The sequence below is a fragment of the Paenibacillus sp. FSL H8-0104 genome (genome assembly GCF_038050215.1).
GTDB classification, from domain to species: Bacteria; Bacillota; Bacilli; order Paenibacillales; family Paenibacillaceae; genus Paenibacillus; species Paenibacillus amylolyticus.
The window spans coordinates 288,358-346,028 of sequence record NZ_JBBOTC010000001.1; the positions used below are offsets into that span (position 1 = coordinate 288,358).

General features: G+C 47.4%; 47 protein-coding genes, 17 tRNA genes and 3 rRNA genes (2 of these 67 only partly in view). 53 read left to right on the top strand and 14 right to left on the bottom strand.

Annotation, left to right across the window (positions count from 1 at the left end):
• From NST38_RS01305 to NST38_RS01315, 3 genes are all read left to right on the top strand, one after another.
• A protein-coding gene (locus tag NST38_RS01305; RefSeq protein ID WP_076254191.1) for a beta-glucoside-specific PTS transporter subunit IIABC crosses the window boundary here: on the top strand, positions 1–818 show its 3' portion. It extends 1,111 nt beyond the left edge of the window; 818 of the gene's 1,929 nt are visible here — the last part of the coding sequence; the start codon falls outside the window, past its left edge; the stop codon is at positions 816–818.
• 79 nt (positions 819–897) lie between these two features.
• A complete protein-coding gene (locus NST38_RS01310) occupies positions 898–2,355 on the top strand; it encodes a glycoside hydrolase family 1 protein (protein ID WP_076254188.1) in 1,458 nt (485 codons plus the stop codon).
• Positions 2,356–2,361: 6 nt separating this feature from the next.
• Positions 2,362–3,321 carry a 2-keto-3-deoxygluconate permease gene (locus NST38_RS01315; RefSeq protein ID WP_076254185.1) on the top strand — a complete coding sequence of 320 codons (960 nt, stop codon included), beginning with the start codon at positions 2,362–2,364 and terminating at the stop codon, positions 3,319–3,321.
• A 103-nt stretch (positions 3,322–3,424) separates the two neighbouring features.
• Here the strand turns inward: NST38_RS01315 and NST38_RS01320 are convergent, their stop codons facing one another.
• Positions 3,425–4,108: a type 1 glutamine amidotransferase domain-containing protein gene (locus NST38_RS01320; RefSeq protein WP_076254183.1), complete on the bottom strand. Its 684-nt coding sequence runs from the start codon at positions 4,106–4,108 to the stop codon at positions 3,425–3,427.
• A 383-nt stretch (positions 4,109–4,491) separates the two neighbouring features.
• Here NST38_RS01320 and NST38_RS01325 point away from each other — a divergent pair, with 383 nt between their 5' ends.
• On the top strand, positions 4,492–4,956 hold the full coding sequence (locus NST38_RS01325; RefSeq protein ID WP_051450029.1) for a hypothetical protein: 465 nt from the start codon (positions 4,492–4,494) through the stop codon (positions 4,954–4,956).
• A 114-nt stretch (positions 4,957–5,070) separates the two neighbouring features.
• Here the strand turns inward: NST38_RS01325 and NST38_RS01330 are convergent, their stop codons facing one another.
• On the bottom strand, positions 5,071–8,091 hold the full coding sequence (locus NST38_RS01330) for a DEAD/DEAH box helicase (protein WP_101314830.1): 3,021 nt from the start codon (positions 8,089–8,091) through the stop codon (positions 5,071–5,073).
• A gap of 5 nt (positions 8,092–8,096) precedes the next feature.
• A complete protein-coding gene (locus NST38_RS01335; protein ID WP_083685088.1) occupies positions 8,097–9,872 on the bottom strand; it encodes an SWIM zinc finger family protein in 1,776 nt (591 codons plus the stop codon).
• A 283-nt stretch (positions 9,873–10,155) separates the two neighbouring features.
• Between NST38_RS01335 and NST38_RS01340 the strand changes: the two genes are divergently transcribed.
• Entirely contained in the window at positions 10,156–10,974 is an 819-nt protein-coding gene (locus tag NST38_RS01340; RefSeq protein WP_076254176.1) for an endonuclease/exonuclease/phosphatase family protein, read from the top strand.
• Positions 10,975–11,143: 169 nt separating this feature from the next.
• Here the strand turns inward: NST38_RS01340 and NST38_RS01345 are convergent, their stop codons facing one another.
• A complete protein-coding gene (locus NST38_RS01345; RefSeq protein ID WP_017691152.1) occupies positions 11,144–11,971 on the bottom strand; it encodes a methyl-accepting chemotaxis protein in 828 nt (275 codons plus the stop codon).
• A gap of 370 nt (positions 11,972–12,341) precedes the next feature.
• Here NST38_RS01345 and NST38_RS01350 point away from each other — a divergent pair, with 370 nt between their 5' ends.
• From NST38_RS01350 to NST38_RS01525, 36 genes are all read left to right on the top strand, one after another.
• Entirely contained in the window at positions 12,342–14,585 is a 2,244-nt protein-coding gene (locus NST38_RS01350) for a glycoside hydrolase family 88/105 protein (protein ID WP_076254174.1), read from the top strand.
• Between the two features lie 262 nt (positions 14,586–14,847).
• Positions 14,848–16,185, top strand: a complete 1,338-nt coding sequence (locus NST38_RS01355; RefSeq protein WP_076254172.1) for an ABC transporter substrate-binding protein — start codon at positions 14,848–14,850, stop codon at positions 16,183–16,185.
• A 47-nt stretch (positions 16,186–16,232) separates the two neighbouring features.
• Positions 16,233–17,183 carry a carbohydrate ABC transporter permease gene (locus tag NST38_RS01360; protein WP_101314827.1) on the top strand — a complete coding sequence of 317 codons (951 nt, stop codon included), beginning with the start codon at positions 16,233–16,235 and terminating at the stop codon, positions 17,181–17,183.
• Complete coding sequence (locus tag NST38_RS01365; RefSeq protein WP_076254170.1) at positions 17,180–18,028, top strand: carbohydrate ABC transporter permease; 849 nt, start codon at positions 17,180–17,182, stop codon at positions 18,026–18,028. The genes NST38_RS01360 and NST38_RS01365 overlap by 4 nt, the downstream gene beginning before the upstream one ends.
• Before the next feature lie 28 nt (positions 18,029–18,056).
• Positions 18,057–19,925, top strand: coding sequence for a cache domain-containing sensor histidine kinase (locus NST38_RS01370; RefSeq protein WP_076254168.1), 1,869 nt, complete (start codon positions 18,057–18,059; stop codon positions 19,923–19,925).
• Positions 19,922–21,526, top strand: a complete 1,605-nt coding sequence (locus NST38_RS01375) for a response regulator (protein WP_076254166.1) — start codon at positions 19,922–19,924, stop codon at positions 21,524–21,526. Before NST38_RS01370 ends, NST38_RS01375 begins: the two co-directional genes overlap by 4 nt.
• A gap of 51 nt (positions 21,527–21,577) precedes the next feature.
• The gene (locus tag NST38_RS01380) at positions 21,578–22,123 is read left to right on the top strand and encodes a GNAT family N-acetyltransferase (protein WP_076254164.1); all 546 of its coding nucleotides are present in this window, start codon (positions 21,578–21,580) and stop codon (positions 22,121–22,123) included.
• Between the two features lie 630 nt (positions 22,124–22,753).
• Positions 22,754–24,306, top strand: a 16S ribosomal RNA gene (locus NST38_RS01385).
• 309 nt (positions 24,307–24,615) lie between these two features.
• Positions 24,616–27,541 (top strand): 23S ribosomal RNA (locus tag NST38_RS01390).
• A gap of 79 nt (positions 27,542–27,620) precedes the next feature.
• Positions 27,621–27,737 (top strand): 5S ribosomal RNA (gene rrf, locus NST38_RS01395).
• Together the 16S, 23S and 5S rRNA genes with 17 tRNA genes alongside form the textbook arrangement of a ribosomal RNA operon.
• A 38-nt stretch (positions 27,738–27,775) precedes the next feature.
• A tRNA-Ile gene (locus NST38_RS01400) sits at positions 27,776–27,849 on the top strand.
• A 34-nt stretch (positions 27,850–27,883) separates the two neighbouring features.
• A tRNA-Ala gene (locus NST38_RS01405) sits at positions 27,884–27,959 on the top strand.
• A 1-nt stretch (position 27,960) separates the two neighbouring features.
• Positions 27,961–28,036: transfer RNA gene (locus NST38_RS01410), tRNA-Asn, on the top strand.
• 4 nt (positions 28,037–28,040) lie between these two features.
• Positions 28,041–28,112 (top strand) — tRNA-Glu (locus tag NST38_RS01415).
• A 6-nt stretch (positions 28,113–28,118) separates the two neighbouring features.
• Positions 28,119–28,194 (top strand) — tRNA-Val (locus NST38_RS01420).
• A gap of 17 nt (positions 28,195–28,211) precedes the next feature.
• Positions 28,212–28,285, top strand: a tRNA-Met gene (locus NST38_RS01425).
• 27 nt (positions 28,286–28,312) lie between these two features.
• Positions 28,313–28,390: transfer RNA gene (locus NST38_RS01430), tRNA-Asp, on the top strand.
• Between the two features lie 19 nt (positions 28,391–28,409).
• Positions 28,410–28,485, top strand: a tRNA-Phe gene (locus NST38_RS01435).
• A 20-nt stretch (positions 28,486–28,505) separates the two neighbouring features.
• A tRNA-Thr gene (locus NST38_RS01440) sits at positions 28,506–28,581 on the top strand.
• Between the two features lie 9 nt (positions 28,582–28,590).
• Positions 28,591–28,676 (top strand) — tRNA-Tyr (locus tag NST38_RS01445).
• A gap of 10 nt (positions 28,677–28,686) precedes the next feature.
• Positions 28,687–28,762, top strand: a tRNA-Lys gene (locus NST38_RS01450).
• A 6-nt stretch (positions 28,763–28,768) separates the two neighbouring features.
• Positions 28,769–28,849 (top strand) — tRNA-Leu (locus NST38_RS01455).
• A gap of 10 nt (positions 28,850–28,859) precedes the next feature.
• Positions 28,860–28,934 (top strand) — tRNA-Gly (locus NST38_RS01460).
• Between the two features lie 7 nt (positions 28,935–28,941).
• A tRNA-Arg gene (locus NST38_RS01465) sits at positions 28,942–29,018 on the top strand.
• A 17-nt stretch (positions 29,019–29,035) separates the two neighbouring features.
• Positions 29,036–29,114, top strand: a tRNA-Leu gene (locus NST38_RS01470).
• A gap of 7 nt (positions 29,115–29,121) precedes the next feature.
• Positions 29,122–29,195: transfer RNA gene (locus tag NST38_RS01475), tRNA-Pro, on the top strand.
• Between the two features lie 10 nt (positions 29,196–29,205).
• Positions 29,206–29,276 (top strand) — tRNA-Gly (locus tag NST38_RS01480).
• A 394-nt stretch (positions 29,277–29,670) separates the two neighbouring features.
• Positions 29,671–31,536 carry a 3D-(3,5/4)-trihydroxycyclohexane-1,2-dione acylhydrolase (decyclizing) gene (iolD, locus tag NST38_RS01485; protein ID WP_341343762.1) on the top strand — a complete coding sequence of 622 codons (1,866 nt, stop codon included), beginning with the start codon at positions 29,671–29,673 and terminating at the stop codon, positions 31,534–31,536.
• Positions 31,537–31,589: 53 nt separating this feature from the next.
• Complete coding sequence (gene iolE, locus NST38_RS01490; protein WP_076254893.1) at positions 31,590–32,492, top strand: myo-inosose-2 dehydratase; 903 nt, start codon at positions 31,590–31,592, stop codon at positions 32,490–32,492.
• Positions 32,493–32,690: 198 nt separating this feature from the next.
• Positions 32,691–33,701, top strand: a complete 1,011-nt coding sequence (gene iolC, locus NST38_RS01495) for a 5-dehydro-2-deoxygluconokinase (RefSeq protein ID WP_036671941.1) — start codon at positions 32,691–32,693, stop codon at positions 33,699–33,701.
• A gap of 99 nt (positions 33,702–33,800) precedes the next feature.
• Positions 33,801–35,276 (top strand): CoA-acylating methylmalonate-semialdehyde dehydrogenase, encoded by a 1,476-nt coding sequence (locus NST38_RS01500; protein ID WP_244661184.1) that lies wholly within the window; start codon positions 33,801–33,803, stop codon positions 35,274–35,276.
• Between the two features lie 69 nt (positions 35,277–35,345).
• The gene (gene iolG / locus NST38_RS01505; protein ID WP_076254895.1) at positions 35,346–36,398 is read left to right on the top strand and encodes an inositol 2-dehydrogenase; all 1,053 of its coding nucleotides are present in this window, start codon (positions 35,346–35,348) and stop codon (positions 36,396–36,398) included.
• A 109-nt stretch (positions 36,399–36,507) separates the two neighbouring features.
• Entirely contained in the window at positions 36,508–37,314 is an 807-nt protein-coding gene (gene iolB, locus NST38_RS01510; RefSeq protein ID WP_076254897.1) for a 5-deoxy-glucuronate isomerase, read from the top strand.
• Positions 37,315–37,443: 129 nt separating this feature from the next.
• Positions 37,444–38,451 carry a LacI family DNA-binding transcriptional regulator gene (locus NST38_RS01515; RefSeq protein ID WP_076254899.1) on the top strand — a complete coding sequence of 336 codons (1,008 nt, stop codon included), beginning with the start codon at positions 37,444–37,446 and terminating at the stop codon, positions 38,449–38,451.
• Between the two features lie 343 nt (positions 38,452–38,794).
• Entirely contained in the window at positions 38,795–39,322 is a 528-nt protein-coding gene (locus tag NST38_RS01520) for a hypothetical protein (RefSeq protein ID WP_076254901.1), read from the top strand.
• A complete protein-coding gene (locus tag NST38_RS01525) occupies positions 39,319–39,828 on the top strand; it encodes a GNAT family N-acetyltransferase (RefSeq protein WP_083685194.1) in 510 nt (169 codons plus the stop codon). The genes NST38_RS01520 and NST38_RS01525 overlap by 4 nt, the downstream gene beginning before the upstream one ends.
• A gap of 148 nt (positions 39,829–39,976) precedes the next feature.
• On the opposite strand, the gene NST38_RS01530 is transcribed toward NST38_RS01525, so the two are convergent.
• From NST38_RS01530 to NST38_RS01540, 3 genes are all read right to left on the bottom strand, one after another.
• On the bottom strand, positions 39,977–40,336 hold the full coding sequence (locus NST38_RS01530) for a hypothetical protein (protein WP_076254902.1): 360 nt from the start codon (positions 40,334–40,336) through the stop codon (positions 39,977–39,979).
• A 260-nt stretch (positions 40,337–40,596) separates the two neighbouring features.
• The gene (locus NST38_RS01535) at positions 40,597–41,436 is read right to left on the bottom strand and encodes a DUF4261 domain-containing protein (protein WP_341343763.1); all 840 of its coding nucleotides are present in this window, start codon (positions 41,434–41,436) and stop codon (positions 40,597–40,599) included.
• Between the two features lie 76 nt (positions 41,437–41,512).
• Entirely contained in the window at positions 41,513–41,869 is a 357-nt protein-coding gene (locus NST38_RS01540) for a DUF1304 domain-containing protein (protein WP_036608019.1), read from the bottom strand.
• 287 nt (positions 41,870–42,156) lie between these two features.
• On the opposite strand from NST38_RS01540, the gene NST38_RS01545 reads away from it, so the two are divergent.
• Entirely contained in the window at positions 42,157–42,669 is a 513-nt protein-coding gene (locus NST38_RS01545) for an MOSC domain-containing protein (RefSeq protein WP_076254906.1), read from the top strand.
• A gap of 16 nt (positions 42,670–42,685) precedes the next feature.
• Here NST38_RS01545 and NST38_RS01550 read toward each other — a convergent pair whose 3' ends face one another.
• Genes NST38_RS01550 through NST38_RS01560 form a run of 3 tightly spaced genes read right to left on the bottom strand, consistent with a single transcriptional unit; the run spans position 42,686 to position 44,827 of the window.
• Positions 42,686–43,525, bottom strand: a complete 840-nt coding sequence (locus NST38_RS01550; protein ID WP_076254908.1) for a helix-turn-helix transcriptional regulator — start codon at positions 43,523–43,525, stop codon at positions 42,686–42,688.
• Positions 43,526–43,553: 28 nt separating this feature from the next.
• Positions 43,554–44,291, bottom strand: a complete 738-nt coding sequence (locus tag NST38_RS01555; RefSeq protein ID WP_076254910.1) for a WecB/TagA/CpsF family glycosyltransferase — start codon at positions 44,289–44,291, stop codon at positions 43,554–43,556.
• A complete protein-coding gene (locus NST38_RS01560) occupies positions 44,288–44,827 on the bottom strand; it encodes an SUKH-3 domain-containing protein (RefSeq protein WP_076254912.1) in 540 nt (179 codons plus the stop codon). Before NST38_RS01560 ends, NST38_RS01555 begins: the two co-directional genes overlap by 4 nt.
• Positions 44,828–45,053: 226 nt before the next feature.
• On the opposite strand from NST38_RS01560, the gene NST38_RS01565 reads away from it, so the two are divergent.
• Both NST38_RS01565 and NST38_RS01570 read left to right on the top strand, forming a co-directional pair.
• Positions 45,054–45,503 (top strand): SRPBCC family protein, encoded by a 450-nt coding sequence (locus tag NST38_RS01565; RefSeq protein ID WP_036607973.1) that lies wholly within the window; start codon positions 45,054–45,056, stop codon positions 45,501–45,503.
• Between the two features lie 178 nt (positions 45,504–45,681).
• A complete protein-coding gene (locus NST38_RS01570) occupies positions 45,682–47,211 on the top strand; it encodes a methyl-accepting chemotaxis protein (protein ID WP_076254914.1) in 1,530 nt (509 codons plus the stop codon).
• Positions 47,212–47,350: 139 nt separating this feature from the next.
• On the opposite strand, the gene pyk is transcribed toward NST38_RS01570, so the two are convergent.
• Complete coding sequence (pyk, locus tag NST38_RS01575; RefSeq protein WP_036607968.1) at positions 47,351–48,766, bottom strand: pyruvate kinase; 1,416 nt, start codon at positions 48,764–48,766, stop codon at positions 47,351–47,353.
• A gap of 112 nt (positions 48,767–48,878) precedes the next feature.
• On the opposite strand from pyk, the gene NST38_RS01580 reads away from it, so the two are divergent.
• Complete coding sequence (locus tag NST38_RS01580; RefSeq protein ID WP_036607966.1) at positions 48,879–49,658, top strand: helix-turn-helix transcriptional regulator; 780 nt, start codon at positions 48,879–48,881, stop codon at positions 49,656–49,658.
• Positions 49,659–49,792: 134 nt separating this feature from the next.
• Here the strand turns inward: NST38_RS01580 and NST38_RS01585 are convergent, their stop codons facing one another.
• Positions 49,793–50,464 (bottom strand): phosphatase PAP2 family protein, encoded by a 672-nt coding sequence (locus tag NST38_RS01585; protein ID WP_076254917.1) that lies wholly within the window; start codon positions 50,462–50,464, stop codon positions 49,793–49,795.
• Positions 50,465–50,767: 303 nt separating this feature from the next.
• Here NST38_RS01585 and NST38_RS01590 point away from each other — a divergent pair, with 303 nt between their 5' ends.
• The 4 genes from NST38_RS01590 (at position 50,768) to NST38_RS01605 (ending at position 52,955) form a co-directional block, all read left to right on the top strand.
• Positions 50,768–51,556 carry a CPBP family intramembrane glutamic endopeptidase gene (locus tag NST38_RS01590; RefSeq protein WP_341343764.1) on the top strand — a complete coding sequence of 263 codons (789 nt, stop codon included), beginning with the start codon at positions 50,768–50,770 and terminating at the stop codon, positions 51,554–51,556.
• A gap of 150 nt (positions 51,557–51,706) precedes the next feature.
• Positions 51,707–51,943: a DUF6953 family protein gene (locus NST38_RS01595; RefSeq protein WP_036607962.1), complete on the top strand. Its 237-nt coding sequence runs from the start codon at positions 51,707–51,709 to the stop codon at positions 51,941–51,943.
• 395 nt (positions 51,944–52,338) lie between these two features.
• Positions 52,339–52,539: a cold-shock protein gene (locus tag NST38_RS01600; RefSeq protein WP_017691122.1), complete on the top strand. Its 201-nt coding sequence runs from the start codon at positions 52,339–52,341 to the stop codon at positions 52,537–52,539.
• A gap of 188 nt (positions 52,540–52,727) precedes the next feature.
• The gene (locus NST38_RS01605; RefSeq protein ID WP_017691121.1) at positions 52,728–52,955 is read left to right on the top strand and encodes a cold-shock protein; all 228 of its coding nucleotides are present in this window, start codon (positions 52,728–52,730) and stop codon (positions 52,953–52,955) included.
• Positions 52,956–53,200: 245 nt separating this feature from the next.
• On the opposite strand, the gene NST38_RS01610 is transcribed toward NST38_RS01605, so the two are convergent.
• Positions 53,201–53,548 carry a hypothetical protein gene (locus tag NST38_RS01610; RefSeq protein WP_036671929.1) on the bottom strand — a complete coding sequence of 116 codons (348 nt, stop codon included), beginning with the start codon at positions 53,546–53,548 and terminating at the stop codon, positions 53,201–53,203.
• 164 nt (positions 53,549–53,712) lie between these two features.
• Here NST38_RS01610 and NST38_RS01615 point away from each other — a divergent pair, with 164 nt between their 5' ends.
• A complete protein-coding gene (locus NST38_RS01615) occupies positions 53,713–54,447 on the top strand; it encodes a class I SAM-dependent methyltransferase (protein WP_341343765.1) in 735 nt (244 codons plus the stop codon).
• Between the two features lie 67 nt (positions 54,448–54,514).
• Here NST38_RS01615 and NST38_RS01620 read toward each other — a convergent pair whose 3' ends face one another.
• Positions 54,515–55,159, bottom strand: a complete 645-nt coding sequence (locus NST38_RS01620) for a GntR family transcriptional regulator (RefSeq protein ID WP_341343766.1) — start codon at positions 55,157–55,159, stop codon at positions 54,515–54,517.
• 322 nt (positions 55,160–55,481) lie between these two features.
• Here NST38_RS01620 and NST38_RS01625 point away from each other — a divergent pair, with 322 nt between their 5' ends.
• From NST38_RS01625 to NST38_RS01635, 3 genes are all read left to right on the top strand, one after another.
• A complete protein-coding gene (locus NST38_RS01625) occupies positions 55,482–56,303 on the top strand; it encodes a transporter substrate-binding domain-containing protein (RefSeq protein WP_341343767.1) in 822 nt (273 codons plus the stop codon).
• 23 nt (positions 56,304–56,326) lie between these two features.
• Entirely contained in the window at positions 56,327–56,983 is a 657-nt protein-coding gene (locus NST38_RS01630; protein WP_036671925.1) for an amino acid ABC transporter permease, read from the top strand.
• Between the two features lie 141 nt (positions 56,984–57,124).
• Positions 57,125–57,671, top strand: the 5' portion of a protein-coding gene (locus NST38_RS01635) for an ornithine--oxo-acid transaminase (protein ID WP_076254927.1). It continues 674 nt past the right edge of the window; 547 of the gene's 1,221 nt are visible here — the first part of the coding sequence; it begins with the start codon at positions 57,125–57,127; its stop codon lies off the right edge, out of view.

The following is a 57,671-nucleotide window of genomic DNA, read 5'->3' on the forward strand; positions in this document are numbered from 1 at the left end:
TTACCGAGCCAGCGATCTATGGTGTAACGCTAAAATACAAACGTCCGTTTTTCGCAGGTTGTCTGGCAGGAGGATTAGTTGGTGGATTCTACAGCTTGGTGCATACAACAGCGAATGCAATTTCACTTCCAGGTGTATTGGCAATTGGCACGTATTCCTCTGATCGTTACATGTATGTCGTTATTGGTTGTATTGCCGCCGTTGTACTCGGGTTTGTGTTCACGCTGTTGGCTGGCATCAAGGAAGATACAGATGGAAATAAATCGCAGCAACAAGCTACGAATAAAGTAAATAGCAATCAAACAGCCGTTGCCACAGAGGCAACTACAGCGTCCGTATCATCACTGACATCCACGTCTTCTGACATGCTTATCGTTAGTCCAATGACAGGGGAGATCAAACCGATCTCTGAAGTGGAGGATCAAGCGTTTGCCCAAGAATTGATGGGTAAAGGCATTGCAATCGTTCCGACAGATGGCAAGGTATATGCTCCATTTGACGGGGTAGTCGAAGCACTATATCGTACCAAACATGCTATCGGATTGAAAGCTGCGAATGGTGTCGAGATCCTGATTCATATCGGGGTGGATACCGTCAGTCTGAAAGGGAAATATTTTAACGCTCATATCGAACAAGGACAGACAATCACGGCTGGGGATATATTAGTGGAGTTTGATCCAGAAGGCATTACGTCAGCAGGATATAACACGATTACATCGATTGTGGTAACCAACATGCAACAGTACGGAGATGTGCTGACTACAGCGACCAGCGGCCCGATCCGGGAGAGTGAACCTTTGATCAAGCTGATTCCGTAAGAACTGCTCATCTTTTCATTAAGCTACAAGTTACAAGCTAGATGGTCTTAATAACACGTAATAACAGGAGGAAACTAAAATGACGAATTCCAATTTTCCAAAAGATTTTTTATGGGGCGGTGCACTGTCTGCCTGTCAGGCCGAGGGAGCTTATAATGTGGACGGCAAGAGTCTGACCATCCCTGAAGTGATGAAATTTAACGAGAAGAACGACCGCAAAGTGACCAAGCAGATCAGAGTGAATTGGGAGATGATTGAAGAGGCCAGGAATGACCCGGATACCGTGAAATATCCGAAGCGCCGGGGGATCGATTTTTATCATAACTTCCGTGAGGATATCGCCTTGTTTGCTGAAATGGGTTTCAAAGTATTCCGTTATTCCATTTCATGGGCCAGAGTATTTCCAGGTGGCGACGATGCCGCTCCGAACGAAAAGGCACTAGAGTTCTATGATCAGGTGATTGATGAATGTCTAAAACAGGGTATGGAGCCCTTGATCACCATCAGTCACTTTGATACGCCAATTGTACTGATGGACAAGTTCGGAGGATGGTATAACCGCAAGCTGATCGATCTGTATGTGAACTATTGTGATGTGTTGTTCAATCGCTACAAGGGCAAAGTGAAATATTGGGTGACTTTCAACGAGATCAACATGAGCGTGAAAGCATCGGCCAAAACGCTGGGAATCATTGATTATGATTCTCCAAATTATGAAGAAATGCTGTTCCAGGGGCTGCATCATCAATTTGTAGCTGCGTCCAGAGCAACCAAGATGGCACATGAGATTGATCCGAATAACCAGATCGGAAGTATGGTGGCTTATTTTACAACGTATCCTTACACTTGCAAGCCGGAGGACGCACTCCAGATGCAACAGGATGATCAGATGAAAAATCAGTTCTATCTCGATGTGCTCAATAAAGGCGAGTACCCTTACTATAGTAAAACGTATTTCAAAAACAAGGAGATCCAGCTGAATATCGAGGACGGCGATCTGGATAGCATTAGTGCACACACGGCTGATTTCGTGGGGATGTCGTATTACAACTCGATGATTTCCAGCAGTGATACGGAGCAGCTCGAACTAACGGCAGGTAATGTACACAGCGTATATAAAAACCCGCATCTGCCCGCTAACGAGTGGGGGTGGCAGATTGATCCGATTGGCCTGCGGTATACGCTTAATCTCGTCTATGATCGGTATCAAAAACCTGTCTTCATTCTGGAGAATAGCTCAGGTTTCTACGATAAACTGAATGAAGACGGAACGATCAACGATCCTTACCGGATTGATTTCCTAAGCAAACATATCGAACAGATGGGACTCGCCATTGCTGATGGGGTCGAGGTGTTGGGATACACGATGTGGGGACCCATCGATATGATCAGTTCAGGGACTTCCGAGATGAGCAAACGGTACGGATTTATCTACGTGGATCAGGATGACTATGGAAATGGTACGCTGAAAAGATATCGTAAGGATTCCTTCTTCTGGTATCAGAATGTGATCCGTACCAACGGAGCAGAACTGTAACGCACCATGAACATTTTGGGTCGTATCCAAAAAATACCCGGCGGCTTGCTGATTGTTCCTATGCTGGCCGCCGCGGTCATCAACACGGTGTTTCCATCATTTTTTCAGATCGGAGATCCAACAACAGCGTTGTTCACATCGAAAGGTACCATGGTGCTGATCGGTATGATTTTACTGATATCAGGAACACAGCTTAACTTGTCACAGCTTCTAGTGACTTTGAAGAGAGCAGGGGTGCTCTGTATTTCACGCATCCTCATCAGCTGCCTGTTCGGATGGGCGTTTGTACACTTTTTTGGCATAAGTGGGGTCGGGGGAGTTTCTGCGGTAGCCTTCATTGCCGTTCTGACCAGTTGTAATCCGGGATTATATCTGGCCTTGATGAACACGTATGGAGATGATGTGGATCGTGCTGCTTTTGGCATTCTGAATCTGATCGCCGTACCGGTTATTCCGGTCATGATATTGAATTCGGCAAGTGGCGTCGGTATCGATTATCTCAGTGTACTTGCTACGCTAGTACCTTTCTTGATCGGGATACTGCTTGGTAACCTGGATAGCAACATACAAAAGATGTTCGCTCCGGGAACACTGATTCTACTACCTTTTCTAGGTACCAGCTTTGGGTCCAATATTGATCTGCGTATTGCATTTCAGTCCAGTCTGTCCGGCTTGCTGGTCACCGTGTTATTTTTGCTGATCTGCATGTTGCCGCTCATTGGAATCGATCGAACGATATTAAGACGACCAGGTTACGCAGCGGCTGCGACATGTTCGGTTGCTGGATTGTCCATGGTGGTGCCTTCGATGGCTGCCGGGTTCAATCCGGCGTATACGCCATATGTAGACACAGCTATCGCTCAGATTGCGTTTGCCGTGATCCTGACGTCGGTGACCGTGCCTTATATCGTGAAGCGTTTGGCTGGAGGAACAGCAACGGAAGCTTCTGCATCAACAAATCACTAGAAAAAACAGCATGTGTTCTGTCAGATTATGACGGATCACGTGCTGTTTTGCTTTGTACATCTATATGATCTCCTGGGGGAGGAGAGGGATCGATCGGTTTATTTTAGAGACCCAGCAGTTGTTTAACACTTTCAGCTACAGCTTTGCTAGATTGCGGATTCTGTCCTGTGACCACGCGGCCATCTGTTGTGACATAGGAATTGAAGGCAGCAGCTTTATCATATTGTGCAGCGCGTTCTCTCAAAGCATCTTCCAGCAGGAAAGGAACATACTCGGTTTGTTGAGCCAATGTTTCTTCTTCATTCGTGAAGCCGGAAACGGTTTTGTCGTTGATCAAAAGCAAGCCGTTGGACAGCTTCACATTCAACAGGGCTGTAACTCCGTGGCACACGCCGGATACAACGCCACCCTTTTCATAGATTTCACGAGAAAGCTCTTGAAGTTCAGCATTATCCGGGAAATCCCACATCGTACCGTGACCGCCTGTGAAGTAGATTGCATCGTAGTCACTTGCATTCACTTCGCCAGGTTTCAACGTATTTTTCAATTGGTTCATGAACGTTTCGTTCTCGAAATAGGTTTTGGTGCTCTCATCCAGAGAGTCGCCCAGACTTTTCGGATCAAGAGGTACGTTCCCGCCTTTAGGGCTAACCAGATCGATCTGAACATTGTCATTATGGTCAAACTCTTCAATAAAATGAGTTGCTTCGCTCAGCCACAAGCCAGTAGGCTCGTCCTTTGTTGCGTACTTATCTACATTTGTTAGAACAACCAGTATCTTTTTCATATTAAAACCTCCCGTAAAGTATATAACATCAATTTATATTAAATATCACAAAATTAAATTGTGTAAAATCTATTAGTAAATATAACATAACCATGTTCTAAAGTAAAATCATGAACGTATCGTCAATCTCCAATGTGACTTTCAAGCGTAGGAGTATAGAACAATCTAGTCGTAGTAAATATGCCTGTAAGAATGCACTTTTACTTATTATGCCCTGCTTAATTTACTCAAATTGTAAGCGGAGGTAGGCGTGTGTAAGGGGAAACGAAATTAATTCAAATTTGAAGTTAATTTGATTGTACAACTAGTTCTTTTGATTTAGAATGGCGGAAGATGCCAACAAAAAACTGGTACAAATTACATATATACTTGGAGGAACATTCATGAAACGTTCAGGCAAATTTTTCGCTTCAACAGTGGTTGCTGCTGTTGCTGCAGTATCCATCGTCTCTTCAGCTTCAGCGAGCACAGTTTCAGTCTCCAACATCTCTGGCGTAACACCTATCAACATTAGCAGTATGGATATCGAAACGGCTTTGATGATGGTTCAGAGCGAACGCGCCAAATTGCTGGATGCGCAATTGCAAACACAAATCCAGGAAGTACAGAACCGTAATCAACAGATCGCGGATTTGAACTCTCAATTGCAGATCGCCCAGCAAAACGGGGATGAAGCAGCTGTTCAAAAGCTGAAAGGTCAAATTGATGCTGCAAGCAACTCGCAACAGATGGACATGCTTCGTCTGCAGTCCATGTCCAACAAGCGCAATGAAGCGTTTGATGTCATGACAAACTTTGTCAAAAAAATGCAGGATTCAAGATCATCCATCATCGGTAACATGCGTTAAGAACGGATGATTAACTGCTGCAACAATACAAAAAGAGCGAAGTCGGAATTCAAATTCCGAAACTTCGCTCTTTTTGTGTTTCTCTTTTTTATGATATATATCATCTAATCCAAGTTAGCCCGACCAGTCACGACGCCGAGTGAACAGATCCTGCAACTCGTCCGTCGACAATTCGGTAATCCAGTTCTCAGAGCTTGTGATGATGTTATCGCTGAGCTGCTGTTTGCTCTCCAACATCTCGTCGATCCGCTCCTCTAATGTGCCAAGAGAGATGAACTTATGCACCTGAACATCTTTGGTCTGACCCATCCGATAAGCTCTGTCGGTGGCTTGATTCTCAACAGCAGGGTTCCACCAGCGGTCAAAATGGAACACATGGTTGGCTGCGGTCAGATTCAATCCCACACCGCCTGCCTTGATGGACAGAATGAAGACGGACGGTTGCTTATCCTCAGGCAATGTACGGGATTGGAATTCCTCAATCATACGATCCCGTGCCGTTTTGGAGGTCCCCCCGTGCAGATACAGCACAGGCTCCTGCAACTCCTGACGCAGTACCTGTTGCAGCATCTGTCCCATACCGATGTATTGGGTGAAAATAAGGCATCGCTCGCCTTCGTCCCGCAATTCCCGGACAAGTTCCATCAGTCGTTCCAGTTTTGCGGAGCGACTAATCAGCATCGCCATATCTTGCGGACTGTACACGTCATAAGCAGATGTTAATGCGCCGTCTTCAGGCAGTTCCTCAGGCAAAGCCTCTTTGGTCAACAGCAGAGGGTGGTCACACAGCTGCTTGAGCTGGGTTAACGCCGATAGAATGGCACCTTTGCGCTTGATGCCTTCCAGCTCTTTCATTTTATCCATCAGGGCCTGTACGGACTGGTCATACAATGCACTTTGTTCGCCCGTAAGGTGAATATAGGTTTTCATCTCGTTTTTGTCCGGCAGATCAAGCTGGATATTGGGATCTTTTTTCTTACGGCGTAGCATGAATGGTTTCACCAATTGCTGTAGATCCTGCATGCGCTGCTCATCTTTATCTTTTTCAATGGCACTGATGAAGCGAGTCTGGAATGCCCGGGCGTTGCCCAGATATCCTGGATTGATAAAGTCATAGATCGACCACAGCTCGGACAACCTATTCTCGATCGGCGTACCTGTCATGGCAATGCGGTGTTTCGCCGGGAAACTGCGGACCGCCAAGGACTGTTTGGTCTGGGCGTTTTTGATATTCTGCGCTTCATCGAGACAGATGCATGCCCAGGTGTAGGTTTGTAACATCTCTTGATCCAGTGTAGCCGTAGCAAAGGACGTGATAATAATATCCACCTGCTCGGTCTGCTCCCGGAATTCTTCTCCACTTAATCGGCGTGCGCCATAATGCAGACTGACATTAATGGAGGGTGCGAAGCGGCTAATTTCCTTTTGCCAGTTGCCCAGTACGGAAGTTGGGCAGATCAGAAGTACCGGGGCTTGTCCCGGCTTGCGTGGTTCATGATCCTTGATGTGTAACAGATACGTGATGAACTGAATGGTTTTCCCGAGACCCATATCATCGGCAAGACATGCCCCAAGTCCGAATCTGCGCAGGAAACCAAGCCATGCAAAACCTTCCTTCTGATACGATCGCAGCTCGGCATGAAGCCTTGTCGGAATGGGCAGGGAAGGTGCGCCGCCTTGTCCGCCCCCGAGTTGTGCAATAACCCGGTTCAGGTGCTCATTCAGTTCTACTTCCAGCCGAATGTTCTGATCATCCTGTGGTTGCTGCTCTTCCTCGGTTTGTTGTCCTTCCTTCCATTTCTGGTTGCGATATTCCCGTTGCTCATTGTGTAGCAGATGCAGGTGCAGAATATCCTGGAATGAGAGTCCCTGTTCCCGATCTACACCGCCCATGGCACGACGTATCTGTTCCAGCAGATCGGGGTCGAGAGGAACCCATTCTCCACGGAAGCGAACCAGTCGTTCATTACGGGCAACAAGGTCGGCGAACTCATCTTCGCTGAGATCGGTGTCACCAATCGCAATTCGCCAGTCAAAATGAATAATCGAGTCCAGTCCAAAGAACGACTGTCCCCGTTCACTGCCTTCCTCCGGCTGCACCTTAGCACGCAGCTTTGGTTTCTTCTTACGGGCTGCTTCCCACCAACCAGGTAGCAGAACTTGCCAGCCCGCTGCGAGCAACCTGCCGCTATCCTGCGTCAGGAACTGCCAGGCTTCCTGATCTCCCAAAGGATCACTCAGCACATCCCGCCTACCACTAATGGAGCTTCCAAGACGCGGCAGATGTGCACGCAGCTGATCCAGCCATCCGGCCGAGCGATCCAGAATGAACGGTGTCCATACCTCTGGCCATTCACCTTCAAGTCTGCCCCGTGAATCCAGCATGACGGGCACCAATACAGCGGCATCCAGCTTGTTCTGCAACACCAATCGCAGCCGCCAAGATGGCTCATCCTCGTCCGGCTCCTGCAATTGCAGCATGGGTCTGAATGGTGCGGCATCTGCTTTCCAGCCAATGGATACGAGCCAGGACTGAGCATCCATCCCGGCTGTCTTGGGTAGAGTGCCGCGCTCTGGGAACAACTGCGGGAATTCACGCCGCAGATCCGTTGCAGCTTCTTCCGAACTGTACCAGCGCTGGAATACAAAGGCGGAATAGGCCGCCCCAAGTCCTTCGGCATAACTCTCGTCCGTTTGCTGAACCGCTTTGGTAAGCGATGCCCGATCCTGCTTTTTCAAGCTATCCGGGTCCCAGGTCCACTGAAGCTGTCCTGCACGGTATGCCTCGAAGCTAGGTACGTATTTTCGTTTCTCTATGGAGGATGCCAGTGCTGGAGCTAGTCGAATCAGATGTTCCGCTTGTTCGTCCCACTTCCATTCAATATGAAGCAGCGTATGCATCTCGGCAAAAAAGGGAATCACTTCTTCCGCAGGCAGAACAACCAGCTCAATCTCCTCAATCTGCCGAACTTCCAGTTCGGTCCCGTAGAAGGAAGGCGCATGCCAAGCGAACAATCGCTGCTTAAGCGACTGTCCCGGTACAAAGTGGTGTGTGTTGAGTGCTCCGTAAAACAAAGCATCGCCATATCCGGTTAAAGCGACGTGAACCTCAATCGTTTCAGTGTAAGGATGAATTAAGCTCATGAGATCAGTTTACCTTTCCGAAGCTCTTCCTGCAGGGCGCGCAGCCGACTGTTACGAACGGCGAGTGTGGTGATGAATTGCTCCCAGTGCGCTTCTTGCTTCATTTTTTTATAGATTTTGGACAGACGTTTCAACAGCTTCACCGCTGCTTTGTATCCGTCCCTGTTTTTGTGTCCGATATAACGCTCCACTGCCTGATGATAGAAGGGAAGCAGCAGCTCAGGTGCATCTTTTTCGATTGGTTGCAGCATCGCTACGCGGAATTCGAGAGGTTCCGTTCCCGTACTCAGCTGAAAATCAATCCATCTGCGCCACTGTCCACGCGAATGCATAGCATCCTCGTAGGCGGGGCGGGAGTGGGGAAGCATACTGACAAGCGTGTCCCACATACGGTTCTCTGCATCGGGCAGATGTTGAATGGCCGTATCCCATAGATGCATGTAATCATTCAAAGGTGTATTACGCCGATTCGCCAGAAGGGGGCCAAGTTGTACCAACCAATCCCCAAGTCGCTTCCATTCAGCCGAATCTGCGAGTACATGGAGAAAATGCAACAGTTGTTCTGGCGGGAAGCCGTAGGCCGAGCTTCCATGGATGAGTCGCTGCCATGCCTGATCATCTTGCCCCAGATGGGAGTGCATCCAGCTCTGCGCGAGTATGAGTGGTAAAGGCAGTGTTACGGCTTTGCCTGGTCTATCACTACTACTTCCATTATTTTGAGCGCTACCCAAGACACTCCCACCTGACTGGGAAGGTGACGAAGCGGCGGTTATATTGCGTTCTATATCATCTAAGATGGCCTGTTCCGACACTAACATGTCCCACGACCCTTGCAGCTCAGGTACGATCCAGTTCAACCACAGTTGTCGATAGATCGGAGTGAAGAACATCATGCTGGCTGTCTCAGGCATCATCTGTTTACGTAAATAAGCTGAGGTTTCAGACAGTCTGTTCCAAAGTTGTTCAAGCTTGTTTCCCTTTAGACCTGACAGGTCTAGTGGATGGTTAAAGATCCGTTCAATGTCTTTCTGAAGTGCATCCACCGCGAGCTGGGCAGGGTAGCTCAAGTACACGGGGGTATGAGTGATTGAATTACGAGCCGGCGGCACGCAGAATCGGATGAGGTGCAGCTGCACATGTAGTTCAAAAAGTTGGTCCATTGCAGCGGACAGCCTTGGTTTAATGGCATACAGCTCGTCCGTTGCTTCCTGTACGTAGGATGTGCTTGCTGTGCCAGTACCCAGCCGTCTCAGACATGAGTGGAATAGTTCGTGCCATTCCGAGATTTCGAGATCAGCAAGCTCTGTTGCACGTTCCTTGATCTGGCTGTATTGGTTGTCCGGAATGTCCATATCCTGTTGTTCATCGGCATCTGCATAGCTGGATATTCCTGCGGACATGGCCCCGACGGGTTTGGTCGTTTGTTTGAGTGCAGTACTGGAGTGCGCATTCACAATGGCATGGACAGGTCGCTCCAGTTGCTCGGCATAACTCATTAATACAGCCGTCATATGTTTGCATACGGAACTCACCGGGCAGGTACAATGACTTGTAGTCAGGGATTGCATGCTTAGTGTGACCTCGTACTCTTCCGATCCTTGTACAACGGCCGAGATCCCTTGTTGTTCGGAATAGGTTAATGGTCCGACACGTTTCTGTTTATAATATTGGAATCCGCGCATGATCGTCAGGTTATTAAAATGCTCTGCAACCTGCCTGATCAACTGTTGCCACTGCGCATCATCCATCCTCATGTTATTCGGTATGTTCATCATTCCATCTCCTGGGGTAAACATAGGTTCAGTAATCACCACGTCTATGACGTGATGTTGTAAATTTGTTGTATCCATCATATCAGTTATGAGCCAATCCGTGCATGGGTTATGAAGAATTTGAAGTTATTTTAGACCAACTGGAATCAGGATGAACACGTCGGTTCTGCTGGCGGACGGAATGCATGATTGCACCATATTGTGTATGCTTATGGTATGTATTCCTTTCAGGAACGATGCAGGCCGGGGAAACGGCCATATTACACACAACAGGAGAGAGCATATGAAAATACTTACGTTAAACACACACGCTTGGGCGGAAGAGGATCAACTGAACAAGATCAGTCAGCTGGCTGATTTTATTAATACACATCAATTCGATGTGATCTCCATGCAGGAGGTCAACCAATCGATGCAGGAAGTCGCGCTTTCTGAAGAAGAACTGAAGATGTATTATGCTACTGAACCCGATGCAGTGATTAAAAAAGACAACTATGCCTACGTCCTGCTTCAGCAGCTGACAGAACAATATTACTGGACGTGGATTCCCGCGCATGTCGGGTTCCAAAAATACGATGAAGGACTGGCGATCCTTAGCCGGACGCCGATTAAGCAGGCTTTTGGGGAATACGTGTCCCACATGCGAGATTATAACAACTATCGTACACGCAAGATTGTGGGAATTCAGACAGTCGTCCAAGGTGAAGCAACCTGGTTTGTGAACGGACATTATAACTGGTGGGATGATGCGCAGGAACCTTTCAAGGGACAGTGGGAGTTGACGGAGAGCAAGCTTGCCCCCTACATGGACCAGCCGTTATATATAATGGGTGATTTCAATAATGTCGCGGAAGTGCGTGATGAAGGTTATGATTATATGATGAGCAAAGGATGGAATGACCTGTATACCACAGCATTGCAAAAGGATGAAGGAGCAACCGTGGTGAAGGCCATTGCCGGCTGGGCAGATAACAAACGCGATCTTCGGATCGACTATATTTTCTCCAATCGTCCGATTCAGGCTAAATCTTCTACCGTGGTCTTGAACGGTAAAAACGGGCCGGTCGTGTCCGACCATTTTGGCGTCGCTGTAGAGATATAACAGCCGTGTGACCATAAACTATTAAGGTGATATCACCACAAATACGAAACAAAGCCTCCGCTGACTTCCTGTTAAGGGAAGTGTAGCCGGAGGCTTATTTGCATTCAAACATGATTTCCTATGTACATGTAATATGGTTTGTTCTTCCTGTTACTGTGGAACTGGCCTACTACTCGAGCGCCAGCATCTGATGTACGAACTTTTTCAGATTCGCGCTTGTCTCACTAAGCTGTTCGATACTTTCCATGAACTCGGTAACAAGCTTGGCCTGATCCACTGTTGCGGTTGTAATCTGACCGATCTCCTGCTCCATATGTTTCATGGAATCTTGTACGCTGCCTAGGGATGATTCGATATCAGCTGCTGCTTGCTTCGTATGATCTGACAGCTTACGTACTTCACTGGCAACCACACCGAAGCCGGCTCCCTGATCGCCCACACGGGCTGCCTCTATCATGGCGTTGAGTCCAAGCAGATTGGTTTGTTCCGATACTTCACGAATGACGTTTGTTACTTTACTTACACTGACCGAGTTCTCTGAAGCTTTTTTGGAATTGCGCAGAATCTCTTCCGATGTCGCGGAGAGTTCCTCGGAATGTGCCGCAATCTGCTGAATGCCGCCGACGAGCGCATTAATGGTTGTTTCATTTTCACGGATCAGCGTTTCCAGTGTCATGTGACTATCCAGTGCGTAGTTCACACCCAATATACCCACGACCTGATCGTTCTCTTTAATAGGGATTAGAATGGCATCAAAAGGTCTGCCTTGCAGATCACCAGGCATGCGTGCCACGGTACGGGAATCTCTGTTAGTCAGCATTTTGAAATGTTTATAATCATCATGCAGCTCATCCCCAACCTTCACACCAATCTCCAGACTTTTTGCTTCGGAAAAATACAATACTTTCTCATGATCATTAATGGATATGGATATGTCGTCACGGAACATTTGGCTAACAAAAGGCATAGCATTTACCAGAGATTCAAGAGTATTCAATGTGCATCTTTCCTTCCCGATACAAAAAGTGGAATTTTTCAATCTAGTATTTATATCGGTAACGTTTTCTCGTTTTTAAACCATTGTTTAAATTTAAGTTAACCTAGAGAGAAAAGGCGACTAAATCCGATATAATTGTAAGCGTAATCAAAAATCTGTAGCCACCACCGAACATGTCAGTTATACTGGGATTATTATTCGGCTATTCAGAAGATAACCAAGGGACATACCTATTTCCCGGTAAGGGGATTACCCACCTAGGTTAAGCGCTATACTTTATTACTGCATATTAGTTTGGTGCTCCAGTGTGGATGGTATGAATGTTATGATATAAGACTTTATTTCAACGGGAGAAGGATGTGTGCCATCGATGACGACCTATTTCAGTGAACCACAGAGCATGTATTACCGATTTGGAGAAGATCAGGATCAGGTGTTGAAGGTACTGGCCGAGAGGTATATTGGAGCCAATGCACAGGCTGATTTTGTATATCGGGTATTCCAGAAGTCTGGTATTTTGCAAAATGAAAAAGGGCTTTATGATCTGAATTTAAGTAAACGCTTTCCTGATGCACCTAAAGACCATATATCCTACGCAGCTGCATTGGTTTGGGGGGACGAGGACCGGAATCTGGACGTGTTGGTCCGCTGTTATGGGCCTGTTCGTTTCTATTTCAATGAGCAGTTGGTCTATCGCTCTACCGTAATGGATGAGATTAGTCCAGACGCAACGGTGAAGCTCAGCATCGATATCAAGCCTGGTTGGAACACCATTTGGCTGGAGATGAAAAACACCCCTGCCGGATTTGGCTGCCAATTTGGGTCAGATGAAGGAAAAGTGCGCATTTTGAATGTATATGCTCCATTTCAGGAGAGACAGGGGCAAGCGGGGTGGGTGTTCTCCCAACCGAACCCAGCCACGAGTAAACAACCGGACCTGCTTGGAAAAGAATCAGACGTCAGCTTGAACTGGCTGCCTGAGACAGGCTGGTCTGATGAAGATAAAACCAAGCCAGCTTTCGAGCGAATATACGGAAATCTTGCTGGTAAGCATGCTTATGCTTGGACCCACCTGAACAATAACGATTCAACCGGGAATGCAGTGCGATTGTCAGGTCAATCTTCCGGTTCTCTAAGTATATGGATTAGCGGCAAGCCTGTGGCGCAAGTGAAGGAAGCGGGTCCGTTCGAGGTGGATGTACCAGCTTCTTTTGGGCGGAGTGACCTGCTTGTCCGAAGTGAATATGACGATACGGCTGGACCTTGGCATTTTAATTTGAACGCAACCGTGTCGGGTAAGCCGCTCTCACTGGAACTTCCTCAGCGTGTGCACGGAGCTAATGGAGAGTCTTGGTTATATGTTGGACCTTTTGAGTCGGAGGTTGAACCGGACTTGGCGGATCTGACTCGAACGGACCGAGTGTATCAAACGGGTCTAGAACAGACGTATTGGCGCTTAGATCGACCGGATGCTTGGATCAGACCTTATTATGAGAATGCGATGTTAAGCAACAAATGGACAGTGGGCAGTGTGACCAATTATGGTCGCTGGGATTATCCATTGGGTGTCACTGTATATGGTCTATTACGGACGGGGCGTTATTTGCAAAGACCGGACATTACACGTTATGCGGCTGAGCATGTGCAGGCATGTACCCAGATGTATGAATACTCCTTATGGGATCGGGAGCAGTATGGTTTCCCGGCAGTCAATCAACAATTGGTCATGCTGAAAATGCTGGATAACTGTGGTTCTTTTGGTTCGGCCATGCTAGAAGCGTATTCCGAGTGTCATGAACCAACGTTTCTTCCGATTGCTGAACAGATTGCAGATTTCATGCTTTCCCGCCTGGAACGGCAGGAGGATGGTGCATTTTATCGCACATGTGTAGGGGAGTATGCCGAGAATACCATGTGGGCAGATGACCTCTATATGAGCACGCCGTTTCTCGTTCGTTATGCACGGGTGACAGGCAACTCAGCCGCATTGGATGAAGCCGCCAGACAATTTTCACTGTATCGGAAGTATCTGTTTATGCCTGAGTTCAAGATCATGTCCCATGTGTATGATTTCAAATACGGACAGGCAACGCAGATTCCATGGGGACGGGGAAATGGCTGGACACTGTTTTCCTTGACAGAGGTATTGGAAGCTTTGCCAACAGAGCATCCCGAGCGCCCAGCCTTAATAGATTTCTTCAATGAGCTGTGTGAGGGGTACGCAGCGCTTCAAGGGGAAAGCGGGTTGTGGCATCAGGTGTTGAATGTTCCGCAGACGTATGAAGAAGCCTCCTGCACGGCGATGTTTGCCTATGGTTTTGCGAGAGGTGTACGCTTTGGCTGGTTCAAAGACCCTGAAGTTTACGTCACAGCTGCCGAGCGGGCTTGGAAGGGACTTATCTGCAAAGCCATTGATCGTCAAGGGAGTGTGCATGGCGTGTGTAGCGGATCACGATATGCGTTTACGGCAGAGTATTATGATCAGGACTTGCGTACCGTTACCAATGACAATCACGGAATAGGCATTATGATGCTGGCAGGAACTGAAGTAGCAAAAATGAAGAAACATCTGGCTGAACACAGGGTGTCTTCACCTGCCGTCTCACATTCCTGACAGACCACCGAGGTCTGATTTTCATACTATCGTTTCTATACAACAGTCTTCTGCTCCACGTAATACGGTTGTATATCCGTAATCATATTTGAGACGGGATCATCACCGCCGGGAATATCATTCCTGGTGGTTTTTGATTCCTGTAACTCCTTACTTTTTTGACAGGAAAGCTTACTTTTGTTTATGTCATGTACAGTAATAGACCGATACAATAGGTTTTGTAAGCGATTCCATAAATGCAAAAAGGGGAGGAAATTCATTTATGATGATTACAAAAAAGTGGGTAACCCTGTTCTGTCTGTCCCTGTTATTGTTCGCTACAGCCTGTTCTGGAGGGGCCACCGATACATCTTCTTCTGGGGAAGCAAGTGGAAGTGAAGGAGATTCATCAGGTAAGGTTGAACTGCGCATGACCTGGTGGGGATCACAGACTAGACATGATCTGACGACCAAAGTGATCCAATTGTTTGAAGAGAAACATCCGGGAATCACCATTAAACCTGAATATTCCGGTTGGGATGGTTACTTTGACAAGTTGACTACACAGGTAGCCGGTTCAAATGCACCAGATATCATCCAGATGGATTACGCCTTTTTGACTGACTTTGCCCGGCGTGGTGCCTTGCTTGACCTGACTCCGTTTGCAGAGAGCAAAGAGCTGCGGACAGAGGATCATGATCAGAGCATGATTACAGCCGGTTCGATTGACGATAAATTATATGCAATTACCCTCGGAGTTAACGCACCAGGTGTCATCTATGACGCCACCGTATTTCAGGAATTAGGTATAGAAGAACCACAAGAGAGCTGGACATGGAAGGATTTTGGGGATATTGCGACCAAGATCGCCGCAGCCAAAGGTGAGGGGTTCTATGGATCGGCAGACATTTCCGGTACAACGAACATGTTTGAAGTGTTTATTCGGCAATCCGGAAAAGGATTGTTCGACGGTGGCACAATGACAGCTACCAGCGAGGAGCTTCAGCAATGGTTCGATATGTGGAGCGCACTACGCGAGAATGGTGGAGTGACCACAGCGGAGATAACGGCATCCACAACCAATGCGCTGGAGACACGTCCGATCTCACTGGGCACAGCCGCCATGGATTTTGCATGGTCCAATCAATTGCTGACATTCCAGCAGGTGAACAAAAACCAGGATCATAAACTTGGCATACAAGTGCTTCCGCATGGTGTAGGTGAAAAGCAAATCGGGGAATATCTGAAACCAGGCCAGTTCCTCTCCGGTTATGGCAAAACCAAACATCCAAAGGAAGTTGCCATGTTCATCGATTTCATGGTCAATGATCCAGAAGCAACCGCTATTCTTGGTTCTGAACGTGGGGTGCCAGTCAATTCCAGCATTCGTGAACAGATGCAGCCTACGCTGCCGGAAGCGGAGCAAACCATTTTCCAATTTATCGATACTGTGTCGAAGAACTCCAGCGAGATTGACCCGCCATACCCGCAAGGATTTGCTGAAGTGGACACAAGTTTCAAGAGCGCAAGCGAGCAGATCGCCTTCGGTCAAGGTAGTACTCCGGATGTGATTGCCCAGTTTATTGAAGGAGCCAAGGCTACGCTTGGATCGAGTCAATAATGATTGAAACTGTCTCACACTTCTAATTCTGCGGGGAGGTTGCGAAGATGACGACATCACAGGTCAGTCAAGCCCGAATCGAGCGTGTAACTACCCGGCGGGTCAAACGGAGATATGCGCATAATGGAGTCGCACTTCTGTTTCTCGCCCCATGGCTTGTCGGATTGTTATTCCTTACCCTAGGTCCAATGTTGGTATCGTTATACATCTCGTTCACCGATTACAGTATACTGGCCGCCCCTTCCTGGGTCGGTCTGGATAACTACACCACGATGTTTACATCGGATAAACTGTTCACCCAGTCGCTCAAAGTCACCTTCACGTATGTCGCTGTATCCGTACCGGTCAAATTGATTTTCGCGCTGCTTGTAGCGATGTTGCTGAACAAAGGGATTCGAGGACTCGGTATTTACCGTACGGTGTATTACATCCCGACATTGCTTGGAGGTAGCGTGGCGATTGCAATGTTGTGGCGTAAAATGCTGGGTGGGGACGGGCTACTCAATAGTGTGCTTGCCATGGTGGGCATTAAGGCGCCCGATTGGGTTGCTAATCCGAAGTATGCCCTGTACTCCATCGTCCTGTTATCCGTATGGCAGTTTGGATCATCCATGATTATTTTCCTGGCAGGTTTGAAGCAGATTCCACCTGAATATGATGAAGCCTCAGCGGTAGATGGTGCAGGTCCCCTGCGGAGATTCTTCTATATAACGTTGCCGATTCTGTCACCCGTTATCTTCTTCAATCTTGTCATGCAGCTGATTACATCCTTTCAATCGTTCACGCAGGCTTTTGTTATCAGTAATGGTAGCGGAGGGCCAGTGAACTCAACCCTAATGTACTCTCTGTATCTGTACAAAAAAGGATTTTCATTCTTTCAGATGGGCTATGCTTCTGCGATGGCCTGGGTGCTGGTCATCCTGATTGGCGTATTTACATTGCTCGTATTCCGCAGTAGCAAGCTGTGGGTGCACTATGAGGATGGTGGGAAATCATGATTGGACAACGGAACTCTACAGCATGGGTCGTCAGCAAACATGTGTTGATCTCAGGCATCGCCTTTGTCATGCTCTACCCGATCCTCTGGATGCTGGGCAGCTCATTCAAACCGGGACATATGATCTTTACAGAGACCTGGTTCTGGCCACAGGAATGGAATTGGCAAAATTACATGAATGGCTGGTCGGGAATTCAGGGCAACCCGTTCTCCCGGTTTCTAACTAACTCTGTCGTTCTATCGCTTGGCGCGGTGCTGGGCAATGTGATTTCCTGCTCTATGGCGGCGTATGCCTTCGCCCGATTGAATTTTCGTTTCAAAGCCATCTGTTTCGGACTGATGCTTATGACGATCATGCTGCCCCATCATGTGACGCTGATCCCGCAGTATATTCTCTTCAACCACCTGGACTGGGTGAATACGTATCTGCCGCTTGTGGTGCCAAAATGGCTGGCGACCGACGCCTTCTTCATTTTTCTCATGGTACAGTTCTTCCGGGGATTGCCCAAAGAGCTGGATGAGGCAGCAACCATTGATGGATGCGGTCCTGTGAAAATTTACACCAAAATCATCATTCCGCTTGCTTTTCCAGCACTGGTTACTACGATGATCTTTACGTTCTTGTGGACATGGGACGACTTCTTCAGTCAGTTGATCTACTTGAGTGACGTGAGCAAATATACCGTGCCGCTGGGTCTGCGCCTGTTCCTTGATTCCAGCTCTCAATCCGATTGGGGTCCGATGTTTGCGATGTCGGTATTGTCGTTGGTGCCATGTTTCATTGTATTTATTGTGTGTCAAAAGTACTTCGTGGAAGGAATCGCGACCTCTGGGCTCAAAGGGTAATTCCAAGACGAAACGAGTTGATTTTTCCATGGGGAAAGGAAGATGGTCTTCATTCATTAATCAAAAGCTGCAGCAAAGCAAGCTCTCCACGTTGATGGTGACTTGCTTTATTGCGTTTAACCTGTTGCTTGTCTCGGTTGTTGTCTGGTTGGCATATCAGTCTTTCTCCACGGTCACATTTGCCGAGATTAGCAAAGCACGTCTGGCTCTTCTGAACGAGAGCACACGTCGGGGGTTTGATTTCATCACAGGGGTAACCGGAACCGCTTATGCTTTGGCAAGCAATCGGGAACTGTCCAGTCTGCTCGAAACGGCTGATACGGGCAGGCTTGCACAGATTCACCAGCGCAGAGAGGTCTCTCGAATCCTGGATCATACCATGGTCGTGAGTGAAGGCATCACTTCCATCGAACTGTATACGGATGTCTTCAATGAGGTGACAGTGACTATGGCTGATCGCATATTTCCAGTGGACACCATCGCACACGACTCTTGGTTTGCTACGCTGGAAAAGGCAGATGCCGCTTGGGTTCCGCTGCGTGAGAACGAATCGGGCCAATCCCTGGTCGGATACGCCCAACGGATTTTCGACAGTCGTGGAGGGACGGTTGCCTATGTGCTCATTCGACTGAGTAGAGCGGACATCGTACGCAGGTTTGCCGATGTACCCATGGTGCTTGATGGAAAAGTCCTGTTGGTAGATACGGCTGGTAATGTCGTAATGCAGATGGGGAGAGTTGATCCAGCAGGGGAGAAGGAACGAGCGGATAGAAGAAATGAAGCAAGTACAATTCAAGAAACGGGTGAAGCTGTAAATTCATCTTCTTCTATTATAGATAGTGCATGGATTCAGGAACATGTCCAGCATGGTGCAGACGGGTACGAAGTAGTTTCCGGCCAACCCGGAGGTGCTCAATTGGTGCTGTACTCCAGGCCAGCCATGCTTCAGTGGCGTCTCGTACAGACTATTCCGGTATATACACTGTTATCTCCGCTCAGACAAGCGGGCTGGCAGATCCTTGGCATCGCCGTGCTGGGACTATTATGCTCGGCTGTGCTGGCGTACCTGTTTGTAAGGCGGATCATCCGGCCTTTGCGACAATTAATCAAGCGAATGAGACAACTGGAGAAAGGGGACTTCGATACCCGGGTCCAACTTTCGTTTACGGAGGAATATGCCCATTTGGCTTATGGCTTCAATCACATGGCTTCACAACTTACGACGCTGATGGAACAGGTGAAGGATGAGAGCCGGGCCAAGCGTGAAGCCCAGACGGGCTTGCTTGAGGCCCAGATCAAACCCCATTTTTTATACAATACCCTCGACATGATTCACTGGCGCGCACTTGATTATGAAGCCAAGGATATCAGTCGCATGATTGTACAACTCAGTAAGTTGTTACGGATCGGACTGAGTGGAGGGAGATTGTTTATAAGGGTTCGTGATGAGTTGGAACATGCCCGTTGCTACGTTAACATCCAGTCAGAGCGGCTGCCGTTCTCCATTCAATATCAGGAGCAGATCGATCCGCATATTCGCGGTTGTTACATTCCCAAGATCATTTTGCAGCCCTTTATCGAAAATGCCGTTATGCACGGGCACCCTGAAGAAGGCACACTTCGAATTCAGGTGCATATGCACGAAGAGGTTGGCCCGCATGAGGATATCGTCATTCGTATCACGGATAATGGTCGGGGTTTGCCGGAGGGGTGGAAACTCGAAGAGACGTGTGGAATCGGTGTACGGAATGTACATCAGCGCATCCAGCTCTATTGTGGGAAGAGGTATGGCGTTCAACTGAGCGATAGAGAGTCAGGTGGAGTGGAAGTGACCATTACGCTGCCGCGTATTGAGACCGACGAGCAATTAAATCTATGGCTGGACGGTGAAAAATGATGAAGACCATTATGCTTGTTGATGACGATCCTCATATTGTAAAGGCATTAACAGATCATATCGATTGGCCTTCTCTGGGCCTCAGCATTGCAGGCACTGCTTCCAATGGCTTGGATGCGCTGGAGCTGTTTCACCATATGCATCCAGATGTCGTTATGACTGACGTATATCTACCGGGGATGACCGGGCTTGAGATCACACAGACGTTGCGACGTGATCATCCCCACTTGCCGATCATCATTCTTAGTGGATATGACGAATTCGAGAACGCCCGGGCAGCCATGCGCTGGGGGGTGAATCACTTTTTGCTGAAGCCGGCAGAGGTTGAGGAGATTGAGTCTGTGCTGCGTGAGGTGTTACTGGAACAAGATGTGCGAGAGCGGCATGAGCGACTGGAGCAGACGTACAAGCAGGAGGTCGGACGGGTACTTCCGTATTTGCGCAAACAATTTCTTCACGAACTGCTGACTACGCGATATCGGGCAGACGAGCTTCCCAAAGAACGCATGGACTATATAGGCATTCATATGTCCTCCCAGACACGCGCCATTAGTCTGCAACTGAATCGCCCCGTATTTTTGACACGAATGAAAGAACGGGATTGGCAGCTTCTCCGCTATGGGGCGGCTGATATTATTCAGGAGACGGTGAAGGAGCAAGCGGCGCGCATGAATGGTCAGGTAGAGATTGTTGATTATTCGGATCAGGTATTTGTGTTGCTTCTATTAGGGGATAAAGATCATCTGGAGGAATGTCTGCCACTCGTGGAGAGGATGATCGATCAGATCTTTACGTATCTGAAAATTGAAGTGAGTGCTGGAATCGGAAGATCCAAGAGTCACCCTTGTGAGGTGATAGATTCCTATCTCGAGAGCAGGGAAGCGGTGGAAACAGCAGAGTTCCAAGGTGGAAGTCGTATCTACCACTATGAAACATCAAAGGAAACAGAACCAAGTGTGACCGATTATTCATTATTGCTTCGTCAATGGAACGAGGCTTGGGCGGATATTCGACCTGACCTGGCCGAAGAGGTATGGCATCATATTTGCCTTTTGCTGAAAGAGGGGAAATGTGTTGGGATACAGGATGTACAGGTTGTGGCCGTCAGTCTGTTTGACACGTTGATGCATAGCTGGAACCGACTTCACCCTATGTTAACGCCGCCGCTGGCGATGAGTGATTTTCTGCGTGAAATTCAATCGAAATATGCGTTGCATGATTTGGTAAACTGGATGGATCGTATTATCTGCGACTGGCTGGAACAGATACGTAAGGAGATGGGCGAGAAGAAAAGCAATAAACTTATCGAGCAGGTGAAACAGTATGTAGAGCTTCATTACGCCGAAGAGATTAGTTTTGAAGCGATAGCCAAGGGGCTGTTCGTACATCCGAAGTATCTGAGTCAACTGTTCAAAAGGGTGACCGGTGAGAATTTCGTCAGTTATTTGAACGGGTACCGGATTCAGAGGGCGTTGGAACTGTTGCAGTCGGGACATTACATGGTATATGAGGTGAGCGAGATGACGGGGTTCCGTAATGCGACGTATTTCAGCCAAGTGTTCAAAATGCTTACAGGCAAGAGTCCATCTGAGGTGGGGTAGAGCGATACAGGTACAGTAATTGAATAAAGTGGAAGAGGAGGAATGGTTCTTATGATGATCGATCAGCAGGAATATTACATTAAAGGCTTATCTTACTCCATTAGATCGGCAGAGGAAAAGGATGCTGAGGCCTTGTCTTCACTTCGTGTACAAATCGATGGGGAAACCGAGAACATGGATCGTGAAGAGGGTGAAGCGTATATTGACGTAGCCGGGTTTAGGCGGATCATCCATTTAGACACTGAGAAGTCAAGGAATCTGTTCCTTGTTGCTGTAGTAGCGGGTGAGATTGTGGGATACTCCCGATGTGAAGGTACAGAGCTGAAGCGCTTTTGCCATAAAGTTGAGTTCGGCGTGTGTGTAGCCCGAGAGTTCTGGGGGCATGGGATTGGCAAGAACTTGTTAGAGAAGTCGATAGAATGGGCAGACCAGACTGGTGTAGAGAAGATGACGTTGAACGTGCTGGCATCCAATGAAAAGGCAATCGAGTTATACCAAAAGAGTGGCTTCGAGATCGAAGGTATTTTGAAAAAGGATCGTAGACACACGGATGGACAGTATCACAACACGATAGTGATGGGCAGGTTCAGAGACTAATAGTATAAAAAGTGAAAAGCAGAATCTATATAAGCCCACAGCTTATGGAGTTTAATTATTAGATTTGATACCGACATAATAGATAGCAGTGTTATTGAGAAGATGTATTATGTTTCTTATCTTATAGAACGAATGTAATGATGTTGAATGAGTCTATTCACAACCTAATTATTGAGATAGATTAGACCGGTGAGTGTATATAGGATATAGTAAGAGGATAGTGCCATTGGAAAAGAGATTATGAAGAGGTTGAATCAAATATATAATCAGTTTTCAGATGGGATATTTTACAAGTAGTAATTTTGTTGTGTATATGATATATTCTATTTCCGGCCAAAAAACACGGTTTACACGGTGCGGCAAGCGAATGAAATAAGCTTCGAAAGAAACTTAAAAAAAGAGCTTGCTAAGTTGGTTCGGAAGTGTTATGATATAAAAGTTACTGAGGAGAACGACATTCGGTAACAAAATAAGTTTGATCTTTGAAAACTGAACAACGAGTGAGTAAACATTCTGCTTGCAGAATGAACGCAAAAGTTTGAGACAAGCCTTGGCTTGAATCGACTGGAGCACAAATGAGATTTTTAATCTCGTCAGATTCAAAATGAGCTTATCGCTCTTTTCAATACTTTATTGGAGAGTTTGATCCTGGCTCAGGACGAACGCTGGCGGCATGCCTAATACATGCAAGTCGAGCGGACTTGAAGAGAAGCTTGCTTCTCTGATGGTTAGCGGCGGACGGGTGAGTAACACGTAGGCAACCTGCCCTCAAGTTTGGGACAACTACCGGAAACGGTAGCTAATACCGAATAATTGTTTTCTTCGCCTGAAGAGAACTGGAAAGACGGAGCAATCTGTCACTTGGGGATGGGCCTGCGGCGCATTAGCTAGTTGGTGAGGTAACGGCTCACCAAGGCGACGATGCGTAGCCGACCTGAGAGGGTGATCGGCCACACTGGGACTGAGACACGGCCCAGACTCCTACGGGAGGCAGCAGTAGGGAATCTTCCGCAATGGGCGAAAGCCTGACGGAGCAATGCCGCGTGAGTGATGAAGGTTTTCGGATCGTAAAGCTCTGTTGCCAGGGAAGAACGCTTGGGAGAGTAACTGCTCTCAAGGTGACGGTACCTGAGAAGAAAGCCCCGGCTAACTACGTGCCAGCAGCCGCGGTAATACGTAGGGGGCAAGCGTTGTCCGGAATTATTGGGCGTAAAGCGCGCGCAGGCGGTCATTTAAGTCTGGTGTTTAATCCCGGGGCTCAACCCCGGATCGCACTGGAAACTGGGTGACTTGAGTGCAGAAGAGGAGAGTGGAATTCCACGTGTAGCGGTGAAATGCGTAGATATGTGGAGGAACACCAGTGGCGAAGGCGACTCTCTGGGCTGTAACTGACGCTGAGGCGCGAAAGCGTGGGGAGCAAACAGGATTAGATACCCTGGTAGTCCACGCCGTAAACGATGAGTGCTAGGTGTTAGGGGTTTCGATACCCTTGGTGCCGAAGTTAACACATTAAGCACTCCGCCTGGGGAGTACGGTCGCAAGACTGAAACTCAAAGGAATTGACGGGGACCCGCACAAGCAGTGGAGTATGTGGTTTAATTCGAAGCAACGCGAAGAACCTTACCAGGTCTTGACATCCCTCTGATCGATGCAGAGATGTATCTTTCCTTCGGGACAGAGGAGACAGGTGGTGCATGGTTGTCGTCAGCTCGTGTCGTGAGATGTTGGGTTAAGTCCCGCAACGAGCGCAACCCTTATATTTAGTTGCCAGCACTTCGGGTGGGCACTCTAGATAGACTGCCGGTGACAAACCGGAGGAAGGTGGGGATGACGTCAAATCATCATGCCCCTTATGACCTGGGCTACACACGTACTACAATGGCCGGTACAACGGGCTGCGAAATCGCGAGATGGAGCCAATCCCAACAAAGCCGGTCTCAGTTCGGATTGCAGGCTGCAACTCGCCTGCATGAAGTCGGAATTGCTAGTAATCGCGGATCAGCATGCCGCGGTGAATACGTTCCCGGGTCTTGTACACACCGCCCGTCACACCACGAGAGTTTATAACACCCGAAGTCGGTGGGGTAACCGCAAGGAGCCAGCCGCCGAAGGTGGGATAGATGATTGGGGTGAAGTCGTAACAAGGTAGCCGTATCGGAAGGTGCGGCTGGATCACCTCCTTTCTATGGAGAATCGTTTCCTGCAACGGAAACATTCAAATATGCAGCTTAGCTGCAAAACACTCACTCGTTGTTCGGTTTTGAGAGCTCAAACTCTCAAACAGCTTGCTTTTGCATGGAGCTTGTTCTTTGAAAACTAGATATCGAAACGAAACAAACGCGAATTAGAACATTCCTTTAAGCTGAACTTGTGCAAACAAGTCAAGTGTATAAAGGTAGTTAAATTGCTTTTGTGAGGGTATCGGGTGAGAGCGACTTTTGGCTTTGCGCAAGCAAAACAAGGGAAGCGAGCGACCGAAACCGGAACAAAATGGTTAAGCTACTAAGAGCACACGGAGGATGCCTAGGCGCTAGGAGCCGATGAAGGACGTGGCGAACAACGAAACTGCCTCGGGGAGCTGTAAGCAAGCTTTGATCCGGGGGTGTCCGAATGGGGAAACCCAGCTGGGGTAATTTCCAGTTACTCATAACTGAATACATAGGTTATGCAGAGGCATACCAGGGGAACTGAAACATCTAAGTACCCTGAGGAAGAGAAAACAATAGTGATTCCGTCAGTAGCGGCGAGCGAACGCGGAGAAGCCCAAACCAGAGAGCTTGCTCTTTGGGGTTGTGGGACGTCTCACATGGAGTTACAAAGGAACCGGTTAAGCGAAGAGGTCTGGAAAGGCCCGCCAAAGAAGGTAAAAGCCCTGTAGTTGAAAGTTGGTTCCCTCCGAGACGGATCCCGAGTAGTGCGGGGCACGTGAAACCCCGTATGAATCCGGCAGGACCATCTGCCAAGGCTAAATACTTCCTAGCGACCGATAGTGAAGCAGTACCGTGAGGGAAAGGTGAAAAGCACCCCGGAAGGGGAGTGAAATAGAACCTGAAACCGTGTGCTTACAAAAAGTCAGAGCCCGTTTTAGGGGTGATGGCGTGCCTTTTGTAGAATGAACCGGCGAGTTACGTTCCCGTGCAAGGTTAAGGTGAAGAGCCGGAGCCGCAGCGAAAGCGAGTCTGAATAGGGCGAATGAGTACGTGGACGTAGACCCGAAACCGGGTGATCTACCCCTGTCCAGGGTGAAGGTGCGGTAACACGCACTGGAGGCCCGAACCCACGCATGTTGAAAAATGCGGGGATGAGGTGGGGGTAGCGGAGAAATTCCAATCGAACTCGGAGATAGCTGGTTCTCCCCGAAATAGCTTTAGGGCTAGCCTCGGAAAACAGAGTCGTGGAGGTAGAGCACTGATTGGGTGCGGGGCCCGCAAGGGTTACCAAGCTCAGTCAAACTCCGAATGCCATAGACTTACTTCCGGGAGTCAGACAGTGAGTGCTAAGATCCATTGTCAAAAGGGAAACAGCCCAGACCATCAGCTAAGGTCCCCAAGTGTGTGTTAAGTGGGAAAGGATGTGGAGTTGCACAGACAACCAGGATGTTGGCTTAGAAGCAGCCATCATTGAAAGAGTGCGTAATAGCTCACTGGTCGAGTGACTCTGCGCCGAAAATGTAACGGGGCTAAACACACCACCGAAGCTATGGCTTGATGCTTTGCATCAGGGGTAGGGGAGCGTTGTATAAGGGTTGAAGGTGTACCGTAAGGAGCGCTGGACATTATACAAGTGAGAATGCCGGTATGAGTAACGAAAAGATCAGTGAGAATCTGATCCGCCGAAAGCCTAAGGGTTCCTGAGGAAGGCTCGTCCGCTCAGGGTAAGTCGGGACCTAAGGCGAGGCCGAAAGGCGTAGTCGAAGGACAACAGGTCGAAATTCCTGTACCACCGTAAGCCGTTATGAGCAATGGGGGGACGCAGTAGGGTAGTGACGCGGACTGATGGATGTCCGTCTAAGCAGTAAGGCTGATGTGTAGGCAAATCCGCACATTGTAAGGCTGAGCTGTGATGGGGAGCGAAAATTATAGTAGCGAAGGTCATGATCTCACACTGCCAAGAAAAGCCTCTAGCCAGGTGATGGTGCCCGTACCGCAAACCGACACAGGTAGGCGAGAAGAGTATTCTAAGGCGCGCGGAAGAACTCTCGTTAAGGAACTCGGCAAAATGACCCCGTAACTTCGGGAGAAGGGGTGCCCCGGTAGTGTGAATAGCACGAGGGGGCCGCAGTGAAAAGGCCCAAGCGACTGTTTAGCAAAAACACAGGTCTGTGCGAAGCCGTAAGGCGAAGTATACGGGCTGACGCCTGCCCGGTGCTGGAAGGTTAAGGGGAGTGGTTAGGAGCAATCCGAAGCTGTGAACCGAAGCCCCAGTAAACGGCGGCCGTAACTATAACGGTCCTAAGGTAGCGAAATTCCTTGTCAGGTAAATTCTGACCCGCACGAATGGCGTAACGACTTGGGCGCTGTCTCAACGAGAGATCCGGTGAAATTTTAATACCTGTGAAGATGCAGGTTACCCGCGACAAGACGGAAAGACCCCATGGAGCTTTACTGCAGCTTGATATTGAATTTGGGTACGATCTGTACAGGATAGGTGGGAGCCTTTGAAACGTGAGCGCCAGCTTGCGTGGAGGCAACGTTGGGATACCACCCTGATCGTATCTAGGTTCTAACCTGGTACCGTAATCCGGTGCGGGGACAGTGTCAGGTGGGCAGTTTGACTGGGGCGGTCGCCTCCTAAAGAGTAACGGAGGCGCCCAAAGGTTCCCTCAGAATGGTTGGAAATCATTCGAAGAGTGCAAAGGCATAAGGGAGCTTGACTGCGAGACCTACAAGTCGAGCAGGGACGAAAGTCGGGCTTAGTGATCCGGTGGTACCGCATGGAAGGGCCATCGCTCAACGGATAAAAGCTACCCTGGGGATAACAGGCTTATCTCCCCCAAGAGTCCACATCGACGGGGAGGTTTGGCACCTCGATGTCGGCTCATCGCATCCTGGGGCTGAAGTAGGTCCCAAGGGTTGGGCTGTTCGCCCATTAAAGCGGTACGCGAGCTGGGTTCAGAACGTCGTGAGACAGTTCGGTCCCTATCTGTCGTGGGCGTAGGAAATTTGAGAGGAGCTGTCCTTAGTACGAGAGGACCGGGATGGACGTACCGCTGGTGTACCAGTTGTTCCGCCAGGAGCACCGCTGGGTAGCTATGTACGGACGGGATAAACGCTGAAAGCATCTAAGCGTGAAGCCCCCCTCAAGATGAGATTTCCCAGTATGTAAGACCCCTTGAAGACGACGAGGTAGATAGGCTGGGGGTGGAAGTGCAGCAATGCATGGAGCTGACCAGTACTAATCGGTCGAGGGCTTATCCAATAGCAAGTTCTAAATCGCGTGTTTCGTTTCGAATCTAGTTTTCAGAGAACGATCTCTGAAATGTAAGCTAAGCTATGCGTTTGGTGGCGATGGCGGAGGGGTTCCACACGTACCCATCCCGAACACGACCGTTAAGCCCTCTAGCGCCGATGGTACTTGGACCGCAGGGTCCTGGGAGAGTAGGACGCCGCCAAGCGAAACCCCATTGGGGTATTTTTTTTCGAAAATTGATAAGGGCCCTTAGCTCAGTTGGTTAGAGCGCACCTCTGATAAGGGTGAGGCCGGTGGTTCGAGTCCACCAGGGCCCATAGCAAGACCACAACAAGAAATACACCAGAGTATGGGGCCATAGCTCAGCTGGGAGAGCGCCTGCCTTGCAAGCAGGAGGTCAGCGGTTCGATCCCGCTTGGCTCCACCATTCCCTGATAGCTCAGTTGGTAGAGCACTCGACTGTTAATCGAGTTGTCACAGGTTCGAGCCCTGTTCGGGGAGCCAGTAAGGCCCGTTGGTCAAGGGGTTAAGACACCTCCCTTTCACGGAGGTAACAGGGGTTCGAATCCCCTACGGGTCATAATATGGAGGCTTAGCTCAGCTGGGAGAGCATCTGCCTTACAAGCAGAGGGTCGGGGGTTCGATCCCCTCAGCCTCCACCATATAAACTTTATAACGACGCGGGGTGGAGCAGCCCGGTAGCTCGTCGGGCTCATAACCCGAAGGCCGCAGGTTCAAATCCTGCCCCCGCAATTATACTTTCCTTTGAGAAAGTGATCTGGAACCGTGGTGTAGTTGGCCTAACATGCCTGCCTGTCACGCAGGAGATCGCGGGTTCGAATCCCGTCGGTTCCGCCATTTTTTTTTAATGTAGTAAGGCTCGGTAGCTCAGTCGGTAGAGCAGAGGACTGAAAATCCTCGTGTCGGCGGTTCGATTCCGTCCCGAGCCACCATTTATAACACCATGTAATACGCCGGTGTAGCTCAACTGGTAGAGCAACTGACTTGTAATCAGTAGGTTGGGGGTTCAAGTCCTCTCGCCGGCACCATGTAATCCTGGAGGATTAGCGAAGCGGCCAAACGCATCAGACTGTAAATCTGCTCCCGTACGGGTTCGGTGGTTCGAATCCATCATCCTCCACCAGTTTTTCTATGAGTCATTAGCTCAGTTGGTAGAGCACCTGACTTTTAATCAGGGTGTCGAAGGTTCGAGCCCTTCATGACTCACCATTATATGCGCGTGTGGCGGAATTGGCAGACGCACTAGACTTAGGATCTAGCGTCTTTGACGTGGGGGTTCAAGTCCCTCCACGCGCATCCTTTATTTGCGGAAGTGGCTCAGCGGTAGAGCATCGCCTTGCCAAGGCGAGGGTCGCGGGTTCGATTCCCGTCTTCCGCTCCAATATTTTGCGCCCTTAGCTCAGCTGGATAGAGCGTTTGACTACGAATCAAAAGGCCGGGAGTTCGAATCTCTCAGGGCGCGCCATTATAACTTCATATTTTGCCGGCGTGGCGGAATGGCAGACGCGCTCGACTCAAAATCGAGTGGGAAACCGTGGAGGTTCGAGTCCTCTCGCCGGTATAGATAACGGGATGTAGCTCAGCTTGGTAGAGCACCTGGTTTGGGACCAGGGGGTCGCATGTTCAAATCGTGTCATCCCGATTGTTGTTATGCGGGTGTAGTTCAATGGTAGAACTTTAGCCTTCCAAGCTAATAGCGTGGGTTCGATTCCCATCACCCGCTTATATATTGAAAAAGAAAGAGACGGTACTCACCGTCTCTTTCTTTTTTTCTGCATTCACAGGCATATTGACCATGATTGTATGCAAAGATCACGGACTATATGGCTGATTAGCATGTACCAACATGTATCCCATCCTCACGATATATTCCCCTCTCTTTTAAGTCTGTCCTTAGTCATTGTGGAAGTGTTCAAATAGAGAAGGTCTAACACATGTTTGAACACAAGAATATCTTTTCTTTATCACAATTTATAAAAACGCTTACAAAAATAGCTTGCGTAAATCATTAACCTGTAATACCATATCAATTAAGCGCTTAACCTTTAGGGGTAAGGCGCTTAAACTTAACGTAGATTAAGCGCTTAACCCGTAAAGGAAAGGACGGCGATCAATTCATGAATACAATTCGACTAACGATGGCTCAGGCACTGCTTCGATACCTGGATCAGCAATATATCTCGGTTGACGGGGTGGAAACCAAGTTTGTGAAGGGAATCATCGGTATTTTTGGACATGGCAATGTAACAGGCATTGGAGAAGCGCTGGAGCGCAGTCCGGGAAGCCTGACGTATATGCAAGGCAAGAACGAACAAGGTATGGTGCATACGGCAACGGCTTATGCCAAGCAGAAGAACCGTAGACAGATTTATGCATGTACAACATCCATTGGACCTGGTGCTTTGAATATGATTACAGCTGCAGCTACTGCAACGGTGAACCGGATTCCGGTTTTATTGCTTCCTGGAGATAACTTTGCTACACGGGAACCGGACCCGGTACTTCAGCAGTTGGAAGTGAGCAGTGATTATACAATCTCAGCCACTGATCCATTCAAAGCCGTCAGCAAGTACTGGGATCGCATTGTTCGTCCCGAACAGCTGATGATTGCTGTTACACAGGCCATGCGTGTGCTAACCGATCCAGCAGAGACAGGAGCAGTAACGCTCGCATTGCCGCAGGATGTGCAGGCAGAGGCATACGATTATCCAGAATCGTTCTTTGCCCGCAAAGTACATTATCTGGATCGTCGCCCCCCGGTACAGGCAGCCATTGAGCGGGCAACGGAGCAGATTGCCCGAGGCAGAAAGCCGCTGCTCGTTGCAGGCGGCGGTGTGTTGTACTCTGAGGCATCCGCCCAGCTCGTGGAATTCGCCGAGGCATTTGGTATTCCGATCGCCGAGACGCAGGCGGGCAAGAGCACAGTTTCTTGGGACCACCCACTAAATGTGGGGGCAATCGGGGTTACCGGCTCTCTGGCAGCCAATAGGCTGGCGAGAGAAGCAGACGTGGTGATCGGCGTTGGTACGCGGTTCTCGGATTTCACGACGGCGTCCCGCTCTGCTTTTCAACATCCGGAAGCGTCATTCATCAACATCAACCTGAACAGTATGGATGCCGCCAAGTTAGGCGGAGAAGCCATTCTGGCAGATGCTCGCGAAGGATTGCAGGCTTTGCAGAAGGAATTGCAGGAAAGACAATACCGAAGTGCATATGGCGCATCTGAAGTTGCTGATCTCCGCGCTGAGTGGAATGCAGAAGTGGATCGGCTGTATGCAGCTCAACATGAAGCAGGGCTGGCACAGACTACCGCAGTCGGCGTTGTTAACCGGACGATTGATCCATCCTCCATCATTGTGTGTGCGGCAGGTAGTCTGCCAGGTGATCTACATCGTCTGTGGCGTGCGTCTGAACCAAAGACATACCACATGGAGTATGGGTTCTCCTGTATGGGGTACGAGGTAAGCGGAGCGTTCGGAGCAGCACTTGCCGAGCCGGATCGGGAAGTGTACGCCATGGTAGGAGATGGCAGTTATCTGATGCTGCATTCGGAGTTTGTGACCAGTTTGCAGGAACAGAAGAAGATGACTGTCCTATTATTCAACAACAATGGATTTCAGTGTATTCATAATTTGCAGCGGGAACACGGTAGTGACGGGTTTGGCAATGAGTTCCGTTATCGGGAGTCAGAAAGCGGACGATTGACCGGGGACTACATGCCAATGGACTTCGCAGCTCACGCCCGAAGCATGGGAGCCAAATCCTATAGAGCGGAGACGGCAGAACAGCTGGAACAGGCACTCCGAGATGCGAAGAATGAAACGGTGAGTACATTGATTGAAATTCCGGTCGTGCCTGGAACCAACGCAGGTGGATACGAGTCATGGTGGAATGTGGGTGTACCTGAGGTATCTGCCGAAGAAAAGGTAGTTCATGCTCATCACACGATGCAAGCCAACCGTGCCAAAGCAAGACCGATTTAATCCGGTTTAATATAGTGAACCACAATGTTGAACGACAAAGGAGACGTGGAGCAATGAGCAAGCTGCCATTTCAGCTTGGGATTCATCCGATCAATTGGGTCGGTGAAGATGTGAAAGAGCATGGTGATGCGACAACGTGTGCACAGATTCTGGATGACATTCAGCGTCTTGGGCTGAGAGGTACAGAGATGGGACGTAAATATCCGACTGACCCTGCTATATTGCGTGAGGAATTGAGCAAAAGGAATATCAAGTTGGTCTCTCAGTGGAAATCGGTACTGTTCTCCGATCTGGCGTATCGTCAGTCGGAGCTGGACAGTTATCGCAGACATGCGGAGTTTCTGCAATCCATGGGCAGTAAGGTGATCAGTACGGCGGAGGTAGGCGGGTCACTTCATTTTGATCCAAGACGAACTCCGAATGAAAAAGAAGTGCTCAGACTCAGCGAATCTGAATGGCATATTCTTGCTGAAGGGTTGAACGAAGCAGGAGCTATTGCTCGCGAACATGGGTTGAAGCTTACGTACCATCATCATGGAGGCACAGTGGTAGAGCAACCGGATGAGATTGATCGACTGATGGAGCTGACAGACCCTTCTCTCGTGTATCTGCTCTATGATACTGGTCATGCCTACTATGGCGGAGCCGATCCACTTGAACTGCTACGCAAACATTATGATCGGATCGCCTATATCCATCTGAAAGATATCCGCCCGCATGTGCTGGATGAAGCACGCGCGGAGCAGTCTGACTTTGTCGGTTGTATTCGTAGAGGAGTGTTCACCGTACCAGGAGATGGATGCATTGATTTTGCACCAATTCTGCAAGAACTGATCACACGAGGGTACGATGGCTGGGCGATGCTTGAAGGAGAGCAGGACCCTGCGATTCATAACCCGTACGAGTATGCCAAACGCTCCTTGAACTATATGGAGTCCTTATACCAACACAGCTGATTTGTTCAGCATTGCAGCGGTCAGAGGCCAAACCCATGAAGTGAAAAGGAAGAAGGCCAGCAAGAGTATAAAGTTACAATTGGAAAATAAAACTGACTTACTCTAGCCGTTTACGAGTTCTTACGATGGAATGAGTAACTAGTCTAGATATCCATATAGAACATGGAAAATCCCACTACAGAAAGGGGCTCACATGCAATGACTTACGTATCCTTTCCGGTATCCAGGAAGAAGGATTTCACCGCGATTGGCCGCTTGTGCATCGACTTGAACGCCAATGAGATCAATCGCCCGATGGAAGAGACGATGACGTTCACGAAGTATGTAGGTGGCTCTCCGGCCAATATTACGATTGGCATGTCCAGACTGGGTATGAAGACGGCTTTTATCGGCAAAATCGCAGGTGACCAGATGGGCAGATTCATCCAGAGTTATTTGGAGAAGAACGGCATCGACACATCAAATGTAGTTACAGATGACACCGGAGCGGTGACAGGGCTTGCTTTTACAGAAATCAAAAGCCCAACCGATTGCAGTATCCTGATGTACCGGGACAATGTAGCTGATCTGTTATTACAGGCGCAAGAGGTGCAAGAGCAGTTGATTGCTGACTCCAAAGTGCTGCTAATCTCAGGCACAGCCCTCGCGCAGAGCCCATCCCGTGAAGCCGTATTACAGGCACTAACGTATGCAAAAAAACATGGCACAGTTATTGTGTTTGATCTGGACTATCGCCCATACACTTGGACATCAGATGAAGAGACAGCGGTCTATTACAACCTCGCAGCTGAGAAATGCGATATCATCCTCGGTACACGTGAAGAGTTCGACATGATGGAGACATTCGATCACAATCCGGATCATAGCGATCAGGTGACTGCACAGAAATGGTTTGATTTCTCAGCGAATATTGTAGTAATCAAACACGGGAAGGAAGGATCCATTGCTTATACGCGTGAAGGGCTTTCCCACCGTGCGGACAGCTATCCGGCAAAAGTGGTCAAAACGTTCGGGGCAGGCGATTCCTATGCGGCTGGGTTCCTGTATGGATTGATGCAGGGCTGGACGATTGAGCGCAGTATGGCCTATGGCAGTGGCGCAGCAAGTATCGTCATTTCAAGCCACAGCTGTTCGGATGCGATGCCAACAGTAGAACAGGTGAATGATTACATCGAACGTTGCAATCGGGGCGAGATCACCGTGTCCTGAAGCTCGTTGCAATACTTTGAATAACACACTCATACAGATCAACATCAATGATATAAGTTCAACATAAGGGATCACACATAAGCGAAGGGAGACAGGGCTATGGGAAAAGGAATTTCTGAAGCGTCTGCAACAGCGACAATGGTACAAAACTGGATCGGAGGTGCCTGGGTAACCCCAGCGTCAACTCGTACGGAGCCGGTTGTGAATCCGGCCACGGAAGAAGTTATTGCACATGTGCCACTGTCCGAACAAGCGGACGTGGATCTGGCGGTTCAGACAGCACGAGAAGCGTTCAAATCCTGGAGCAGCACACCGGTTCCACGCCGTGCACGTATTCTGTTCCGCTACCAGCAGTTGCTGGTTGAACATTGGGAAGAGCTCGCTCGCCTGGTGACACTGGAGAACGGTAAAAGTTATGCCGAAGCGTACGGCGAGGTATTACGTGGCATTGAATGCGTCGAGTTCGCGGCAGGTGCCCCGAATCTGATGATGGGCAAACAACTGCCTGATATCGCGACAGGGCTGGAGTCGGGCATGTACCGCTACCCAATCGGCGTAATTGGGGGGATTACCCCATTCAACTTCCCGATGATGGTGCCGTGCTGGATGTTCCCGCTTGCTATTGCGTGTGGTAACACCTTTGTCCTGAAGCCGTCCGAGCGCACACCGCTGCTGGCAGGCCGCCTGGCAGAGCTGTTCAAGGAAGCGGGGCTTCCTGACGGAGTGCTCAACATCGTTCACGGTGCGCATGATGTCGTGAACGGGTTGCTGGAACATAAGGATGTTCAAGCGATCTCCTTTGTCGGATCACAACCTGTGGCTGAATACGTCTACACTACTGCATCCAAGCATGGCAAACGGGTACAGGCACTCGCGGGTGCCAAAAACCACTCCATCGTTATGCCGGACGCCGATCTGGATCTAACCGTGAAAGAGATTACCAGTGCAGCTTTTGGTTCAGCAGGGGAACGTTGCATGGCATGTGCGGTTGTTGTGGCTGTGGGTGATGTGGCTGACGAACTGGTACAAAAGCTGGTGGAAGCCGCAGACCGCATTACCATTGGTAACGGCATGGATGAGGGCGTGTTCCTCGGTCCTGTCATCCGTGGACCACATAAAGAGCGCACACTTAGTTACATTGAAGCCGGAGAGCAGGAAGGCGCGGCATTGATCAGGGATGGACGTAAGGATCAGGCGACAGGTGAATCCGGTTATTTTGTAGGGCCTACGGTATTCGACCAAGTTGATAGCAATATGAAAATTTGGCAGGATGAGATCTTTGCTCCGGTACTCTCGGTGGCAAGAGTGTCTACGCTGGAGGAAGCCGTTGAGCTGGCGAACCGTTCCGACTTTGCCAACGGGGCGTGTCTGTTCACCCGCAGCGGAGCGAGTATGCGTCAATTCCGTGAAACGATTGATGCGGGCATGTTGGGTATTAACCTGGGCGTACCTGCACCAATGGCATTTTTCCCGTTTTCCGGTTGGAAAAAGTCCTTCTATGGTGATCTACATGCCAATGGTACGGATGGTGTTGAATTCTACACTCGCAAGAAGATGGTAACGGCGCGCTGGTAACAACCAGAGCATCACTCGGGCTAAGGGGAACGCCCAGCCCATATGGACGCACATAGGGAGGATAACGGAATGGGCAAGGACAAAGTGAGAATTGGCATCATCGGTGCTGGACGGATCGGCAAAATTCATGCAGACAATCTCCTGCGCAACCCGCATGCCGAGATTGTGGGAATCAGTGACTTATTTGCAGGTCCTGAATTGGAGGCTTGGGCCTCCAGTCGTGGCATCCCTGTTGTAACAACGAACAGCAGCGAGTTGATCTCGATGCCTAATGTAGACGCGGTGCTGATCTGTTCTTCAACAGATACACATGTGCCGCTGATCGAACAGGCCGCCCAGGCGGGCAAACATATCTTCTGCGAGAAGCCGGTCAGCATGGATCTGGCACAGACCCAAGCGGCTGTAGCGGCAGTTCAGAAGGCTGGCGTGAAGCTACAAATTGGATTTAACCGCCGCTTCGATCACAACTTCAGACGGATACGTGCGCATGTGCAGGATGGTACGATTGGTGATCCACATATTATCAAAATTACGTCTCGCGACCCGAGTCCGCCTCCTGCGGAGTATATCCGGGTGTCTGGCGGGATTTTCATGGACATGATGATCCACGATTTTGACATGGCTCGGTATCTGTCCGGGAGTGAAGTGGAAGAAGTATACGCTCAGGGTAACGTGCTGATCAATCCGGTTTTTGCGGAACATGGTGACGTGGATACAGCGATTGTAACGATGACGTTTGCCAATGGAGCGATTGGTGTCATTGATAACAGTCGTCAGGCTGTATATGGGTATGACCAGCGTGTTGAAGTATTTGGCTCGATGGGCAGCGCCGCAGCGGCGAATGATCATCCAAATACGGCTGAGATCAGTACAGCGGCCGGGCTTATGCGCGACAAACCGTTACACTTTTTCCTGGAACGCTACAATGAAGCGTATGTGCAGGAGACAGCCCTCTTTATCGATGCAATCATTCATGATACACCAGTTATCGTAGATGGCCACGATGCAGTACAGGCAGAACGAATTGCGCTGGCAGCAAAACTGTCCATGGAGCGGGGAAGACCTGTGAAGCTGAGTGAAGTCCCTGGGGTGTCACTGGAATCGCAAACAGCAACGCCATAGTAGAAGATTAAAGTCACTTTTTTGAATAGAGGGCATGAATAGTCCAAGTTTTTGTTTTTTATAAGTATCAGGTTGTTGTGGACGATTACAGAAAGGAGTGGATGACAAGATGTCAGAACGTATTGTGAAACCCGTGGTCAACCCGGAGGGAGACGGTACACTTATAAACGTAACACCGGAGTCGGCGGGGTGGGAATATGTTGGCTTTCAGGTAGCGAAGCTGGCGGAGGGGGAGACGCTAACCCGTGAGAGCGGTGATCAGGAACTCTGTGTGGTGCTTCTCAGTGGTTTCGCCAATGTAAGTACCCGGGAGCACACATGGGATAATATCGGAAAAAGAATGAGTGTTTTCGAGAAAATTCCGCCGTATTCGGTCTACGTCTCAACTTCCGATCAAGTGCAGATCACAGCACGTACCGAACTGGAAATCGCTATATGTGTTGCACCCGGTAAAGGCACGCACCCGGCTCGTCTCATTACACCCGAAGATGTAGGGGTAGAGGAGCGAGGATATGGCAATCTGGAACGCCAGATTCACAACATTTTGCCGGAACAAAAAGAAGCGGACAGTCTGCTCGTTGTTGAGGTATTCACTCCAGATGGGCATTGGTCCAGTTACCCGCCACATAAGCATGATCGGGACGCTCTCCCGGATGAATCTTTGCTGGAAGAAACGTATTACTTCCGTGTGCAGCCTGAGCAGGGATTTGCCATTCAGCGCATATACACGGACGATCGTTCTGTGGACGAGACGCTAGCAGTGAAAAACGGTGAAGTGGTGCTTGTTCCGGACGGATATCATCCGGTAGGCGCTCCTCCAGGGTATGAGGTCTACTATCTGAACGTGATGGCTGGACCAACCCGGACCTGGAAATTCCATAACGATCCTGACCATGAGTGGTTGATGAAAAAGTAAAACAGTTTATGCTACGCACATTGTGCTGGCTTCAAGTTGCGTATGCAGACTTCCCCCTGCATAATGAGAAGAAGAGAACAATTATCTATGTATAACGAAATTTATATATAGCACAAATGGGGAAAAACAATGAAAGCAACCATATACGATATAGCACGCGAGGCGGGGGTATCCATTGCAACCGTCTCGCAGGTCATTAATGGCAAAGGCAAGATCAGCGAGAAGCGGCGCGCCGAGATTATGGAGATCATGGAACGCCTTCATTATCAACCCAGTGCGATCGCAGCTGCACTTACAGGGAAGCAGACGTATACATTGGGGCTGCTCGTACCGGACATCTCAAACCCGTATTTCGCAGAACTCGCCAGAGCCGTGGAGGATCGAAGCCGTCAATTGGGTTACAGCGTGGTCATCTGCAGTACGGATAATAAGGACGAGCGGGTAGAGCGTTACCTGAATCTGCTTCAGCAAAAAAGGGTCGATGGCATGATGATCGGAACCGGGATCGATAATGCCGAAATTTTGTCACCACTTTTGCAGCAGTCCATCCCTGTCGCTTTGATTGCACGTCATATGCCATCCCTGTCGGTTCATACAGTCACCATTGATGACATTCTCGGTGGAGCACTCGCAGCGGAGCATCTGCTTGAACTTGGGCACACCCGTGTAGCGGTTCTGTCGGAACCGTCCAAAGTCAGCAGCAGTCAGGAACGTGTACGTGGATTCCGTGAAACCCTGATTAAGGCAGGTCATACGCTGGAACCGAATCAGATCCGGGAATCGGCAGCTGACCTGAGCTCGGCCAAAAAAGAGGCGCTATTGCTGCTCGGTGAGAAGGATCACCCGACAGGTTTGTTCTGTTGTAATGACATTCAGGCCATCGGTGCACTTCAGGCAGCCAAAGAGCTGGGCCTACGCGTGCCAGAGGATGTGTCGATTATCGGATTTGATAATACCATTCTGGCTTCGGTGACCAGTCCACCGCTTACGACCGTTGCCCAGCCAATTGAAGAACTGGGACATCGCGCTGTAGATCTGTTGATTGAAGAGTTAAAGGATGAGCGAAAAGAACCGCAGAAGATTGTCCTGAAGCCCGAGCTGGTTATCCGAGAATCAGCAGGCCGTGTATTGGGCTGAAAACAAATAGTTTTCGGCGTACGCTGAACAGACGTGAGGCCAAGTCTACGTGTGTCATATTCATGGCTCGGGATAAGTGTTATCGTCTTACCTCGTTCTGAATAGGTAATAAAACAATATAACAAAGTAACAAACAAGCCGCGTTCACCCTATGGGAGAACGCGGCTTGTTTGTTTAAATCTTCAATTAAATCTTTAATTTTTAGTGTAGCCCAAAACGTCATCGTAATTGAGAGAACAGAGATAAGAAATGACATTGGAACAGAAGGAGTGAGATGTTATACTGGAATATATCAATAATTACCAATTTATATGTTTTATGTAGATCTAGAGAGGGGATTGGGATGAGTAGACAAATCAAGATGATTATGGGTATCGTCATGATTATTGTTTTTTTAGCTATTGCCGTGCGTATGTATACCTCTGGTCAATATACTAAGTATATCCCCAGCAAACACACGACGTTTCGAGCAGAGGTCACAGATCATATGACGATGCTGGATACATTGGATCGACTGACGATTAGGAAAAGCTCCGACAATGAACCGTATAATGAAGATGATGAAGTGACGATTACAGATCCCAATGAGATTAGAGATATGCTGAAGCTATTAAAGGATGTTGATCTTAAAAGAGTACGGGAATTCGACGTTTCCGAAAGGAATCCGCATTACTATGAGTGGCGACTTACCATTAATAAAGAAGGTCGCTTTACCGATGGATTTGGACTGACGTTTTATAATGAAAAGTCCATCTCAATCTACAGCGAGGCAAAAACGAGAGACAAATTTGAGGACTACGAGATTACCAATGAGTTTAATCTGAATGAGATGGACCGCCTTTTTGAAAAGCTGAAGGAGGAGCAAACATGACCATCATATCCAACTATTATATACGCCCTATTGAAGAACAGGATATCCCTTTCCTGTGGGAGATGTTATACGCATCCCTGCATAGAAGAGAAGGTGATGAAGCTTTTCCAATCGAAAGTATTCATACTCCCGGACTGTCCAAATACGTTGAAGACTGGGGAAGAGAAGGGGATTTCGGGTATGTTGCAGTTGACCAGCAGGGCAAGAGACTAGGTTCAATAACATTAAGATTCTATACGGATCAGAATGCGGGATACGGTTATGTGAATGCAGCTACGCCAGAGATGGGGATGGCTGTAACGGAAGATGCACGTGGAAAAGGAGTAGGTACCTTACTGCTTCAGACCGCATTAGATGAGGTTGAACGGCGGGGAATTGCAGCAGTCTCGCTCAGTGTTGACCCGGATAACCAAGCGATTCGCTTATATAAGCGGTTAGGATTTGTGGAGGAGTCCCTAAATGGTACATCAGTAACGATGGTGCGTGTAAGTAAACTTGAATCTTAAATGATGAGCGGTCGGATCACTGCCAAAACTGAGTAAACCACGTGGAACTGCAAAAGAAGAGGCGTTTCCTCATGGGAACGCCTCTTTCTGTGTGCCATGTACAGCATCGGTATCTCTCTTATTATACTAAGTCCGTAGCACTTCAATATTATTTCAACAAAAATGCCAAAGCCTCGTCATACGTTTCCCATTGGAATTCAGTCTGGTGCGCCGATTCTTTGGAAATCCGATTCAATTGCATTTTGGCGATTGCACCACCTACCGCTACACTGGCTCGTTTCATACCCCAATGTGTCAGTAATTTCTGGTGTTCCACAATTTTTTCTTTGGTATCCTGAGGGAAAGCCTTCATGTTCCGCATATCTACTAGCACATCAAACGAATTCCCCAATTGTTCCGCTATTCTCTGGATTTCTGTATTCGTTTGTTCGACATGTTCAGGAGAAACAATACCTTCCCAGATAATTTCAATAATAGGTTTAGTTGAATCCAAACGTCTAACAGACATGTAGGCAACTCCTCGATAATAAAATAATATGTAATATATGAGACTATAAGCCTATTAATCATACCTTTTTATAACGAGAATGAAAACTAAATTCATAATTAAGCGGTTCTTATGGACTGCTTATTCCTAGGGAAGTTAAATTCAGGGATTGTTATCATATCTTCTTTGGAAGGAAGGTTAAATAGCTAAAAGCCGCCCAGAGAATGAACTCCAGACGGCTTCTATAACTGTAACATGATAAATTGAAAATCCTACGTAAATTAGAAGCCAATCTTCAAACTGTTACCTTCCGTTGCTACACCTTTGGAAAGGGAAATGCTCAGCTTTTGTTCTGCCGAGAAGCCTAGTGTTTCCCCATCATGTAGCGTGACGTCGTTCTCAACCACATACGTTGTGGTCATGAACATCATCTCAAATACATCGCTTAAGGATTCAGACGATTGCATAATCTCCATCTCTTCTTTTCCAAAGTTACGTAGTCCGTAAGTGTAAGCTGAAGCGCCTTCGGCATTTTGGAATAATCCGATGAAAATCCAGAGCGAGACTGGCAACTCATCATGTTTGATCCCACGGCTGGTTTCGACATACTGACTGGCTTCAACAACAAGTGGGGCCATGTATATGGCAAGCGCGTGATCCAACTGTAACAAAGCACTCGCTGTTTGAGTGAACAGAACATGTCCTTCAATTGCATCTGTTGCGTTCAGAACAGAGACAATAATCTGAGACTGGTGCCGTGAGGTAACTTGCTCCGCTTCTCGCCAAAGGATATTGAGTTTGGCATTCTCCTCAACTTCACAGTCAGGCACAGGCGCGGCAATGTGGGCACATACTACCTGCATTCCATTCACTTCGAAAAAGAGATTGCCCTCCTCTGGGCGTTCTTCAATCTCGATATCCCATTCGTTCTTCATGTTCCTGATGAAGAGGTCAAAATCACAATCGTCACGCTCCAGCAGGACAAAACCCACGATGGTTTCACTGTAATTCGTCGATTCGACAGCACCACCTGCAGGTACTTTCTCCTTTTTGCGCCGCCGAAGCTTGTCAAACAATCCCATGACATGTTCTCCTTCCAATTCCAGAACGATTCTGGTCATTGTACACTGCTATCTATTCACTACCTTACCATAAAGGAGTTAACATGAATCGAAGCAATGCACCATTCGACAGAAATTACAGGAACAGAACTAGCAACAACGCAATGATCGCAGGCAAACCTTGTTTGATAATGATCGACCGTGAAGAAGTTGCTCCTCCATAAAGAGCCGCGATAATCACACACGCCAGGAAGAAAATCTGAATATGCTGTCCAACGGCAGCATCCGGATATACGAGTCCCCAGATCAGACCTGCCGCAAGAAATCCATTGTAAAGACCTTGATTGGCCGCGAGAGATTTGGTGGATTTGGCGAATTCCGGCGTGAGATTAAAGGTTTTCATTGTGCGTGGACGAGTCCACATAAACATCTCCATCACCATGATATAGAAGTGTTCGACAGCTACAAGAGCTACAAAAATGATACTAATCAAAGGAAACACCTTGCTTTCTGATATGTAATTTATTTACTTGTCCATCCTAGTATAAGTGTTTGCAACAAGAACGGAAAGAGCAAATTTAATTTGTAACAATTTAATTGCGTATTATTAAAATCATTTATCGTTTTCCAGTTGAGTTATGATGTTGAAATTAAAAAATGGTTACAAAGCTAAGCATACGCCGATTGTCGACAATCCATTCATTGGGTAATAATGAACAATAAAGAAGTAATATTGCTCAGGAAAGGGAGGAGATTACTATAGGAACAGTTCAATTCGTCATGTTGGCTGATGATCCATCCACATTTGTGACCCGAGTTGTACCTTTTATCGACATTGAGCTTGCAGGAATTCCGGGTGACCGTCATTATGGTCTGCTTCGTCCGGCGGACTCACGTCAGAAAATCTACAAGCGTGGCACACCGATTGCGAATCGCCGCCAGATCAGTATTGTGTCTGAGGAAGAATGTGCTCTTATTGCTGAGAAAATGAACATTCCTGAAGTGCGTCCAGAGTGGCTTGGTGCCAATATACTGGTTCGTGGCATTGATCGATTGACGGAACTGCCTGCTGGAACGCGGCTCCTATTTCCAAACGGGACAGGGTTAATATGCGAAGGGGAGAACCTTCCCTGTGTACATCCGGGAAAAATGATTGAACAATTCTATGAACAGGACGGTTTGCGCAAAAAATTCGTGCCTGCGGCTCGCAAAAAACGTGGGATTGTATGCTCGGTTGAACGGGAAGGTGTAATTCACACGGGGGATACCATAGAAGTCATTCGCCTGTCCTGATTTTCAGGACAGGTTTCTAATTGATCAGCCCTCGGCGCTCACCATGCGGATGTTTAGAGTGTAGGTACTCCTCTGGTGTACTGCCAATAATGGACTTGAAATCTCGGATGAAATGGGATTGATCATGATATCCAAGATCCTGAGATAGCTTAATCAGGTCACAGTGAAGACCGCGGTCCATCCATTCTGCAGCATTTTGCAGACGATACAACTTGATTACCGTTTTGGGTCCGATACCCACATACTGATTGAACAGCCGTTGAAGCTTTCGGGTATGCATATTCCAATAAGAAGACAGATCATCCACTCTCAGCATCTCTCGGTTCTGTTCAATCTGTTGCACAATATCATGAACCATTCTCGCTTGAGCATCTTCAGCAGGAAGGTGTGCACACAATAGCTGGTCGATGTAACTGGTTTTATCCGCATCATCCCCCGCCCCAAGAAGCCGGTCTTCCAAGGACTCCGCTGTGACGTCAAGAATATTGGATACATTCATCGGTTGTCCGTACAATGAAGAAACAGGAACCCGAAGGAAGGGATAAAATCCTCCTGGTTTGAACTTCACGCCAAATACACGACCTTTCCCGCTCACAAGATAGGAGAATTTACGTCCCGATGGTCCGAAGAAAAACGTATTGTTCCGTTCCACAACCAGATTGACACAGGGGTTAGGCACGACATGTTGGGGATACGGTTCAAGTCCAGTCAGATCCCACGATACGATCCAGTAATGTTTAACAAAAGGGCGAAGTGCTTCGGAAGGAGCATGGCGTGTCAGTTGATATTTATGATCACCTTCATTCAGATTCAGCAGGCCCATACTTGGTCTGTCTCCTTGTTCTACCTGTTGCATCCGAATCATCCCTCCTGCTCATCTCACATTATTTAGGTTCTCTGAACAACAATGCCCGCACAGCAAAACGGGGTAAAATGAGTTGCCTGCGCCATCTCGAAGGTTGACTGAGGAGGCGATAGAGCCATTCCAGGTTAAGCTTCTGCCATATCGCAGGGGCACGTTTGGTTTTGCCAGCCACGATATCGAGACTGCCTCCAACACCTATGGCTACACGAGCGTTCAACTGGTGGCGATACTTGTTAATCCAGTGTTCCGCATGGGGTGCGCCAAGAGCCACGATAAGAAAGTCTGGTTGAGCAGTACGAATCTCTTCCACAATCTGTTGTTCCTCATCTGCCTGGAAATAACCATGGTGTCTACCTTTTACGATAACTCCGGGGTAACGCTGCGCAATGATCTTTACTGCCTGTTCACTGACGCTTTCCTCTGCTCCCAGCATGTAGAATGACCAGTGTTTTTGATCGCCTTCCTCCAATAAACGAAACAGCAGATCACAACCGGTTACCCGTTCGGTCAATTGTCCGCCCCGAAAACGGGATACCATCACAATACCGGCACCGTCAGCTGTGACCAACCCGGCTTGATCAACGACTTTGCGAAGAGAGGCATTCTTTTGACAGGACATAACAATTTCGGGATTACCTGTGATGACATGGAAGAGTTCATTGCTTTCCTGGTCTACGACTTTATCAAGGATCGCAACGGTTTGATCCATCGTTACATTGGGAAAAGGGATGCCCATAATATTCGTTGATTGGCTCATATCTCATTTCCTTTCTGATTCCATCCCATGAGTGAATGGGGAACAAGCTTATGCATGTGAAGTTCATGTATCATACTGTCAATCAGATTATCGAATGCATGTACGTTTGGATCATAGTCGTGTAACAGATACAGTTTGCCCGAACGGCCAATGGCTGTGACTGCGGAATAGTAGTATCCGGTTAATCCAAGACAATAACAATCTTCATTAGCGTATTTCAAGATCGAATGCATCTCTGTGGAACAACGTAGTGTCTCTTCAGCATTCGGAATAAAATGAACTTCATATTCATGCCAGGGGCTTTCAGCCAGCACTTCCCCGGAGATGTGGCTATAGTATTTAAAATATATAATTTCATCTATTCCCCAAAACTCTTCTAGAAACGATCGGGCAGCCGGAAATAAATCTGCGGATGTAGGGCACTGCTCTATGTATGCCGAGATGTCAACGCATCGGTTCTCATACCAACCCGCTTTCTGCAGCAACTGAATCATTTGTTGATAGGGTAACAATGAGGATTGTGACGTTCCAGTCATATTGAACAACTCCTGTTATTTCATTCCAGTTTAGTATATCTGATCTTCTGGGAAAGCACTATATGGGCGCAATCCATTTGGATTATGGTATTACATTCCCGAAAACATAAAGAGCTTATATTTTACCTGTTGTCGCGTTTTTACAATACGGCCTTTGGGGTATAACGATAGGATAGGAGTGCGAGGTTGGCAGATCGCTTATCCAATACATAAAGGGAGTGAGTCCATGGAACTGAAATATGAATTCTATATCAATGCAAGACTGGAAGAGGTGTGGAATGCTCTAATATCACCAGACGGCACTCGGAACAGCTTTTTCGGCAGCGAACTTCGCACCAATTTCCACCCAGGCCAGCCGTTTGCTTATGTAGGGCCGGGTAATGATGGTGCGGAGACTGTCCATGTGTATGGAGATATATTGGAATTTGAACCGTTGTCCAAACTTAGTTATCAGGAGCATCCCGGACCGTCGTACCATGCGAATCATGCCGAGCTTCAATCCAGAGTGGTCTTCCAGTTGGAAACTGTAGGTGAGTGTACGAAGCTGACGCTGATCAATGATCAATTTACAGATAACCATCCTTCCATTGCGAATGCACAGAGCAGCTGGTGGATGATTCTAAGCAGTATCAAAACTTGGGTGGAGACGGGGAAAACACTGAATTTCGGGTGGTAGCTGGTAAGAGGTAGTCATTTAAGATTTATTTTCATAAAAGATAAAGGGCAATTAATATAAGAACCAGTGCTGTTTCAGCGCTGGTTCTTATTTTTATACAAAATTAAGACCATTGCTCTACACTTAATGTCTGATAATGTCGAAATATATATCATATGAGCTAAGAGGAGAAATGAGCATGTTTCGTAAACGTACTGAATCGACCAAACACCTTCGTACAGATGCGCATCAGAATTTACTGGAGTATAGTCGTAAACTGGTAGCAAACGCAGAAAAGGGCAACTATGACGCATGGATTGAAGATGGCATTGAGTTTCAGGATACTGATGAAATAGCTAGTAATATCAAAAAAGCAGTACATATGATGAAAGCTCAGAACGAAGACGTGGAAATGCGCCTTAGAATGCTGAATCAGGCAATGAATGTGGGATTATGGGAATCAAAAATTGTTGCTGGTGATCCACTGGATAACAATAATATCGTCGCATTTTCGAATGAATTCCGCCAAATGTTAGGCTTCCATAATGCCAAGGATTATCCCGATTCATTTGCAAGCTGGGCCAAATCGATATATCCGGATGACAGACCCCAACTGGTGCAGGAGATTATGAAACATGTGAATGACACAAAAGCAACAACTGCCTATAACGTCATCAGCCGTATGATTACAAAAAGTGGAGAAATCCGCTGGTTCCGATGCCTTGGACAAGTCATCCGAAATCAGGCTGGAGTTCCGGTCAAACTTCTGGGCATCATGTTTGATATTCATGAGGAGAAGAGCAAGTCTGATGAGCTGGAAGCACTCGTCACCCGATATGATCTGGTTAACCGCGCCTTGGTGGAGGCACCGTGGGATATGACCGTTGTGGCTGGAGATGTAGTTAATCCGAACAATGAATTTTGGTGGTCACCCCAGTTCCGTAAAGAGTTAGGGTTTAAAGACGAGCAGGATTTCCCGAATGTGTTCAGCAGCTGGAGCAGCCGACTTCATCCGGAAGACCATGATCGGACGATCAACGAATTTGCCAGACATATGAACGATTACAGTGGTCGTACACCGTACGATCTGGATTATCGTCTGCAACGCAAAGACGGGGAGTATCGGTGGTATCACGCGGGTGGGGAGACCATTAGGGATCAGGATGGAGTACCACTCCGTGTAGCTGGAACCATTCGAGATGTTACCCATGAGAAGAATAAGGAACAGATCGTGGAAGCCATGAATCTGAAAACAAAACAATTGTCGGAGTCCATTGGCGAGATGGTACGTGGAATCAACTCGATTACCGATCAGGCACAGGATCTGGTGACTGCGCAGGAATTATCTGCCGATGCAGCCATTCAAGTGAAAAGCAGTGCAGATGATACGAAGAATATCACTGTGTTTATTCGAGAGATTGCGAGTCAGACCAATCTTCTCGGGTTGAATGCAGCCATTGAAGCCGCGCGAGCGGGAGAGCTGGGACTGGGATTTGGCGTCGTTGCAGGTGAAGTGCGGAAACTGGCTGATCACAGTTCGGAGGCCACAGTAAATATCGAAGATAGCATGCAGACGATGAAAACACTGATTGATCAGATTCTTGAGCACATCGGTAATATGTCCACGTTAACGCAAAATCAAGCTGCTCTGACACAACAGGTGAATGCTTCAATGGATGAGATCAACACCATGTCACAGGATCTGGTTAATTACTCGAGGAATCTATAATCTCGAAGTCGTTTGTTATAACATCACGATCATTGGCAACAACATCAACAAAAAACCACCGGGCAGCATTTCTGCTCCCGGTGGTTTTTTGTATTTCTATTTTATAGCTAAGATATATAGCTTCAGTTCAGTTATTGAATTAAACTTGTTGAACTTTGATCAGGTTTGTATTACCGGATTGACCGATTGGAACACCAGCGGACAACACAATGATGTCACCTTTTTCAATGTAACCTGTTTTAATTGCGTTACGCGTAGCCGATTCGAACATTTCATCCGTTGTTGTTACTTTGTCGCCCATAACCGGAATGACACCTGAGAGCAGGCAGATTTTCGCCAATACTTCTTCATGTTGTGTAACTGCGATGATTGGTGCTTTTGGACGATACTTGGAGATCATACGTGCTGTGAATCCACTCTCAGTCGAAGTGATGATTGCTTTTGCATTCAGTACGAGGGAAGAACTTACAGCGCCCTGACTGATAACTTCAGTAATATCAGCGATCTGTTGAGCCGATTTTTGTGCGAATTGCTCTTTGTAATCGATCATCGTTTCAGCACGGCGAGCAACAGCAGCCATCGTGCGCACGGATTGTACCGGATATTTACCAGCAGCTGATTCACCGGACAACATCACAACGTCAGCACCTTGAAGTACAGCGTTTGCCACGTCACTAACTTCGGAACGGGTAGGGCGTGGGTTCACTTGCATGGACTCCAGCATGTGTGTAGCTACGATAACTGGTTTACCAGCACGGTTACATTTATCGATCATTTCTTTTTGCATCATTGGTACGTCTTCGATCGGCACTTCAACCCCGAGATCTCCACGAGCTACCATGATACCGTCAGATGCTTCAATAATATCGTCCAGGTTCGTCATACCTTCCTGGTTTTCGATTTTGGAGATGATCTGAACGTGGTCTACACCGCGTTCTTTCAGAATGCTGCGGATTTCACGGATGTCATCACCTTTACGAACAAAGGATGCTGCGATAATTTCGATATCGTTTTCGATCCCAAATCCGATGTGCATAACGTCACGCTCGGTTACACCTGGCAATGTCGTTTTGATTCCTGGCAAGTTAACCCCTTTGCGTGGTTTCAGAATGCCGCCACTGATGATTTTACAATGGATATCGGATCCTTCCACAGACAGTACAGTCAGATCCACAAGGCCATCATCGATGAGGATACGATCGCCAGGTTTCACAACGAGGTTCAGTTCCGGATAGTTTACCGAGATACGCTCAGCGTCACCAAGAATTTCTTCGGTAGTCAGGATCAGCTCTTTACCCGCTTGCAGATGGCAGGATGCTTCTTTCAGTTTACCGATACGTACTTCCGGCCCTTTGATGTCCATCATGATCGGTATATAGGTGTTCAGTTCGGAAGCTGCTTTGCGGATATTATTAATCCGTGTAACGTGATCTTCCAGTTCGCCATGAGCCATGTTCAGACGGGCAACGGTCATACCTTCCTGAATCATTACTTTTAACAATTCGATTGAGTCACAAGCAGGTCCCATGGTACAAATAATTTTTGTTTTTAACATGCTAATTTCCTCCTCATATTTAAGCTTATATGTGTATTGTAGCGTTTTCTGTCGAATCAGGGTATGAACTATAGTACAATGATTAGAGTATAGTCCGATAATGAGGTGTGTTATGGTCACTCCACTTGAAGTACGACATATTAATGGTGTCGGTTGGTACGAAGAAGCTGTGCAATCTCAAGAAACTTGGCGGCTTAGCTTGGTTACTTATGGAAAATGTGTATATTGGGTGAACGGTGATAAACAGATCATGGAAAAGGGGGAATTGCTCCTCATTCCAGGTGGTACCCCATATTACGGCAAGAGTATTCCTACAGTAACGCACACACAGATTGTAATTCAATTGCAACGCGACCATACCGAAACTTTGCCTGCACTGGAACGGTATGAGGCTTTGCGGCATAAACCTGGATGTTACGAACTGATCCATCAACGCATGAGCGCTATTTATCAACAATGGCAGGAGCGTCCGTCTTATTATGTCATGATGAGCCAAGCCTTATTGATGGAAGTGTTGATTTATATGAACAGGGAGCTTGATCGTGGAGTTATCCCGCCGGAGAGGCATAATCATGTTGAACGGATGAAGCGATATATTGAGCGGCATTATCGGGAGAAAGTGACGAAGGAAGAACTCGGGGACGAGATCAATAAAACTCCCAATTATGCTGCCGCATTATTCAAAAGCATGACAAATCAGACCATCAGTCAATATGTCCATGATCAACGGATGAAACGAGCCATATATCTGCTTACCGAGTCACAACTCTCCATCCAGGAAATTGCCGAATTTCTCGGCTACCGGGATCTGTCTTATTTTTACCGCATATTCAAACGTATAACCGGAAGTCCACCGTCTGACCTTCTTCATGAACGACCACCTATAGCATGAAACGCGTAGTCCAACCCAAATAAAGTTCTTCTATATAAGTAGGTTTAATTAAATGAGTACAAAAAAAGAGGGCCTATGCCCTCTTTTGCTGTATAGCAGGATCATCATCCCACCTGTTACATCAATAAATGTCGTTATACATGACTGGTTGGGTTAGAAGCTGTGAGTGGCTGCTTGCCTTTTTTTCGTGCCTGCCCAAGACGAAGAGCAAAGACATGTACAGTCCAATACGCGGCCTCAGCAAACAAAATGCCGCCAGCGATGTCCAGCAAGGAATGCTGTTTTACAAACACCGTTGAAGCAATGATCAACCACAGCCATACCGACCAAGAAATCCGTGCCAAAGGTCTAAAGTTCAAGTGTCTGTTGATCACAATAAACAGCAAGTAGCTGGTCAGAACGTGAACACTTGGGAAACAGTTGAAGGGCGCATCATTGGTATAGATAAACTGTACTAACACGCTGCTCAGATCAGTTCCGCCGATCTCCGGGCGCGGGACATGGGTAGGAAACACCGCAAAACAGACATTGGCAGCCATGACACCAACATTATAGGTAATCAACGTACGCCAGAATAGCGACTTGTTCGTCAGACCCAGATAGAGAAATCCAAGATACAGAATGGGCATCCAGCTAATGTACGGATAAATAAATTCTTTGAGAAAAGGAATCTGTGTGTCAATCGAAGCATAATTGTAGAAGACATCACTTCCGGTGTTGCTGCCTAGAAATACGTAAATGGAGCCTTGGAGCGGTATGCACAGAATAGCCAGTAAATGCCCCCAGCGCTGAAAGAATGCTTTCATAGTATCCCCCTGATTTCATTATGCATTGTGAGTCTATCGTTATGGGTACTTCATAGATATAAGACGCTGAAGAGTCGCCACACCCCTGCAACTTTGAACTCTTGTAATACTATAATGGACAGATAAAGGTATAAGCCATACCTGATTTTAGGGGAAAAGAAGTCAGGATAAGTCTCTTTTTTGTTACTTTTATAGTTTTATCCATAATAGGAATATTAGATATACGGATATGTGATACAACTATATTGGCATATAAGTTCTTATGACAACGGAAAAAATATATGAAACGAGGTAGGCAAATGTATGATTAATGCGCAATTCAAGCCAAAACATTCCTTTTCCGAGCGCAAACCTGTGCTCACGGTTGTAATTATTGAGCTGCTTCTCCTGTTAGCCGTATTTGGAGCAGGGGCCATTGCAACGATAAAACAACTCGACTACACTTCCCCTGTACTCATTTCCTTTACACCCATCGCCATTGTTCTGATGATCTATCTGACGTTAAGGCGCAAGTGGAGAGAGACTGGCTTCCGATCTTTGCGAAGTATCCCAGCTGGCCATGCAAAGTATTATATTCCACTACTCCTTGTACTGGGTACACTTGCCCTGAAAGGATTTGGGGAGCTGAGCTTGTCACGGGTAGCCTTTTTAATCTTTTTTACCTTGCTCGTAGCTTTTGTTGAGGAAACGATCTATCGGGGGCTTATCTTCAAGACCTTGCTTCAAAAAAGTGCAGTGGCCGCAGTTGTGACCTCCAGCATCTTGTTTTCCATCACACATCTATTGAACGCATTGTCTGGTCAGGATACGACGGATACGATCATACAATTGATCTATGCGCTGCTCCTGGGAGCTGTACTGGCGTTATTGATGCTGAAGAACGGAAATATCGTACCGCTTATATTGTTTCATTTCATACATAATCTGATTCAATTTCTAGGGAATGATCTGGAGGACACAGGTACACTTCCTTACGATCTGTTTATACTGGCAGTACTGATTGCTTACTGTGCATGGTTAGTGTGGAGCATTCGAACAAATTCGTCTACTCCATCCAAAGGGAGTGAGCAAGCGAATACGGTTGTTCATTAAGGGTATTGCGGGTATTGCTTGAAAGTAGTTATCATACAGTTTCCCGTCAGCAGTTGGATCATGGTATACTTCAGTCTGGCGGGAAGACAGATATGTTCATGATACGAGGTCTGCCTATCCGTACATTAGATTCAGACAGTAGGTGATATTGTGGAGAAGACAGCACAAGGCGTAGCAGAATGGATGGTACAGGAGATTAAATTCACAGGAACACTTCATCAGGAAGCTGCCATAGAATATGTGAAGACCCATTTTGGTGAAGAGTTTGTTTTTGTGAACGAGAACGGCAATACATCATTGTCCAAAGAAGTGAAGAAAGCTTTCCGAAAGCTTCATCGTGGGCAGATCGCCTGGGATCGGGATGCATTTATGTGGGCATGGACATAGTGTGTTATACTGGAGTAAGATGATTCATTGGTTGTGTTGGATATGCATGTCAGAATGTTATATAAAAAATGTATAAGATGGATTAGATCTGCATATCCTTTCATAAGACCGTACATAAGCGGCCACACACATAAGTGTGATAAACCCTGTCCCCGCGCGTGTTAATAACATGTATTTCCAAAGCTGTTTGAAAAGAAAATACAAAGATTTGCTTTTTTGCTGAATTGGAGTTATAATAAAAACAAGTTGTAGAGAGTGGAAAACCTAATTCATATATTGTAAAGGGCGATCACTTATAGGTTTATGACTGGTACCTTTTTCAATGTGTGAATTTTTATTTGCTTGCTGCAAAGAACAAAGGAACATGTTAATTTTTATTTGGAGGTGTAATTCACATGCAAAACGGAACAGTAAAATGGTTCAACGCTGATAAAGGCTTCGGTTTCATCGAAGTTGAAGGCGGAGAAGATGTATTCGTACACTTCAGCGCTATTACAGGCGACGGCTTCAAAACTCTGGACGAAGGTCAACGCGTACAATTTAAAATTGTACAAGGAAACCGTGGTCCTCAAGCAGAAGAAGTTGTAAAACTGTAATTAAAGCATAGCTGCCTTTAACATGTTAAAATGGTAAAGGCAGCTTCTTTTTTTTGATCAGTTATATAAAAGTCGACCCATTAGTTGACGAGGCAGGAGTCCGGTGGGACGTGAAACTTCCGCTAAGTGTAGGCTTCTGTGAAATAACGTCGGTTAGATGTTTTTCCATAACAAAGGGGGTAGAAGTCATGTATAATCGCAAAAAACCGTTGGAAGAGATTCCACAAGCTGATGCGGCAATCTGGGAATGTACGAGTGATACGTGCAAAGGATGGATGCGGGACAATTTTGCGTTTGATAACGTACCTACTTGTCCGATATGTGCTTCTGAGATGGTCAGCACGACTAGGATGCTACCATTGCTTGAGAATTCGAATAGTAATCTGAAAACGATGCCTAAAGGAAATCGGATTTAACATAGCTTACCCGCCTCTAACGAGGTGTTTTTTTTTAAGATCAAACAGACACCCTGTGCGAAGGTAAGGGTATTAAATATGAAGTTCCCGGCATTCGTTTTGGCGAATGCCTTTTTTTGTATCATTTTTTAACAGAAAATATATTGTAATTGACGTGAATCGTATGAAAAAGATAAAGACCCCTTTTGCTATAAGCAAAAAGGGTCTTTGTTATGACTACAATTTTACCACGATCAGAATGGAATTTAGATGAACAGGAATGGCAGCAGAAACAATGTTGTTACCAGAGCCAGATCGATTCCCGCTCCATAGCCGTAACCCCCACCGTATCCTCCGTAACCATACCGACCGTATGCCGAAGATTTAACTTTTTTTGTTACAACAGCGTTTTTCTTGCTGCTTTTCACAAGCTGCTGTTTGGATTTGACTGAACACAGCCGTGGTCCTTCGAAACACCCGTTCAAATAAATTTTGCCATCACGACATTGACTAAGCGTACCATACATATGCTTACCGTCGTTCATAACGAGACAAACGGAACGTCCAACGTGCGGAGAAACCGTTTCTTCACATACCCGATTAATTCTGTACATGCAAATCCTCCTCATTAGATGCGGTTGCCGCTTGAATTCAACGGTTTGTATATCATAGTAAAAAGAAGAGCAATTGGTATGGACGAGTACCCGGAAAATCGAATGGGGAGGAGCCGTTTTTGAATCTACTCCATACACTGGGAGAAGTGAGGAGGGGATGTCGCGTGGATTATCATGACATGCTGGCTCGGTTAGGGGAGGGAAGTGCCCATCCTGGAGGATTTTTGGCAACACTGAAGTTGCTGGATGGCTTATCTCTGCCTGTGAGTAACCATATTCTTGAGATAGGGTGCGGCACTGGGAGGACTGCGTGTTACCTGGCTAAAAGTGGATATCGGGTAACGGCGATTGATCTTCATCGCAATATGCTGGATAAGGCAGTTAGGAGAGCGAGACGAGAACAGGTGGATGTTCAATTTGTTCAGGCTGATGTAACATCGTTACCTTTTCCGGAAAATCATTTTGACGTGGTATTTGTGGAGTCGGTCACGATCTTCACCCCATGGCGGAGTGCACTTGCTGAGTATAGAAGGGTGTTGAAGCCCGGAGGACTTTTAGTGGATCGGGAGATGGTTCTATCAGGCCAGAAGACCGAATTGATGTGTCGCAGGTTAAAGCAATTTTACGGTATACAAACCCTGGTAACGGCCACAGCATGGAGAAAACGCCTCAAGCAGTGTGGTTTCACCAAGGTAGAGGTCAAAGAACATTCGCGATCCATGGCAAAATGGAGCGTTGATCATGATCCACATCGCGAGATCGATATGAATTGGTTTGAGGATGAACGTATGCAGCGAATGAGTCAAACCAATGATCGTTTGCTCGCGAAATACGGCAAAAAGTTGGGATATGCTGTTTTTGCGGCTAGGGCACCGTTGGAGGTCAAAAAGGAAAAATAGGAAAAATAGGAAAAAGACAACTCACACAATCGTGTGGGTTGCCTTTGGTTTGTTTCGACAGAACGTACTACAACATATCGTTGTCGATAATCCGCCAGTGGTGTTTGAGCAGGGCTTCCAGTTGGTTCTTATCTTTGGCTCGAAAAGCACTTAAAATTTGCCGGTGCTCTTCATTAACTTCGAGCAGTACCTCAGATAGCTTTGGTTTATTATCACTAACATAAGATTGCCGGATGAAACTGTTCTTCAATGTGTTTAACATCTCAATGACTGTTGCATTACCACATCGCTGAATGTACAGATTATGGAACTGATATTGGTTTTTGTTGTAGGCAGCAAGATCAAGCTGGTTGATATCTTCGTCCATTCGAACAACCAGAGTTTCCATCTCCAAAAGTTCAGATGGTCTGAGGTGGTCTGCTGCAAGTGTGGCAGCAAGTGCCTCCAGCACACCGATCGCTTGGGAGAATTCCAGTTTTTTGCCTGCATCAAAAGGAGTGACAATAAATCCCCTGCGTGGGATGTATTGCAGCAGATTGTCTGAAGCCAGCTGGAAAAGCGCCTCCCGAGTAGGTGTTCGACTGATGTCCAGCTTTTTGCATATCTCGGCCTCGTTGATCTTCTGGTTGGGAAGCAAGGTTCCGTCCTGGATCTTCTGGGCAATGTAATCGTATACGTGATCTTTCAAGGACCGGTATTTGGGTACCTCCATACCGAATCCTCCTTTCTATGTATAGTGAATAAATAGATGGGTGTGAGGCCGTACTGTACGCGCCGTTCAGGAGTTTCAAGTTTTTATCATCTTAACACCGAGGGGGAAGTTGGGCAAGCAAACTTCATGTTTCAGCCGATGTAAATGCTATGTTATATATAGCACATTTTATGGAATTAAAGCGTATAAATGTTTAAATAATGATTGTGATAAACCAGAATGTTTGTTAGTATTACTTACATATAAGTCCATATATTGTCTTATGTATATTGTATACAAACCATTATGTTACTCATTCAAAAAAAGAATAGGGGTATGATGTGTGAAAAAAGTGCTTTTGCCAATGATGCTGTTGTTAGTGGTTGTATTCATGTCCGCATGTGGGCAGGAAAAAACGACAGAGACCGGATCAGACGCTACTTCGTCTTCGGGCAGTAGCTCTGCGGAAAAGGAAGTCATTGTACTTGGAACCAGTGCGGACTATGCACCCTATGAATTTCATAAGAAAATTGATGGTAAAGATACCATTGTAGGTTTTGACATCGAGATTGCCAAAGCAATTGCGGCTGATCTGGGAGCCGAGCTGAAGATTGAGGACATGGACTTTGATGGCCTTCTTATGGCCCTTGGTACAGATAAGGTTGATTTTGTGATATCAGGCTTAACCCCTACCGGAGAACGAAAGAAGAATGTTGATTTTACGGATATCTACTATTATGCAGAGCAGGCTGTACTTGTTAGAGAAGGGGAAGGTATCGCATTAAAGTCCATAGATGATCTATCAGGCAAACAGGTTGGCGTGCAAAAGAGTTCCATTCAGGAAGGGATTGCTCAGGAAATAGAGGGAGCAAAGCTCACTTCTCTGGCCAAAATACCTGAGCTGATTCTGGAGTTGCAGACGGGACGTGTAGACGCGCTCATCCTGGAGAAGCCGGTGGCTGAACAGTATGTGAATAACCAAGAGGGGCTTGTTGTTGCAGGTGTGGAGGTTGAACAGGCTGAAGACGAGGGTGGTTCGGCCATCGCGGTGAAGAAAGGTAATCAGAAGCTGCTGGATCAGATCAACACTACATTGGAAAAGCTCAAAACAAACGGAGATATTGAACGGTTCGTCGTTGAAGCGAATGAGATGCTCGGCGAATAAATCGGACGAGTGAGGGATATGCCGTGAATTTAGATTTTTCCTTTCTATTAGAACATTGGCAGGACTATGCACGAAGTGCGTGGGTCACGCTTGAACTTTCCTTCTTCGGTGTATTGTTTGGTACGTTGCTGGGTGTAATCATGGCGCTAATGCGAATATCCCGAATATGGCCAATTAAATTTGTGGCATCGGCGTATATTGAACTCATTCGAGGAACACCGATGCTGGTACAGATTCTTATTATTCATTATGGTCTGACGGTTGTAGGTGTGAACTTGCCGGCATTTATGTCGGGGGTGGTAGCTCTGACGATGAATAGCTCGGCTTATATGGCGGAGGTGTTCAGGGCCGGGATTCAAGCAATTGATAAAGGACAGACCGAAGCTTCGCGCTCCCTTGGTATGACAAATGGTATGACACTTCGTTATATTATACTGCCGCAGGCTTTTCGTAACATGCTTCCAGCTATCGGCAATGAATTCATTATTATTATTAAAGATTCTTCGCTTGTCTCCATGATCGGCATAGCCGAGATTATATACACGGCCAGAACGATTCAGGGTGTTACGTTCCAGCCGCTTGCTCCGCTGCTTGTTGCCGCCGGCCTCTATTTTATAATTACATTTACACTGGCTAATTTACTCTCTTGGTTGGAACGTAGACTTTCTACTTCTCGCTAACTATGGATAAAGGATTGGATTCGAGAAAGGCTTGGATTAGGCTGGAGTGGAAAAAGAGAGATGTAGTCGTAAATGGCGATGGCATCGCATACATTGTTATTGTATTTTGTATACAATATTTTGGAAAGGTGTTGGGTGTGTATGTCAGATTCCAAAATGTTAATTGACTGGTCGGAGCGTTATTCTGCACCTAATTATCATCCGCTCCCTATTGTTATTGAACAGGCGGAAGGGGTATGGGTGGAAGACCCTGAAGGCCGCCGTTATATGGATATGTTAAGTGCATACTCTGCATTGAATCATGGTCATAGACATCCTGTGATCATACAGGCGCTCAAGGATCAGGCAGATCAGGTAACGCTGACATCACGGGCATTCCACAGCAGCTCCGCTTCTCTTTTTTATCAGAAACTCTCACAATTCACGGGGAAATCGAAGATTCTCGCCATGAATACAGGAGCGGAAGCGGTGGAGACTGCGGTGAAGGCGGTACGTAGATGGGCTTATCGTTGCAAAGGTGTACCGGAAAATCAAGCCGAAATCATCGTATGCTCTGGTAACTTTCACGGAAGAACTCTGACGGTTACGTCCTTTTCTTCTTCAGCGGAGTATAAAAAAGATTTTGGACCGTTCACACCTGGATTCCGGATTATTCCCTATGGAGACATTGAAGCGCTGAAAAAAGCCA

What these genes read in the sequence shown, in the direction of transcription:
- NST38_RS01310 (WP_076254188.1), top strand. Translation starts at nt 898, where the DNA reads ATGACGAATTCCAATTTTCCAAAAGATTTTTTATGGGGCGGTGCACTG.
- NST38_RS01315 (WP_076254185.1), top strand. Translation starts at nt 2,362, where the DNA reads ATGAACATTTTGGGTCGTATCCAAAAAATACCCGGCGGCTTGCTGATT.
- NST38_RS01320 (WP_076254183.1), bottom strand. Translation starts at nt 4,108, where the DNA reads ATGAAAAAGATACTGGTTGTTCTAACAAATGTAGATAAGTACGCAACA.
- NST38_RS01325 (WP_051450029.1), top strand. Translation starts at nt 4,492, where the DNA reads ATGAAACGTTCAGGCAAATTTTTCGCTTCAACAGTGGTTGCTGCTGTT.
- NST38_RS01335 (WP_083685088.1), bottom strand. Translation starts at nt 9,872, where the DNA reads ATGAACATACCGAATAACATGAGGATGGATGATGCGCAGTGGCAACAG.
- NST38_RS01340 (WP_076254176.1), top strand. Translation starts at nt 10,156, where the DNA reads ATGAAAATACTTACGTTAAACACACACGCTTGGGCGGAAGAGGATCAA.
- NST38_RS01350 (WP_076254174.1), top strand. Translation starts at nt 12,342, where the DNA reads ATGACGACCTATTTCAGTGAACCACAGAGCATGTATTACCGATTTGGA.
- NST38_RS01355 (WP_076254172.1), top strand. Translation starts at nt 14,848, where the DNA reads ATGATGATTACAAAAAAGTGGGTAACCCTGTTCTGTCTGTCCCTGTTA.
- NST38_RS01360 (WP_101314827.1), top strand. Translation starts at nt 16,233, where the DNA reads ATGACGACATCACAGGTCAGTCAAGCCCGAATCGAGCGTGTAACTACC.
- NST38_RS01365 (WP_076254170.1), top strand. Translation starts at nt 17,180, where the DNA reads ATGATTGGACAACGGAACTCTACAGCATGGGTCGTCAGCAAACATGTG.
- NST38_RS01370 (WP_076254168.1), top strand. Translation starts at nt 18,057, where the DNA reads ATGGGGAAAGGAAGATGGTCTTCATTCATTAATCAAAAGCTGCAGCAA.
- NST38_RS01375 (WP_076254166.1), top strand. Translation starts at nt 19,922, where the DNA reads ATGATGAAGACCATTATGCTTGTTGATGACGATCCTCATATTGTAAAG.
- NST38_RS01380 (WP_076254164.1), top strand. Translation starts at nt 21,578, where the DNA reads ATGATGATCGATCAGCAGGAATATTACATTAAAGGCTTATCTTACTCC.
- iolD (WP_341343762.1), top strand. Translation starts at nt 29,671, where the DNA reads ATGAATACAATTCGACTAACGATGGCTCAGGCACTGCTTCGATACCTG.
- iolE (WP_076254893.1), top strand. Translation starts at nt 31,590, where the DNA reads ATGAGCAAGCTGCCATTTCAGCTTGGGATTCATCCGATCAATTGGGTC.
- iolC (WP_036671941.1), top strand. Translation starts at nt 32,691, where the DNA reads ATGACTTACGTATCCTTTCCGGTATCCAGGAAGAAGGATTTCACCGCG.
- NST38_RS01500 (WP_244661184.1), top strand. Translation starts at nt 33,801, where the DNA reads ATGGGAAAAGGAATTTCTGAAGCGTCTGCAACAGCGACAATGGTACAA.
- iolG (WP_076254895.1), top strand. Translation starts at nt 35,346, where the DNA reads ATGGGCAAGGACAAAGTGAGAATTGGCATCATCGGTGCTGGACGGATC.
- iolB (WP_076254897.1), top strand. Translation starts at nt 36,508, where the DNA reads ATGTCAGAACGTATTGTGAAACCCGTGGTCAACCCGGAGGGAGACGGT.
- NST38_RS01515 (WP_076254899.1), top strand. Translation starts at nt 37,444, where the DNA reads ATGAAAGCAACCATATACGATATAGCACGCGAGGCGGGGGTATCCATT.
- NST38_RS01520 (WP_076254901.1), top strand. Translation starts at nt 38,795, where the DNA reads ATGAGTAGACAAATCAAGATGATTATGGGTATCGTCATGATTATTGTT.
- NST38_RS01525 (WP_083685194.1), top strand. Translation starts at nt 39,319, where the DNA reads ATGACCATCATATCCAACTATTATATACGCCCTATTGAAGAACAGGAT.
- NST38_RS01530 (WP_076254902.1), bottom strand. Translation starts at nt 40,336, where the DNA reads ATGTCTGTTAGACGTTTGGATTCAACTAAACCTATTATTGAAATTATC.
- NST38_RS01535 (WP_341343763.1), bottom strand. Translation starts at nt 41,436, where the DNA reads ATGACCAGAATCGTTCTGGAATTGGAAGGAGAACATGTCATGGGATTG.
- NST38_RS01545 (WP_076254906.1), top strand. Translation starts at nt 42,157, where the DNA reads ATGTTGGCTGATGATCCATCCACATTTGTGACCCGAGTTGTACCTTTT.
- NST38_RS01550 (WP_076254908.1), bottom strand. Translation starts at nt 43,525, where the DNA reads ATGCAACAGGTAGAACAAGGAGACAGACCAAGTATGGGCCTGCTGAAT.
- NST38_RS01555 (WP_076254910.1), bottom strand. Translation starts at nt 44,291, where the DNA reads ATGAGCCAATCAACGAATATTATGGGCATCCCTTTTCCCAATGTAACG.
- NST38_RS01560 (WP_076254912.1), bottom strand. Translation starts at nt 44,827, where the DNA reads ATGACTGGAACGTCACAATCCTCATTGTTACCCTATCAACAAATGATT.
- NST38_RS01565 (WP_036607973.1), top strand. Translation starts at nt 45,054, where the DNA reads ATGGAACTGAAATATGAATTCTATATCAATGCAAGACTGGAAGAGGTG.
- NST38_RS01570 (WP_076254914.1), top strand. Translation starts at nt 45,682, where the DNA reads ATGTTTCGTAAACGTACTGAATCGACCAAACACCTTCGTACAGATGCG.
- pyk (WP_036607968.1), bottom strand. Translation starts at nt 48,766, where the DNA reads ATGTTAAAAACAAAAATTATTTGTACCATGGGACCTGCTTGTGACTCA.
- NST38_RS01580 (WP_036607966.1), top strand. Translation starts at nt 48,879, where the DNA reads ATGGTCACTCCACTTGAAGTACGACATATTAATGGTGTCGGTTGGTAC.
- NST38_RS01585 (WP_076254917.1), bottom strand. Translation starts at nt 50,464, where the DNA reads ATGAAAGCATTCTTTCAGCGCTGGGGGCATTTACTGGCTATTCTGTGC.
- NST38_RS01590 (WP_341343764.1), top strand. Translation starts at nt 50,768, where the DNA reads ATGATTAATGCGCAATTCAAGCCAAAACATTCCTTTTCCGAGCGCAAA.
- NST38_RS01600 (WP_017691122.1), top strand. Translation starts at nt 52,339, where the DNA reads ATGCAAAACGGAACAGTAAAATGGTTCAACGCTGATAAAGGCTTCGGT.
- NST38_RS01605 (WP_017691121.1), top strand. Translation starts at nt 52,728, where the DNA reads ATGTATAATCGCAAAAAACCGTTGGAAGAGATTCCACAAGCTGATGCG.
- NST38_RS01610 (WP_036671929.1), bottom strand. Translation starts at nt 53,548, where the DNA reads ATGTACAGAATTAATCGGGTATGTGAAGAAACGGTTTCTCCGCACGTT.
- NST38_RS01620 (WP_341343766.1), bottom strand. Translation starts at nt 55,159, where the DNA reads ATGGAGGTACCCAAATACCGGTCCTTGAAAGATCACGTATACGATTAC.